Annotated in this window: 61 protein-coding genes; 11 read left to right on the top strand and 50 right to left on the bottom strand. The window is 44.2% G+C overall.

The genetic code is table 11. From position 1 onward, the window contains the following. Positions 1-546: 546 nt before the first annotated feature. From MJO53_RS16915 to MJO53_RS16885, 7 genes are all read right to left on the bottom strand, one after another. Positions 547-903 carry a DUF6876 family protein gene (locus tag MJO53_RS16915; protein ID WP_093980752.1) on the bottom strand — a complete coding sequence of 119 codons (357 nt, stop codon included), beginning with the start codon at positions 901-903 and terminating at the stop codon, positions 547-549. Next, positions 894-1,109 (bottom strand): hypothetical protein, encoded by a 216-nt coding sequence (locus MJO53_RS16910; RefSeq protein ID WP_093980753.1) that lies wholly within the window; start codon positions 1,107-1,109, stop codon positions 894-896. The genes MJO53_RS16915 and MJO53_RS16910 overlap by 10 nt, the downstream gene beginning before the upstream one ends. A gap of 73 nt (positions 1,110-1,182) precedes the next feature. Continuing rightward, complete coding sequence (locus MJO53_RS16905) at positions 1,183-1,557, bottom strand: single-stranded DNA-binding protein (RefSeq protein ID WP_093980754.1); 375 nt, start codon at positions 1,555-1,557, stop codon at positions 1,183-1,185. 571 nt (positions 1,558-2,128) lie between these two features. Next, positions 2,129-2,917 carry an N-6 DNA methylase gene (locus MJO53_RS16900; RefSeq protein WP_093980756.1) on the bottom strand — a complete coding sequence of 263 codons (789 nt, stop codon included), beginning with the start codon at positions 2,915-2,917 and terminating at the stop codon, positions 2,129-2,131. A gap of 171 nt (positions 2,918-3,088) precedes the next feature. Further along, entirely contained in the window at positions 3,089-3,292 is a 204-nt protein-coding gene (locus tag MJO53_RS16895) for a hypothetical protein (protein WP_157731018.1), read from the bottom strand. 58 nt (positions 3,293-3,350) lie between these two features. Then, positions 3,351-3,812: a JAB domain-containing protein gene (locus tag MJO53_RS16890; protein ID WP_093980758.1), complete on the bottom strand. Its 462-nt coding sequence runs from the start codon at positions 3,810-3,812 to the stop codon at positions 3,351-3,353. 323 nt (positions 3,813-4,135) lie between these two features. Further along, entirely contained in the window at positions 4,136-4,432 is a 297-nt protein-coding gene (locus tag MJO53_RS16885; RefSeq protein ID WP_093980759.1) for a hypothetical protein, read from the bottom strand. Positions 4,433-4,907: 475 nt separating this feature from the next. On the opposite strand from MJO53_RS16885, the gene MJO53_RS16880 reads away from it, so the two are divergent. The 3 genes from MJO53_RS16880 to MJO53_RS16870 are packed head-to-tail and all read left to right on the top strand — an operon-like array spanning position 4,908 to position 6,255. Next, positions 4,908-5,069, top strand: a complete 162-nt coding sequence (locus MJO53_RS16880; protein ID WP_157731020.1) for a hypothetical protein — start codon at positions 4,908-4,910, stop codon at positions 5,067-5,069. Then, a complete protein-coding gene (locus MJO53_RS16875; protein ID WP_157731022.1) occupies positions 5,014-5,940 on the top strand; it encodes a hypothetical protein in 927 nt (308 codons plus the stop codon). The genes MJO53_RS16880 and MJO53_RS16875 overlap by 56 nt, the downstream gene beginning before the upstream one ends. Positions 5,941-5,952: 12 nt before the next feature. Then, a complete protein-coding gene (locus MJO53_RS16870) occupies positions 5,953-6,255 on the top strand; it encodes a hypothetical protein (protein ID WP_157731024.1) in 303 nt (100 codons plus the stop codon). On the opposite strand, the gene MJO53_RS16865 is transcribed toward MJO53_RS16870, so the two are convergent. Next, positions 6,248-6,487, bottom strand: coding sequence for a hypothetical protein (locus tag MJO53_RS16865; RefSeq protein ID WP_157731026.1), 240 nt, complete (start codon positions 6,485-6,487; stop codon positions 6,248-6,250). The genes MJO53_RS16870 and MJO53_RS16865 overlap by 8 nt on opposite strands. A gap of 142 nt (positions 6,488-6,629) precedes the next feature. Here MJO53_RS16865 and MJO53_RS16860 point away from each other — a divergent pair, with 142 nt between their 5' ends. Continuing rightward, entirely contained in the window at positions 6,630-6,827 is a 198-nt protein-coding gene (locus tag MJO53_RS16860; protein WP_232514144.1) for a helix-turn-helix domain-containing protein, read from the top strand. Here MJO53_RS16860 and MJO53_RS16855 read toward each other — a convergent pair. Beyond that, complete coding sequence (locus tag MJO53_RS16855; protein ID WP_093980765.1) at positions 6,811-7,077, bottom strand: hypothetical protein; 267 nt, start codon at positions 7,075-7,077, stop codon at positions 6,811-6,813. The two genes, MJO53_RS16860 and MJO53_RS16855, sit on opposite strands and share 17 nt — an antisense overlap. After that, positions 7,068-7,844 carry an SOS response-associated peptidase gene (locus MJO53_RS16850; RefSeq protein ID WP_093980766.1) on the bottom strand — a complete coding sequence of 259 codons (777 nt, stop codon included), beginning with the start codon at positions 7,842-7,844 and terminating at the stop codon, positions 7,068-7,070. Before MJO53_RS16850 ends, MJO53_RS16855 begins: the two co-directional genes overlap by 10 nt. A gap of 149 nt (positions 7,845-7,993) precedes the next feature. On the opposite strand from MJO53_RS16850, the gene MJO53_RS16845 reads away from it, so the two are divergent. From MJO53_RS16845 to MJO53_RS16835, 3 genes are read left to right on the top strand one after another with little or no spacing between them, the layout of a single operon-like run. Next, positions 7,994-8,947 carry a M57 family metalloprotease gene (locus MJO53_RS16845; RefSeq protein ID WP_232514146.1) on the top strand — a complete coding sequence of 318 codons (954 nt, stop codon included), beginning with the start codon at positions 7,994-7,996 and terminating at the stop codon, positions 8,945-8,947. Positions 8,948-8,968: 21 nt separating this feature from the next. Next, the gene (locus tag MJO53_RS16840) at positions 8,969-11,617 is read left to right on the top strand and encodes a S8 family peptidase (protein ID WP_093980767.1); all 2,649 of its coding nucleotides are present in this window, start codon (positions 8,969-8,971) and stop codon (positions 11,615-11,617) included. A 58-nt stretch (positions 11,618-11,675) separates the two neighbouring features. After that, on the top strand, positions 11,676-12,119 hold the full coding sequence (locus MJO53_RS16835; RefSeq protein ID WP_093980768.1) for a hypothetical protein: 444 nt from the start codon (positions 11,676-11,678) through the stop codon (positions 12,117-12,119). A 7-nt stretch (positions 12,120-12,126) separates the two neighbouring features. Here MJO53_RS16835 and MJO53_RS16830 read toward each other — a convergent pair whose 3' ends face one another. The 3 genes from MJO53_RS16830 to MJO53_RS16820 all read right to left on the bottom strand — a co-directional run bounded on the left by MJO53_RS16830 (position 12,127) and on the right by MJO53_RS16820 (position 14,550). Then, entirely contained in the window at positions 12,127-12,594 is a 468-nt protein-coding gene (locus MJO53_RS16830; protein WP_394335543.1) for a LexA family protein, read from the bottom strand. Continuing rightward, on the bottom strand, positions 12,560-13,855 hold the full coding sequence (locus MJO53_RS16825) for a Y-family DNA polymerase (RefSeq protein ID WP_093980770.1): 1,296 nt from the start codon (positions 13,853-13,855) through the stop codon (positions 12,560-12,562). Before MJO53_RS16825 ends, MJO53_RS16830 begins: the two co-directional genes overlap by 35 nt. A gap of 71 nt (positions 13,856-13,926) precedes the next feature. Then, positions 13,927-14,550 carry a M23 family metallopeptidase gene (locus tag MJO53_RS16820; protein ID WP_093980771.1) on the bottom strand — a complete coding sequence of 208 codons (624 nt, stop codon included), beginning with the start codon at positions 14,548-14,550 and terminating at the stop codon, positions 13,927-13,929. Positions 14,551-14,656: 106 nt separating this feature from the next. Between MJO53_RS16820 and MJO53_RS16815 the strand changes: the two genes are divergently transcribed. Further along, the gene (locus MJO53_RS16815; RefSeq protein ID WP_093980772.1) at positions 14,657-15,136 is read left to right on the top strand and encodes a hypothetical protein; all 480 of its coding nucleotides are present in this window, start codon (positions 14,657-14,659) and stop codon (positions 15,134-15,136) included. Between the two features lie 154 nt (positions 15,137-15,290). Here the strand turns inward: MJO53_RS16815 and MJO53_RS16810 are convergent, their stop codons facing one another. Genes MJO53_RS16810 through MJO53_RS16750 form a run of 13 tightly spaced genes read right to left on the bottom strand, consistent with a single transcriptional unit; the run spans position 15,291 to position 29,370 of the window. Continuing rightward, positions 15,291-18,647 carry a TraQ conjugal transfer family protein gene (locus MJO53_RS16810; protein ID WP_093980773.1) on the bottom strand — a complete coding sequence of 1,119 codons (3,357 nt, stop codon included), beginning with the start codon at positions 18,645-18,647 and terminating at the stop codon, positions 15,291-15,293. 18 nt (positions 18,648-18,665) lie between these two features. Beyond that, the gene (locus MJO53_RS16805; protein ID WP_093980774.1) at positions 18,666-19,217 is read right to left on the bottom strand and encodes a conjugal transfer protein TraO; all 552 of its coding nucleotides are present in this window, start codon (positions 19,215-19,217) and stop codon (positions 18,666-18,668) included. A gap of 4 nt (positions 19,218-19,221) precedes the next feature. Further along, entirely contained in the window at positions 19,222-20,193 is a 972-nt protein-coding gene (locus tag MJO53_RS16800; RefSeq protein ID WP_093980775.1) for a DUF4138 domain-containing protein, read from the bottom strand. Beyond that, entirely contained in the window at positions 20,190-21,140 is a 951-nt protein-coding gene (traM, locus tag MJO53_RS16795) for a conjugative transposon protein TraM (protein ID WP_093980776.1), read from the bottom strand. Before traM ends, MJO53_RS16800 begins: the two co-directional genes overlap by 4 nt. After that, complete coding sequence (locus tag MJO53_RS16790) at positions 21,127-21,744, bottom strand: hypothetical protein (RefSeq protein WP_093980777.1); 618 nt, start codon at positions 21,742-21,744, stop codon at positions 21,127-21,129. Before MJO53_RS16790 ends, traM begins: the two co-directional genes overlap by 14 nt. Before the next feature lie 3 nt (positions 21,745-21,747). Beyond that, on the bottom strand, positions 21,748-22,569 hold the full coding sequence (locus MJO53_RS16785; RefSeq protein ID WP_093980778.1) for a hypothetical protein: 822 nt from the start codon (positions 22,567-22,569) through the stop codon (positions 21,748-21,750). Positions 22,570-22,572: 3 nt separating this feature from the next. Then, complete coding sequence (locus MJO53_RS16780) at positions 22,573-23,175, bottom strand: hypothetical protein (RefSeq protein WP_157731028.1); 603 nt, start codon at positions 23,173-23,175, stop codon at positions 22,573-22,575. Continuing rightward, complete coding sequence (locus MJO53_RS16775; protein WP_093980780.1) at positions 23,153-25,594, bottom strand: VirB4 family type IV secretion system protein; 2,442 nt, start codon at positions 25,592-25,594, stop codon at positions 23,153-23,155. Before MJO53_RS16775 ends, MJO53_RS16780 begins: the two co-directional genes overlap by 23 nt. Beyond that, positions 25,591-25,878, bottom strand: a complete 288-nt coding sequence (locus MJO53_RS16770; RefSeq protein ID WP_093980781.1) for a hypothetical protein — start codon at positions 25,876-25,878, stop codon at positions 25,591-25,593. Before MJO53_RS16770 ends, MJO53_RS16775 begins: the two co-directional genes overlap by 4 nt. A 4-nt stretch (positions 25,879-25,882) precedes the next feature. Further along, on the bottom strand, positions 25,883-26,206 hold the full coding sequence (locus tag MJO53_RS16765; RefSeq protein ID WP_157731032.1) for a hypothetical protein: 324 nt from the start codon (positions 26,204-26,206) through the stop codon (positions 25,883-25,885). A 10-nt stretch (positions 26,207-26,216) separates the two neighbouring features. After that, positions 26,217-27,839 carry a type IV secretory system conjugative DNA transfer family protein gene (locus tag MJO53_RS16760; RefSeq protein WP_093980783.1) on the bottom strand — a complete coding sequence of 541 codons (1,623 nt, stop codon included), beginning with the start codon at positions 27,837-27,839 and terminating at the stop codon, positions 26,217-26,219. Next, on the bottom strand, positions 27,836-28,798 hold the full coding sequence (locus tag MJO53_RS16755; protein WP_252081260.1) for a DUF5712 family protein: 963 nt from the start codon (positions 28,796-28,798) through the stop codon (positions 27,836-27,838). The genes MJO53_RS16760 and MJO53_RS16755 overlap by 4 nt, the downstream gene beginning before the upstream one ends. Positions 28,799-28,800: 2 nt before the next feature. Then, positions 28,801-29,370: a BfmA/BtgA family mobilization protein gene (locus MJO53_RS16750; protein ID WP_157731036.1), complete on the bottom strand. Its 570-nt coding sequence runs from the start codon at positions 29,368-29,370 to the stop codon at positions 28,801-28,803. 874 nt (positions 29,371-30,244) lie between these two features. Between MJO53_RS16750 and MJO53_RS16745 the strand changes: the two genes are divergently transcribed. Both MJO53_RS16745 and MJO53_RS16740 read left to right on the top strand, forming a co-directional pair. Continuing rightward, complete coding sequence (locus tag MJO53_RS16745) at positions 30,245-31,267, top strand: replication initiation protein (RefSeq protein ID WP_093980786.1); 1,023 nt, start codon at positions 30,245-30,247, stop codon at positions 31,265-31,267. 379 nt (positions 31,268-31,646) lie between these two features. Further along, positions 31,647-32,003, top strand: coding sequence for a hypothetical protein (locus tag MJO53_RS16740; RefSeq protein ID WP_093980787.1), 357 nt, complete (start codon positions 31,647-31,649; stop codon positions 32,001-32,003). Positions 32,004-32,978: 975 nt separating this feature from the next. Here the strand turns inward: MJO53_RS16740 and MJO53_RS16735 are convergent. From MJO53_RS16735 to erm(F), 5 genes are all read right to left on the bottom strand, one after another. Then, a complete protein-coding gene (locus tag MJO53_RS16735; RefSeq protein ID WP_093980789.1) occupies positions 32,979-33,143 on the bottom strand; it encodes a type II toxin-antitoxin system HicB family antitoxin in 165 nt (54 codons plus the stop codon). Positions 33,144-33,162: 19 nt separating this feature from the next. After that, on the bottom strand, positions 33,163-33,954 hold the full coding sequence (locus tag MJO53_RS16730; protein WP_093980790.1) for an AAA family ATPase: 792 nt from the start codon (positions 33,952-33,954) through the stop codon (positions 33,163-33,165). Between the two features lie 8 nt (positions 33,955-33,962). Continuing rightward, positions 33,963-34,550 (bottom strand): recombinase family protein, encoded by a 588-nt coding sequence (locus MJO53_RS16725; RefSeq protein ID WP_093980791.1) that lies wholly within the window; start codon positions 34,548-34,550, stop codon positions 33,963-33,965. A 121-nt stretch (positions 34,551-34,671) separates the two neighbouring features. Further along, complete coding sequence (gene xerA, locus MJO53_RS16720; RefSeq protein WP_136567480.1) at positions 34,672-35,490, bottom strand: site-specific tyrosine recombinase/integron integrase; 819 nt, start codon at positions 35,488-35,490, stop codon at positions 34,672-34,674. Positions 35,491-35,646: 156 nt separating this feature from the next. After that, on the bottom strand, positions 35,647-36,447 hold the full coding sequence (gene erm(F), locus MJO53_RS16715; protein WP_252081259.1) for a 23S rRNA (adenine(2058)-N(6))-methyltransferase Erm(F): 801 nt from the start codon (positions 36,445-36,447) through the stop codon (positions 35,647-35,649). A 457-nt stretch (positions 36,448-36,904) separates the two neighbouring features. On the opposite strand from erm(F), the gene MJO53_RS16710 reads away from it, so the two are divergent. Then, positions 36,905-37,444: a dihydrofolate reductase family protein gene (locus MJO53_RS16710; protein WP_252081258.1), complete on the top strand. Its 540-nt coding sequence runs from the start codon at positions 36,905-36,907 to the stop codon at positions 37,442-37,444. A 180-nt stretch (positions 37,445-37,624) separates the two neighbouring features. Here MJO53_RS16710 and MJO53_RS16705 read toward each other — a convergent pair whose 3' ends face one another. The 19 genes from MJO53_RS16705 to MJO53_RS16615 form a co-directional block, all read right to left on the bottom strand. After that, positions 37,625-40,519, bottom strand: coding sequence for a Tn3 family transposase (locus MJO53_RS16705; RefSeq protein WP_116183696.1), 2,895 nt, complete (start codon positions 40,517-40,519; stop codon positions 37,625-37,627). 260 nt (positions 40,520-40,779) lie between these two features. Beyond that, positions 40,780-41,055 carry a hypothetical protein gene (locus tag MJO53_RS16700; protein WP_093980735.1) on the bottom strand — a complete coding sequence of 92 codons (276 nt, stop codon included), beginning with the start codon at positions 41,053-41,055 and terminating at the stop codon, positions 40,780-40,782. A 113-nt stretch (positions 41,056-41,168) separates the two neighbouring features. Continuing rightward, entirely contained in the window at positions 41,169-41,438 is a 270-nt protein-coding gene (locus MJO53_RS16695) for a hypothetical protein (RefSeq protein ID WP_093980736.1), read from the bottom strand. Next, a complete protein-coding gene (locus MJO53_RS16690; protein ID WP_157731006.1) occupies positions 41,435-41,584 on the bottom strand; it encodes a hypothetical protein in 150 nt (49 codons plus the stop codon). The genes MJO53_RS16695 and MJO53_RS16690 overlap by 4 nt, the downstream gene beginning before the upstream one ends. Next, complete coding sequence (locus tag MJO53_RS16685; protein WP_093980737.1) at positions 41,581-41,883, bottom strand: hypothetical protein; 303 nt, start codon at positions 41,881-41,883, stop codon at positions 41,581-41,583. The genes MJO53_RS16690 and MJO53_RS16685 overlap by 4 nt, the downstream gene beginning before the upstream one ends. A 9-nt stretch (positions 41,884-41,892) precedes the next feature. Then, a complete protein-coding gene (locus MJO53_RS16680; RefSeq protein ID WP_093980738.1) occupies positions 41,893-42,090 on the bottom strand; it encodes a hypothetical protein in 198 nt (65 codons plus the stop codon). Between the two features lie 12 nt (positions 42,091-42,102). Next, a complete protein-coding gene (locus MJO53_RS16675; RefSeq protein ID WP_157731008.1) occupies positions 42,103-42,324 on the bottom strand; it encodes a hypothetical protein in 222 nt (73 codons plus the stop codon). A 38-nt stretch (positions 42,325-42,362) separates the two neighbouring features. Continuing rightward, positions 42,363-42,593 carry a hypothetical protein gene (locus tag MJO53_RS16670; RefSeq protein WP_093980740.1) on the bottom strand — a complete coding sequence of 77 codons (231 nt, stop codon included), beginning with the start codon at positions 42,591-42,593 and terminating at the stop codon, positions 42,363-42,365. Between the two features lie 216 nt (positions 42,594-42,809). Beyond that, on the bottom strand, positions 42,810-43,082 hold the full coding sequence (locus MJO53_RS16665) for a hypothetical protein (protein ID WP_093980741.1): 273 nt from the start codon (positions 43,080-43,082) through the stop codon (positions 42,810-42,812). 81 nt (positions 43,083-43,163) lie between these two features. After that, positions 43,164-43,334, bottom strand: coding sequence for a hypothetical protein (locus tag MJO53_RS16660; RefSeq protein ID WP_157731010.1), 171 nt, complete (start codon positions 43,332-43,334; stop codon positions 43,164-43,166). Further along, on the bottom strand, positions 43,331-43,582 hold the full coding sequence (locus MJO53_RS16655; RefSeq protein ID WP_093980742.1) for a hypothetical protein: 252 nt from the start codon (positions 43,580-43,582) through the stop codon (positions 43,331-43,333). The genes MJO53_RS16660 and MJO53_RS16655 overlap by 4 nt, the downstream gene beginning before the upstream one ends. A gap of 5 nt (positions 43,583-43,587) precedes the next feature. Then, positions 43,588-44,061: a hypothetical protein gene (locus MJO53_RS16650; RefSeq protein WP_157731012.1), complete on the bottom strand. Its 474-nt coding sequence runs from the start codon at positions 44,059-44,061 to the stop codon at positions 43,588-43,590. 1 nt (position 44,062) lies between these two features. Then, positions 44,063-44,437, bottom strand: a complete 375-nt coding sequence (locus tag MJO53_RS16645) for a hypothetical protein (RefSeq protein WP_093980744.1) — start codon at positions 44,435-44,437, stop codon at positions 44,063-44,065. Between the two features lie 7 nt (positions 44,438-44,444). After that, positions 44,445-44,750 (bottom strand): type II toxin-antitoxin system RelE/ParE family toxin, encoded by a 306-nt coding sequence (locus MJO53_RS16640; protein ID WP_093980745.1) that lies wholly within the window; start codon positions 44,748-44,750, stop codon positions 44,445-44,447. Further along, positions 44,740-44,958: an addiction module protein gene (locus tag MJO53_RS16635; RefSeq protein WP_093980746.1), complete on the bottom strand. Its 219-nt coding sequence runs from the start codon at positions 44,956-44,958 to the stop codon at positions 44,740-44,742. The genes MJO53_RS16640 and MJO53_RS16635 overlap by 11 nt, the downstream gene beginning before the upstream one ends. 27 nt (positions 44,959-44,985) lie before the next feature. After that, complete coding sequence (locus MJO53_RS16630; RefSeq protein ID WP_157731014.1) at positions 44,986-45,291, bottom strand: hypothetical protein; 306 nt, start codon at positions 45,289-45,291, stop codon at positions 44,986-44,988. A 5-nt stretch (positions 45,292-45,296) separates the two neighbouring features. Next, complete coding sequence (locus MJO53_RS16625; protein WP_157731016.1) at positions 45,297-46,085, bottom strand: ParA family protein; 789 nt, start codon at positions 46,083-46,085, stop codon at positions 45,297-45,299. A 257-nt stretch (positions 46,086-46,342) separates the two neighbouring features. Further along, on the bottom strand, positions 46,343-46,582 hold the full coding sequence (locus MJO53_RS16620) for a hypothetical protein (RefSeq protein ID WP_093980749.1): 240 nt from the start codon (positions 46,580-46,582) through the stop codon (positions 46,343-46,345). 20 nt (positions 46,583-46,602) lie between these two features. Next, positions 46,603-48,309 carry a ParB/RepB/Spo0J family partition protein gene (locus tag MJO53_RS16615; protein WP_252081257.1) on the bottom strand — a complete coding sequence of 569 codons (1,707 nt, stop codon included), beginning with the start codon at positions 48,307-48,309 and terminating at the stop codon, positions 46,603-46,605. Positions 48,310-48,395: the final 86 nt, after the last annotated feature.

Raw genomic sequence — 48,395 nt, 5'->3', positions numbered from 1 at the left:
TCATTGTTTTCTATCATAAACCGCAATGGAATAAGGTTTTATGATATATCTGAGCCCTTAAAGATGTTGCCTTTCCCCGAGGTGGAGTCATCGCCCCCGTCGATGCCATACCCTCTGGACGTGCCGAGCGGCCAAAAGGCTTTTGGGAGCTTGCGACCGTGCCGGAAAATCGGGAGGGTCCCGCCAGGGAAACCCTATTTTCCGGAAAAGCATTGCCGGCCAGCTTATCGGGCACGGACTATATTTGCCGTCGATGGATGGAGGCTCCGCCGAGGAAAGGGAAAGGCTACAAAGAAATGTGGAGTGCCGTCCCCCCGAAGTCCTTGCCGCGATCGGCAAGGAACGCCTTTGGAGCGGGTTTTGCCCTGCCCGCAAAAGCCGTGTCAAAGCGGCACTGGTAGTGCAAGGGGAAGGACGGCACGACTTCCGATATAAGGCCCGGTCCAGGCGTGCGTTTTTGCCCTTACCGCAAAAACCATGACGGGACCGGACGGCACAAAGAGCCCCTTTCGGGGCCATTGTCCTGGGCGGGGAAATTTCCGCACCTCAATACTCGCTTGGAAGCAATAAGGTGTTATTTACAAAGTACATTCTAAAGGTCTCCAGTGGAAAATCTGTAAAACTGTACCCTTGACGGTGCAGGATGTTCCCGTTACCGTCGGAATAGTCTATTTTAGCAGTATCGCCCTCCTTGAACAAATCAATGGTAACAAAAGCGGATTGTTTCATCAGGTCCATTGCCTGTATCGCTGAATCGGTTACGAGCCAATCCGCTTTACAGAGTTCCGCCATGAGCTTTATCCCGTCGGTATAGATAAAATTAAAATATGGATACCTGTACAACTGGCCAGTTGCCTGAAAGCCCGCCAACTCGTGCCGAATCCTTTCTGTGTTCATTTCCATAGAGCAAAGAATTTGGAAACAAGTCCCGTTAGCAAAAAGGTGGGTCTTTTGGCCTCGACCACTTCGGCATCTATGACATGGATATTCTCTACCGCACCGATCTTGGTACGCTCCACTATTACATCTGTGGGCAGAATGGTAACGGTGGATCCACGCTTCTTGGTAAAATTGAACCAAGGTCTTTTTTGATTACTTTTACGCTTCATATTGTAACTGTTAAGGTTATGATTAAAAAAGGGCGCATGAGTTGAAAGGCTGCGCCCTTTTTGTCTTACTGTGCTATTCCTCTTCCTTGCTATCGTCCGTGGAACCATTGCCATCTTTCTTCCCGCCCAACATCACGATTTCGTTGGCCTTTATTTCGGTAATATGACGTTTTACCCCGTCCTTGTCCTCATAGGAGCGGTAGGTCAACTTCCCCGTTACACATACTTCGCTTCCCTTTTGTAGAAACTTCTCCACAACGGCTACACGTTTGCCCCAAACAACGATGTTGTGCCATTCGGTCTGGTTGACAACTTCTCCGCTATCGTTTTTAAAAGTTTCATTTGTGGCAAGTGAAAACTTGGCGTTCTTGCTTCCGCTATCAAACACCTTTGTTTCGGGATCGCCCCCGAGATTTCCGATTAAAACGACTTGATTTTTGATACTCATAACTGTTAAGGTTTTAAGGATTAATACTTGTTTTAATTCCTATACAATATACGAAATAAATACAAGTATTACAAGTAATACAAGTATTTAAAGCATTTATTTTAATCATTGTTTTCTATCATAGACCGCAATGGAATAAGGTTTTATGATATATCTGAGCCCTTAAAGATGTTGCCTTTCCCCGAGGTGGAGTCATCGCCCCCGTCGATGCCATACCCTCTGGACGTGCCGAGCGGCCAAAAGGCTTTTGGGAGCTTGCGACCATGCCGGAAAATCGGGAGGGTCCCGCCAGGGAAACCCTATTTTCCGGAAAAGCATTGCCGGCCAGCTCATCGGGCACGGACTATATTTGCCGTCGATGGATGGAGGCTCCGCCGAGGAAAGGGAAAGGCTACAGAGAAATGTGGAGTGCCGTCCCCCCGAAGTCCTTGCCGCGATCGGCAAGGAACGCCTTTGGCGCGGGTTTTGCCCTGCCCGCAAAAGCCGTGTCAAAGCGGCACCGGTAGTGCAAGGGGAAGGACGGCACGACTTCCTTATTGGTACAGTTCATAGATGCCCTTGGGCAATCGTTTCAGAACAACCTGATTTGGTTGGTCTTGGAATCCACTATCACATCCGCAACCTCCTGGGCATTGGTGTTCCTGTTTTCGGGAACTTTTCCCTTTTGCGGTGATGGTTCGGGCATCCCCAATTTCTTACGTGCATACCCATACGCCCGGTTGATGTCGGCCACAAACTCTATTTGAGGGACCCCGCTGTATTTCAGCCAACGGTTCACGATAAAGGCCCCTCGGAAGTCCTTGCCGGCCCAAAGGGCATTATCGGAGATCACGATGCCGTGGATGCCGTGGTACATCAGGTTCAGTGCGCTCATCCGTGCACAGGTATAATCAATGTCGATAAGGGTGTGGAACATGCCCGGGTTAACACTGTTGGCCGCAAGGGAAAGCCTACCGGAACCACAGCACGGGTCGTTGAAGTTTTCGGGTCCAGTGGGGCTTAGTATCTGTGCCATGAACTGGCATATCGTCATCGGGGTAAAGAACTGTGCAAAATGTTTGTTGGTAAGGCTGTTGGCCTCGTAGAACGTTCCGTATACATCGTAAACATCCGTATCGGATACTATCGTCTTGTCCAGGATCCTGATAGCCTCAAAGATGAGCTCGTTGAAAAGGTCGAGTTCCCTGCGGTCGTACTTCTTTCTGATGGTATCCATGTCCGCCTGATGGTTGAGCGACCAGGCATTGATGGAAAAGTCCAAAAAATCTTGGAAGATGTAATAGGTCCCGTGCGACCTTGAAAGCGTGTCGAAAATGTCCCCGAACTTCTTGAGTTCCTGGGGTAGATGGATTTTGGCCATGATGTACTGTTTAAGGGTTGAACATTTTTCTCATGGCCCTTACACGGCCGCAAAAGGGGCGACAAAGCAATGAGCTGGCGAAATTGTGTGTGGTCCCGCGGTCGTAACTTTGCCTGTGGAAAAATGTGGTGGCCCTCAACTGGTGGGGAGGGGGAGGGGATGGGCTCGCGCCTATTCTTCATCCATCGGGACATACCCGTATCTGGACAATTCTTTGATAAGAGGTGCAATGAATTTTTCGGGAACACCCCTGCGCTCATTGATAAAATGCCGCAAGGTGTCCTTTGTCATGTTGCAGGTACGCTCGATGCAACCTATGGAAAGGCAGGGCCTTTCCTTCAACCAGTCGCGCAAATGGTTCTGTCCATAATCCATAACAAAGAGTTTTGAAGATATTACAAATGTACGCTTTTGCGTACAAATATCCAAGGGGTCAAAAGTCCCCCTGGTCCGCCATCGAGTAATAACCCTCGCGGGTGATGATGATGCTGTCAAGGAACTGGATGTCCACTAGGGCACAGGCGGCCTTCAATTTCTCGGTTATCTTCCTGTCCGCCTCCGATGGTTTCAGTCTCCCCGATGGGTGGTTGTGGACCATGATGATCCCGGATACCTGTATCATCAGGGCGTGTCGGAGTATGAGCTTCACGGGGACCACTGTGCCGGCCACGTCCCCTTGGGAACAATGGTGTACGTTGACCACCCCGTTGGAGCGGGACAGGTGTATGACCTTGGTCTGTTCGTGGTCGTCCATGATCTCATCGAACATGGGCCGTATGAAGTCTGCGGCGTCTTGGCTCCGGGTGATGTTGACACTTGGGAGTTCGGTCCTGCGGTAGATGGCCGTGAGTTCTCCCACAAAGTCCCTGAAGGTGCTCATTCTGTAATCTTTCATGATAATTGGATTAAAGGTTAACGATCATTTTTCTCGTTGGCCCCTACACGGCCGCACAAGGGGTGCCAAAGCAATGAGTTTGCGAAATTGTGTGCCGCCCCGCGGTCGTACCTTTGCCTGCGGAAAAATGATATGTTCCGGAAAGTGTTTGCTTGTTTGACCATTCCTCAGAGCGGGATGCATCAGGGACAGTCGCGGAAATCCATTTTAAAGGGGTTATTTGGGACATTGGGACGAGGAAGCGACCTATGAAGCTCCCACAGCCCCCTTAATGCCCCAGAACGGCTTAAAATGATTGGAGCAATGGCCCGCCCGGATGCCCCCTAAAGCCTTTTGATGATAATCTTCCTGTATTCGTTTTGGATCATGGTGTACAACCTGCCCAACCTATCGTGCAGCTCTTGGTCCATTTCAAAGGTGAACCCCCTGAAGCCCACCTCCAGTCTTACCCCCTTGCCGACCCTGCCGTAAACAAGGAAGTTCTTGGGGTCGTTGCTGATTTTGTCGCCCAATAACATTTCGAAGGGCTGCGCCGCGAATGCCAGGTTATCGGGATGGTTCCCGTCCACTGTGAAGATGACCCTGAACGCAATGCTGCGGTAGTCCTTTTTGTAGTCCATTTTCCATGTACCAAAGCATCTTTTTGTAGTTGGGGCCGATCGCCAAATATAGGGCGTTGCGGGAAAAGTACAATTTCACTGGCTCATTGCCAATTCCCTGCGGACACGCCAAAAAATGGCTCCTAACCCAAAAGACAAAAAAGATGAAAAACTTTGAGACCATTTTGAACACGGGACAGGACGCCGCGAACTATATCGAGATCGACGATCCTACAAACATTTTCGTGGTCGGGCACGAATCCTTGTGATTACCTGCCAAATCCCGCCAAAACAGGGTGTTTCACTAAAAAGTGGGGACAAAGGACACTCTTTGAGTGTCCTTTGTTGTACTTTTATGCGAGATTTAAAGCAATAACAACGTAGGAATATACGTTAATATTTGTTAATACTTATTGGAGAAGTTTAGCGGAAGGACGGTCAAATAAGCAAGGCGGCTGATTAAATTTAGGGAGTTTAACCCTAAAATTTTTCAGTTATGAAAATTCAAAAAATTCTTCTTGCCGTAGTCTTATTGTCAACCGTTAGCTTGTCCACCTCCTGCACCAAAAACGATATTGCGGAGGATGAGGCCCTATTCAAGAATGCAACGGAACAACAGGCAATCGACGGCAAGGAAATCAAAAATCAGGATACCTGATACCTTTTGGGGGGCGTTGGCCATTATCCTGTTGTCAACGCTTCCATATCTACATGATTTTTTGACCGATGACGGCGGCCTTAAACCTTGGGTCCCGGTACTTGGAATAGAGGATCTATTGACCGATGTGAACGGGAACGTTTTGGGTTTCTCCACCTATCGGGTGTTCCTTTATACGTTTTTCATCTTCCTTTTTGCCACGATAGGATGGGCGGGGTGGTTCCAAAGTGCAAGGCAAAGATTTTACGGAAGCGCCCTTTTATTGGCCACGGCCTCCGGTCTTTATCATATATTCCTTATCCTTTTCGGACTAAGGAGGTCTTTGTTGAACGAACCGGTTTCCAAATTGGTCTTTTTGGGGATCCTCTCGATCGTCCTTGGATATATGACCATCAAAAAAAGAGGTTATAGTCTCCGTAAGGTGGTTTCCTGGGTGCTGCTTTTTTTGATGGCCACGCTACCGTTTTATCATGATCTCATAACCAACAGGAGCGGGGAAACGTATGCATGGGTCCCAAAATTGGGGATTGAGGAAATGTTGACCGACAATGAGGGGTATGTAAGGGGGCTCGCGAACTATAGGATCTTGGTCTACCTGTTCTGCCTCTATCTTTTCGCACATCTGGGATGGATAGGATGGTTTTTTGATTCACGCGGGAAAAAGTACCGCCCCTTTATTTTGGTGCCGGCAGCTTTGAGCCTGTACCAAGTGGTCGTCATTGCCATGTCCTGGAGGGAGACCGAATTCAATGATCCCAACATAAAACTATATATCACGATCGGCCTGAGTATACTCTTGGCCATCAACTTCTATTATAACAACAAAGTTTCCCCCGAAGCAAAAGTAATAACAGAAAATGGACAATCTTAAAAGTATCCTCTTATGAGAATTGACAGGACAAGGTTTGGGTTCATACGGGCCACGGGAACATTAATGGATAGGGCTTTGCAAAAAGTGAACTTGATATTACAGGGCATGGTCGATGCCAAACCATATAGACTGGACTGGGAACACGTCCTTTCGGAATACGACCGCTTGGGGGTCGGCGATGTTGCGGAATTTGCATCGAGCTATGCCTTTGGATGGCACGCCCAAAACAACAAATTGGACGACGATGTGAGCAAGCAGGCCATGTATTTGGAAATTATTGAAGGAGTGGTACAGCGTAGGGAAAACGTCAAATGACAAGGTCGATATCCGGAAGGTATTTGTCCAGTTCGGCACCCGACTTGAATATCTGTTTGCCGACCATCCTGTTGGTGAACTTTTCCCACTCGAATTCCACGTAAAAAGTGCTTACGCTGAACAAACTTAAATAGGTGATGGCGTTGTACTTCATGGCCACAAGCTGGCCGGATTGCACCAAGGTTTCCGTCTGTTCGCTCTCGTTGAGCATAAAAAAATCGTATAGGTCCATGTTCATAGGGGTTACGGCCCTAAAATATAAAAGTCCCTTGGTATTTTAAACAAAAGTTGTGGGTTTTTTCGCCCACACTATTTTTTGACGTTCTCCGCAACTTGCGGGGATGGACCAATCGGATTTTATAAAAAGGTTTGGAATGAGGGTGAAACAGCTCCGCAAGGAAAAAGGGTTGAGTTACCGTACTATGGCACAACTTTGTGATGTGGATTACAGTGATATTTCCAAAATAGAAAAGGGGCAGATCAACATAACCCTGGGCACCGTGCTTGAACTTTCCAAGGCCCTGGGGGTGGAAGTAAGGGAACTGTTCGGTTTCCCTACTCGGGAAAATTAATACGGAGGTCGCCCAAGATCTTGTCAAGGTTCACGTTCCGGTACTTATCGAGCCTTGGTCCGGATTCAAAAGCGTTCAGTACGGGGAACATTCCAGAATGGTCTGAAGTAAGCTCTACGTAAAAATCGAATAGCCGGTACAAATGGTGTTTTTTTTCAAGGTCTGGAAAGTGGGCCAAAAACACACATTTGTCCCAAAACTCGTCCCACTGGTCCTCTTCGTGCAGGCCCAAAAATTCCTTTATGCCCATTGCGAATAGTCCAGGTTTAGGTTGGGATTGTCTACCAATTTTTCGATTCCGGGATAATCGGCGCTGACCGTTCTGGAGAAAATATCCTTGCTGACCGGATGGGCCGTAAGGCCATCTTCCGGAAGATTATCATGGATGATCCTGTCGATGTCCGTTTCGGTCAATTTTTCCGAGAGCCAAGCCTCTATCTGATCATCGGCCAGGGGAACGATCTGACGGTGCTGCCCCTGCCAGTTTTTTTTGTTGTGGATCTGCGCATACATGGAGCCCGGCTCGGCTTCCCTGGTCAATAGGGAGAACGATACATATTTGTTCGATGTAACCGTATAGATTCCGGCAAGGCTCAAAAACGTGGCCTCCCTTGCGCCGAACAGGAACGGCACTTTATAGTCCTTTGGTTTCTGGCACGTATGCGGTTCATAAAAGCCGGTCAACGGGATGACACACCTACGCTTCAAAGAGCTCGGTTTGTACATCTTTGAGGTAAAGAGTTTTTCGCTCTGGGCATTGAGGCCCTGGCCCTTGATTTCCTTAAGGTCCTCCACAGGGTCTTCGTTCTTGGCCCAAGGCGGCAGCATTCCCCACATCATCGGGGTGATGTGTTTCGGGCTTTCCTGCGGGATTACCCAAAAATCCTGATGATTGAACCCATCCGAATGGTGGTAAAGAAGTTCCTCCTCCAGCTCCATTCCCTTTTCGGTTCGGGAAACGTTGTAATGGGTCTCTATTTCGGCAACGGGCCTATCAATTCTCGTATGGAAGCACATGGGATTTGTTTATTGATTAAAAATAACGATTTGCTAATGAATAATTTAATCTTAAATAACGATTTAATAAAGTAGCTATTTTCTTTAATTTTATTGTAAAATAGTTTATATATTTTGTAATATTGTTTGTAATCTAAACACTACATATTATGAAAAGAAACCTACAATTGGTGTGGTTGGTACTTATCGCAACCACTATTAGTTTATCCTCCTGCAGCAAGGAGGAAAATGGAACGAACATCGCCGATGAACAATTGGCGATAAGCGATGAAGTGCTCGAAAAAATAGAGGCGTTGGGGTTCAGCTCTGAAAATGCTGTGGCCTTCATCGATGAAAACGGGGAAACCTCATATATAGTTGAGGGAGATGTCCTTTTGAAAGACCATCATCTAGGAATGGAAAAGGGAAGTTCTGTGGTTATAGCCGATGAAGAGCACTATAGAATGACCCTTACCCCAGAATTTGGGAGCGAATTCTATCAAACTGACAGAAATACTGGAGAACAGGTATTGGTGAGGAGAAAAGAAAGTATCCGGGTCTTGCTGGAAGATAATTTCCCTGCTGTATATTGGCAAGCTATGCAAATAGTGCAGGATAGATACGACCATGTTTCTGGTTTGAGGTTCTATATAACACCTATCCAAGATCCTAACGATCCCAATTGCAGCCCTTGCGTAAGAACGAATGAAGATATTACCATAGTCAATCAATTCACTGGATTTCTGGGGCTTGCCGACCCACCATATGAAAGAACAATAACAACGAGAGGCGGATCTCAAATCACAACAATTGAACCAGGAGAAGTTATACGGCTAGATCCGAATTTAATTGGCAACGAAGGTGCTGAACATATCGCCTCCATTATCGCTCATGAATTGGGTCACACGATAGGATATAGGCATACTGATTGGCAGAACAGGAGCTATAGTTGCAACACGGGAGGACAGGAGGCTGATCCCGATAATATAGGGGCGGTTCACATACCCGGCACACCGACCGGACCTGATTCCGGTTCATGGATGTTGGCCTGTATCGATGATGGACAAAATAGGCCGTTTACTTATAATGACAGGGTTGCCTTAAGATATGTGCATGGTTTTTAGTACTGTTTATTTGAAATCATTGTGCAGATAAATAGTGGAAACCAAAGAAAAGCATGGGCCATCAATTTCTTGATGGCCTTTTTCATCTTGTACGGAAAAGTTTGCGCACAAGATGATACCGTTGTCAATGCACAAAAAATAGCGTCCCAGATATTAAAGGAAAATTTAGAGTCTTACGAGCAAAAGTCCGTAAGAGCAATAATAAATGATAAGCAACAATTTTATGAGTGGTGTCAAGAAAATGAAACTACACCAGAGCTTTTGAACGACCTCCAAAAAGGAAATTCCATTTTCCTGATTAACCTGGATGACAAAAAAATAAAAATGCTATCCAAAAAGTCATGGGTAATCTATTTGGACAGGGCAGGGACAAATGTTGTTTTGGAAGGGGTTTTGCTCAATTATGACCCCACCCTCAACGAAGTAACCAAAGCGACAACTAGCCAACCTTCAAACAAAGGTGAAAATATCACAATAGCAATAAAAGAAGATCCTTTCAATATCTATGACTTGGATCTTTTCGGAAGAACGATTTCTGAAATCGATAGGCCGGAAAATGGTTTTTCTACGCACTCTACTGAAATGGCAACAATAATAGCCGGGGCCGGTTACACTTCCCCATCATTTAAGGGTGTTGTGTCCGGAGCTAGCCTATTCTCGTCTCCTCTGAACGACCTGCTTCCTGACGATAGTGATTTGTTGGCCGATTATCATGTTAGTGTACAGAACCATTCCTATGGCGTGGGCAACATTGAAAATTATTATGGCGCAGAATCATTGGCCTATGATGACCAAGCAAGTTACACCCCTTATCTTGTCCATGTTTTTTCTGCGGGAAACCTGGGAGACGGACAGCCTCAAACAGGTCCTTATATTGGCATGACCGGATATGGTACTTTGACCGGACAAATAAAAAATTCTAAAAATTCAATCTGTGTAGGTGCAACCGATCCTTTTGGCTCTTTATGGGACATCAGCTCCAGTGGGCCTACCGCCGATGGTAGGATCAAGCCAGAGGTGGTCGCCTACGGGGCCAATGGAACATCGGATGCAACAGCCTTGGTGAGTGGGGTGTGCGGGTTGTTACAAGAACAATTCTTTGGTGAAAACGGGATATTGCCAAATTCGTCGTTGATAAAGGCTTTGATCATAAACGAGGCGAAAAACAAAAAGGAGTTGAGCCACAGGGAGGGGTTCGGTAATGTAAAGGCCTATCGATCATTGGAAACGCTCGTTAATGGTCAGTACTTTGAGGGAAACGTTGGAATAGGAGGGGGGGCAATACACAGCATCGTGGTTCCAGAAGGTGTTAAAAAACTGAATGTAACCATAGTCTGGAATGACTTGCCCTCTGAAACACTTGGTATGGGTCGGGGCCTTGTGAACAATTTGGATATGCGTTTGGTCAGGGATGGCGGAGAGGCCTGGAATCCTTGGAAACTTAGTTCTTATCCAGATGTGGATTCTTTGGCATTAGCCCCGGTCCGTTCAAGGGATACGTTGAACAACGTTGAAAAGATAACCGTTGACTTTCCCACAGAGGGCACATACGAATTGGAAATAACCGCAGGGGCTGGAAACAAAGGCCCACAACCATATAGTATTGCCTATAGTTATCGCACCTCAAATGAATGGGTATATCCATCAAAAGAAGCTTCGTTAATTTCTGGAACCGAACAGGTCATTAGGTGGGAATCTGATAACGGGTCCGATGCAATGGGTAGGTTGGAGTTGGCAAAAAAAAGCAAAGGTGCATTTGGTGAATGGCAGGTCATCAGTGATGACATAAACACATCCGAAGGATTCTATCAATGGAATATCCCAACGGAAACGGCCATTTGCAAACTGAGGCTTGTTATTGGACAGGATATAATCGAATCTCCGGAATTTTCAATTACGGAATTATATGAGCATCGTGTCGAATATTCGTGTGAGGGTATTTCCACAATTTCATGGGAACCCATCGAACAGGCGGAAAAATATAATGTCTATGTCTTCGAAAATGGGGGGTTGGAGCTTGCAGGGGAAACAAAAGGGACGGTGTTTTCATTTGAAAGAGATAACTCGGCACAATTTTATACGGCCGTTGCCCCGGTTTTTCAAGGACGTGAACTAAAAAGAACCCCAGCCACCCCTATGGGTCTTGAAATGGAATGTTTCATACAGAATTTCTATTTGGAAAGGTCCTTTTCGGACGAGGCCATTATGAACCTTTCTTTAAGATCCGTTGTTGATGTGTCTGTGGTTGTCTTTGAAAAATGGGACGGTTCCCAATTTAAGGAATTGTACAGAACGGAGCCCAATAATCAATTGTCCATAGGTTATACCGATAAAATACCTGGGAAGGGAACAATAGAATATCGGGCGCGTGTAATTACGGATCAAGGCAACCAGTATGTTAGCGACATCCAAGAGTTTTTCGGTCTGGGCAGTGAAGAAATCCTTGCGGCACCGGTCCCGGCAAGACAGGGAGAAATCGTGGAGTTGTTTGCTGCTGGGGAAGGCCAATATGAGGTATATGTTCATGGCCTTGATGGTTCGCTTATAAAAAGGTCGTTGCAGGACACTGCTGTAAAGACCATTGACACAAGTTTATTGCCCGCAGGGGTATATATTGTTAATATGATTGGTGAGGGGCGTAATTACAGAAAAAAAATCATTGTCAATTGATTAACTTGGAAATGTTGGTATATTTTTTGCTTATTAGAAAGACATAACCTCAATTGCTATGAAAAACTTCATTAAACTATCGTTTATCTTCCTTGTTGTTTTGGTTTCATGCTCATCGGATGATGGGAACGATAATACTATTGATTTGGATGCTTTTCCCCAGGAATGGACATTGGTAAGGATGACCATTGGAATGACCGATCAAACCCTTACGGGTAATGATATGCTATATCAAGAAAGATACTTGTTACAAGAAAACGGGTCTTTTGAAAAAATAAGGGTTCAAGACGGGCAAGAGTCCAGCGCGGAAGGTACTTTTTCTTATGGGACAAGTGATGGTTCCGTTAACCTTACCCTAAACTACGAAGATGACCCCAATGGTATTATTTCCAACTGTGGTCTTAATGAAACGGAAGTCTTGATGTTCAATTCCCAAAAGAACCAACTTGAAAGCACCTACCAAATTTGTGACGGACCTACTTTGATCTATGAACTTAAATAAGCCTTGATCAAATATGTTGGTTTTTAAAATGGAGTTTTTTTACGACATAGGTAACTACGCCCCATATAACCAGTGAGTTCTCTCCTGAAATCTCAATTGGTCTATATTTGGGGTTTTCAGGCATTAAAACAATACGGTCCTTTTCTTTCTGGACCCTTTTCACGGTAAACTCCCCATCCACAAAACAAACGGCTATGCAACCGTCATAGGCTTCTATGCTTTTGTCAATGACCAAAAGGTCCCCATCATCCATGCCGGCCCCTTGCATGCTGTCCCCGTTGACCCTTGCAAAAAAGGTCGCTTCTGTATCGCGAACAAGTTCACGATCCAATGAAATTCTGTCCTCCTTAAAATCGTCTGCAGGTGATGGAAACCCAGCTGATACCCCACCATCAAAATATGGCAGGCCCAAGGGATTTCCCATGCCCGGGACCAAAAACTCAAGCCCGCTCGATTTCTTCCTTGTCGTGTACATTTATCTTTAATATTTCATCCAGTTTGCTTGTATATCTAGGGGACAATAGATTACGGTTCATTTTCCATTTCCGCCTAAGATCTTGGCCCCCTAATTTAACGACATCGTATCCAGATAGCAAATTGATCCGGTCAATCGCCTTCCAAAGCGGTGAATGTCTAGGGTCGGAGTTGCGGAAAACGTTTAACTGTTTGGATTCGGACGGGGTAAGGCCCATGACGACGACCCCCGCCTTTTTGTAAGCATAACCTTTTTTGAATATTGTTGAGAGGCCCCTTAGGGCGAATTTGGTCAACTCGATACTGCTGTTGGTGGGGTAGGGTAGTTTCACACAAACGGAACGCCCATATTGCGGCAGGTGTTCCTTGAAGGGATTGGAGCGCACAAATACTTGTATAAGGTTACAGTCGGAACCTTGTGCTCTTAGTTTTTTAGCGACTTCACATGAAAAGGTTGCGACCCTCTCCCGTAAATCGGAATACTTCAAATAGTCTCTGTCAAAGCTACGGGTACATGCTATGGCTTGTTTGGGTTTAATATCCTCCATCTGGATTGAGGGTTTCCCCATCAGGTCATGTTTTAGTCTGAGACCTACAACCGTCATACTGTCCCTCACAAAATCATCGGGAAGCAAGGAAAAATCAAGGGCGGTCCTGACGTTCCGTAAACGGAGCATGTTACCGTATCTGGGGCCGATTCCCCAAACATCCTCGACCTTGATCCATCTGAGCGCCTTGGCCCTTTTTTCTTCTGAATCGATGACATGCACACCCCCGGTACGTTCAGGGAATTTTTTGGCCACCCTATTGGCGGCCTTGGCAAGTGCCTTGCTTGGGGCGATTCCAATACTGACGGGAATTCCCGTCGCCCTTAAGACAAACGTTCTGATCTCCTGGGCATAGGATGAAAGGTCAAAAAAGCAATCGAATCCTTTGAAATGGAGAAAAGCCTCGTCAATAGAATAGATTTCCATATCTGGACAATAGCGGGCTAATATGTTCATTACCCTGGAGCTCATGTCCCCATAGAGTGCGAAATTGGACGAAAATACCCTGACATCATTTTCCCTGAATATTTTCTTGTACTCGAAATAAGGGGCCCCCATCGGCACGCCCATTGCCTTGACCTCGTTGGACCGTGCGATAACACAGCCGTCATTATTGCTCAGAACGGCAACGGGCTTCCCGTTGAGCGATGGGTCAAAGACCCGCTCAACCGAACAATAAAAGTTATTGCAATCAATCAGGGCTATATAATCCATTGGGTGCTATCGATTAGGACCTATAAAGCTATGCCTAAATCGAAAAATAATAAAGGGGAAAATCAAGAAAATCAAAAATCAAGAAAACAGAAAGGATAGGGGTCTATCCTAATTTCATTTTTCCATATCTCATAATGAATATGGTTGGCGGTACTCTTACCGGTACTTCCCACAAACCCTATGATATCCCCTTTTTTTACCGTCTGGTCTTTTTTGACAACAAACAGATACATATGGGCATAACGTGATTTAAAGCCGTAACGGTGTTCGATGATGACCTGGTTGCCATAACCCTTGTTCGATTCAACGGCGCTCTTGACGGTTCCAGATGCGGCCGCATGGATGGGGGTGCCCGCTTTAGCTGAAATATCAATGCCAAAGTGGGTTTTTTCCTTTTTATCGATGGGGTGGAACCTTTTGCCAAATTTACTGGAAAAACGTTTCAACCGGTCCGGATTCAAGGGATTAATGGACGGCACAAACTGAAACTTATCGCTATATAAGTGAATATCGTTGTCTAATATGTCCAAGAGCCTTTCAACATCATCATAAGACTCGGACTTGGACAGGAACTTGTCCACCATTTCGCCCATTTTGTTGTGGGAACTGGCCTGGGCCATCAACGATAACTGGGGTGCCGGAAAAAGCCCCAAAAGTAGGAAAGCGCATAAAATATGGTGTTTCGGTTTCGGCATCGTTGTTGTGGGACAATGAAAGGATAAAGATAGCAAACCCCTTAACAACAAACGGCTTGTGCCCTTGGATTTTGTATCTTTACCCCCCTAACACAAATCTTACACTATGGGAAAACACTTACTGATATTTGGAATGATTATGGGGCTGTTATCATGCAGTAACGATGACGATGGGGTTTCGTTGGATGATAGGAACGAGGCACTCTTTGGCCAGTGGGAATATGAGGCAATAGAATCGGACACCGCCGTGGACATCAACGGGGACGGGACCGTGAACATCGACCTGTACAACACCAATGAGATCCGCCAGTGCCTAAAGGACAATCTTACTTTTTTCAATGAAGGCCCCTCTGGAGAAAAAGATGAATATAGAATTAATGAAAACGGCCTTTCCTGTGGCGAAGTAGATCCGTTCAGTACTGTTGAAATGGATAAATACGAATTGATAAATAATGAGATTTTACGGTTTGAAAACAGGAACGATATGGTAATCATAGAATTTACAAAAGATCGGCTTGTAGTGGAACAGGATGATTTTTTGGACGATCAGGATGTGGTGATCACATATACATTAAAAAGAAGTTAGGTTTATGCGAACATAAAGGGCAGATATCTAAAACCAGGTTGGCCATTTATGCAAACATAAATCAACTGGAGTATAATTCTGCAGCGGCGGTTCCTGAGAATCAATGCGAATATAAAAACCAATAAAGGGGGTCAATAGACCCCCTTATTATTTATCAAACCCTAACAACCGATCCCGAAGTCCAATCACTCCATTGGCCATTGGAATCCCTTACCCTTACTTCATAGGGTTGATCGAGATATTTAAGTTTGCCCTCTGATGGTTCAGTCTCCATCTCAAAATATCTGTCCACGCCGCTTCCCTTGGCATCATTGTAGTTCAATATTTTCGTGTCCCAATTGTTCGTTCCCCTATTGAGAATTCTAATCTCTACTTGTTCCAAACTCGCCCCATTGTATGCCTCGGAACAATTGGCGCTGAAGCAAGTGTATATCCTTACCTGATAATCGCATCCATTAAGCCCGCCGCAACTGATGTTGTGTTTCTCTCCTTTTGCGGAAACGGTCGGCCTTTTGAACATTTGTATAGACTCACTCTCGGTCTGGGACTGTCCAGTGGAGTTTTCTATCAAGAAATTGATTACAAAGCTCTCGTCCGTCTCGGGAGTGAACTGCATCGGTGCGCTGCCATAATCAAGGGGAATCGTTTCCCCCTCACTATATGTAATGCCCTTATAACGCATAGTCCCTGCACTGGCCCCTGTAAAGGTGAACACCATTGTATAGGTAACACTTGGGTCGTGGCCGGAGGTGGCATTTGTGATAGCGGTAATATCAAATGGGTCATTGATGTACTTGTCCTGGGAGGACTGGCTGATATTGAGCGTGAACGGCTCTTCGTACACCTCGTAATTCACATTGATGTTGGCGGTTTTTTCCACATCGGAAGAGGAACGTACCGTAAAGGTAATATTATGGTTGCCCTCTGTGGTCCCTGTGTATTTGCCTGAAAAGGAACCGACCGGAACGGTAAAGCTCTCCCCTGCGGAATACGTTGTGCCGGAATACAGGAAGGATCCATTGTTGCCACTTACGGAGAAATACATTTCGTAGGTGTCCCCGCCAATCCCGATTTCGGAAATATTAAAGTTGACATCGATTTCCTCTTCGGTGTACGCTTGTTGGGTGGATCCAGAAGCTGTAAAATTATAGTCTTTTGCCGCAACACCAACGGAGATATTTACCGACTTTTCAAGTCCTGTGTCGTTCTTTGCATAAAAGGTCATGCTTATATTACCATCGTCCGTGCCCTCCAAGCTCCAGTTGAAGTTCCCCTTGGGCACATTATAGATGTTGCCCGGGCTCACTACGTTTCCATTGGAATCCTTGATGATGGCGTTGCCGTTCATGGTGAACCGCATAGTATAGTCGGACGACCCCACACTCTCCGAAATGTTGAAGTTCAGGGAAGTGATTTCCCCAACGGAAATATCGGAGCTCTGTGATCCGCCCGTAAACGTAAAGTCCACCTGGTCAAAGGTAATGGTCGTATTGGCAGTACGTGTAACGTCTGATCCTGATTCAACGCTTAGCACGATATTATGCTGGCCAGGCTCAAGTCCGGTATATGTAATGTTGTTCGAGCCTGGGGACAATGGGAAATTTTCCCCTGGTCCATATGAGACCCCATTGACCATCATTGACCCGTTTTGGCTCGATGAATAAAAGGCCGAATAGGTGTCGTTCGCCCCGTCCGGAACTTCATCGATGTTAACGATGATGCCAACGGGGTTGTTGGAAAACTCGGTGGCCTTTGAGGGAGTCATGGTAACGCTAAAATCATTGTTGCCCACGACAACCGTAACCTGCTCCTCCAAAATCTGGCCGTTGCTGTCCCGGAGCAAAAAGGAAATCTCATAGGTGCCGGCCTGTTGACCTATAAAATCATAGGCGAAACTACCCGGCGTTACGGTGAAATACTGGCTTGGCGCAATGGGTGAATTTCCATTGTAGAGCTGGCCGTCCCCGCCCGTAATAAAATAATTGAGCTCATAGGTAACGCCATCGTAATCTCCTTTCTCTATCAGGCTTAGGGATATGGCCCCCCGTTGGCCCACAAGCACCTCGCTGCTATTGGCCGAAGCGTTGAAGTCCAGCTCCAGTTGCTTCGCCTCCAGATCAATTTCCACCGGCCCCACTTCTTGGCCGTAATTGTCCGTTATAAGAAAACTGATCTTGTGGTTCCCCAAGGTTTCCGGGGTATAGAAAAGTGAAAAGTTTCCAAGACCGACCTGATAGTCCGTATTGTTCTGGATATTGTCGCCGTTTACCCCTCTAACTTTACCGTTTCCCTCAGTAATGTTATAGGTAAGGAAATACTCTATGTTCGATGTATTCCCATTGGATTTGATATTGAAGTTGAGCTGTGTCCTTTGGTTTACGAAAACCTGGTTGCTCTCCGCATTTCCACTAAAGGTAAATGGGATGTTTGCGACCTCGATTTCAACACTGTCCCTTTTCGTCTGCCCGTTGCTGTCGCGCACATCAAAATATATCTTGCGCTGGCCAAGAACATCGTCCTTAAAGGTAAAATTGTAATTGCCCGGTTCAATGGGCCTGAACGTTCCGGCATCCATAACCCCTCCGTTCTGGTCCCGGACGGTCCCGCCTCCCTCACTGCCAACGGAAAAGGAGTGGCTGATGTCATAGGTTACATCGCTTTCCTCGTCCTGGGTCTGGAGGTCGATATTGATGGCAATGTTGGTATCGAGCTCGACCTGGGTGGAGGCTGCTGTGGCCCTAAAGGTAAAGTTCAGATTGCCGACTACCATGACAAGCTCCCTTGTGATGGTGGCACCATCTGGAGCCTTGGCCGTCATCGTCAATCTATGCTCGCCAAGCGTCTCTGGCAGATAGCCGAAATCCGTAACTCCCTTGGGAAGCACAAAGGAATTCCCCGGGGCATAGGAATCATCGCCCAAATAGAGCTTGCCGGTACCGTTTTCCAGTTGGTAGGAAACCTCAAATTCCTGATTGCCGGCATTGGTGGGGTCCCCGGTATCCTTGTCCCTTAAAAGGGTGGCGCTTACGGGGTTCTTGCTGTTGATTATAAAATCGTCCGTGCCCTTGTTGAGAAGGAAGCTGAAACTTGCATAGCTGGTATTGTAAATTAGCTCCAGTTCCTTTTCCAGTTTGTTGGAATCCCAGGCAAGGACCTTGACCTTATGGGCCCCTGTGTCAATGGGCATATAGTTGAAGGACATATCGAAATCCGCCACAAAGATCGTATCGTTTTGGCGTATGGTGTCATTCTCCGAAGTCAAATAATATCCTTTACCGTTCTCTATACTGTACTTCATGAAGTAAGCGACGGTCGTTACCACTTTCTCGGGTTTCAGGGAAAAATCTGTCTTGGTGGCCTCAAAAACAAAGCCATCGTTTTCGTGGTCCTCTGTAAAGCTGAAATCAAAAGAATCCTGTACAATGCTATCGAAATCCTTGCTGCAAGCCAGGATAAGGACAAGACAAAACAGGCATAGAGAAACTATGTGGAGTGGGGTAATTTTTTTCATAGTGTTCCAGTTAGTGTTCTAAAATAAAAAGTAGCGCAACCCTACCCCCGCATAGGGATAAAAGTTGCCCACATCTGAGTTTACATGATAGTATTCGTTTGCTTTTATCAAAAATGAAAAATCGTTGCTAAGGGCAATCTCGGCCTCTCCGCCCAAATATGCGCCGTAAATGAATTGGCTCTTTCCGTTGATAATGGCCCCGTTGGGCAGTTCGTTGCTACCGTTGTTGATTACCTCGTAACCAAAAAGCCCACCCCCGCCAAGAAAAACGCTGAAATTCTTGCGTCTGGGCGATATATACACTCTGTAATATACGCCTGGCTGAATGGTAAAAATATTGTAGGGTATGTCGTTCGTGCCCTTGTCCTTGGCAAAGGCCGCCAATACACTGATCTGAAAATATTGAAAACGGTTGGGGTGGAAATTGAACGTTCCCATTGCCGCAAAACCATCTTCCACGTAACCACCGCTAACCCCGACAGAAGAGGCCAGGTTTCCCCTCATTTGCGCTTTTGCGCAAATGGTGATCAATAGGAACAATAATGTTATCATAGAGGCCATCTTGCTCATAAGCTCAAATTTTGAAAGGGTTATTGATAAGATTGTGGTCAATTTCTAAAGATAGGTTCCTATTGCCGTTTTCTTCGGCCAGATCGACGACCAACACTTTATTTCGGTCCAGGGAAAACTTTTTGAATACCACAACAAAATGATTCTCAGTGTTTCCCTTGACCTCCTTGGGAACTTTATAGCGAAATGCAGGAAGGATTTCCGTCTTTTGGTTGCTACTGCTCTTTTTATAGGAGGTGGCAATACTGAATTTCAGGAAATTCAGATCAAAATCGATGCTTTCCTGGTTTTCCAGTCTGAACTGGAGATAGATTTCATCCTCATTGAAATAAACCCCTTTCAACCATAGGAAAACATCGCCGGAACGGGCAAAAAAGCGGGGCAGCTTGGCCTTGTCGAATTGCATATAGTAAGATCTTAACCGGTAATATTCTTCCTTATCGGTCTCGTAGAGCTCTTTGGTAGGTTTGGCGGCTTCACTGATCGTTTCTTCCGTCTCCGCTTCGACCTCCGGAATTTTATCATCCGTGATAGTTCCGTTGGTTCCGGAACCAGTTGGCATATCACTTTCGGCCGTGGCCGTTTCTTTCTGGTAATTGGAATTTACGGGCGTGCCAAGTATGTTGGTAACGGCCTGATCAGGCTTGATATACCATGTTTTTTTGGATGGTTTTTTTTGATACTCCAAGGTAAACTCGTAGGAATTTCCGTTTGTCGTGATTACCGTAAGGTTGGTATAGCGGTTTTTCGCATTGGGGCTTTCATTGTAATAAAGTTTCAGGATCCTTCTGGAAAAAGCACTGCCACCGTCGTTCTGCTCCGACATAAAAAAGGTAATGTCATCCCCCAATATCCGATCCGATATATCAGTGGGAAAAATCACGACCGCCGTACTGGTCGAAACTTGGATGGTATCGTTTTGGGCCATTGCCAAGCAACCTGCCAACAAAAAAATAAGTAAATAGCTGTTTCTCATAGTCTCGTGTTTAACGGTGTGGTCAAGATCAATTTGTCGTTGTTCACAAGTAAGATCTTGTCCTTCTCCTTATACTTTTTCTTCCTAAAAAAATTTCCGAACGCCCTGATCGCGGTTCCTACCAGTGGCACATTGGTCTGTTGGGAAATTTCCCCGGTTACGTCATTGATGCCCTGGGTCTGGGCATCCGCTTGGAACTCCCTCCACAACTGTCCGGCCCTTTCGCTGTACATCCCGATATTGCCGTCCTGGACATCCTTTGCCACCAACCCAATGGGAACGTGGTCGATGTTGGTAACATTGAGCAATACCCGTGAACCTTGGATGTTTGCGTTGGCGTAAATGAATGTGTTCTTTTTGAATACGTTTCCCTTGTAGGTTACGGGCTGTGTAAGGATGAGCGTTACCCTGTCCCCAGGAAGAATAAACTGGTCTCGATAGATGGCCGCTTGGAACTCCAACATGCTTTCGACCGGTCCCGTGGTCTCGGGTTCGCTCGGTGGTGCTGAATAGTCCTGAGATCTGGCCAGGCGTTCCTCCCTTGCCCTAAGAAGCTCGGATCGGTAAATCGCCTCTTTTTCCGCCTCGGTCAATGGACGGTTTTCCTGAACGTTGTTTCCCTGGACATTCCCGTTGCCCCCGGTCCCGTTCCTTTTTTCCTCCAATAGTTCAATCTGTCTCTGGAGCTCCAGCACCTTGGGGTCGTTTTCCTCAGAATAAACATTGCTGTCCCGGGTCTCGGTCTTTTCAAATTCCCCGTTTTTCTTGGCTTTGTCGTAAGCATTGGTAACATCATCATAGGAAAAATTATCCTCCTTCAACGAAATGGGAACAGTGTTCTGAAATTCCTCCTTCGGGGCTCCTTCGTCCATGGAAACCACGATCGTTATGATTGAAACAACCCCAATGACGGCAAGTATGAGTATCTTAATTTTATTTTTGCTCATATATCTTCGTTTTTTGGGTATAGTTGGTAATGAAAAATCCTGTGGGATTTTCAGGATAATGGGGCGTATAATAAATAAGCTCGCCCGTACCTTGGGCCAGATATTTGGTTACATGGCCACCATCGTTGACATCGATGGTCCCTTGGAAAACAAACTCAAAAGGTTCCCTGTCCCCAGTGATGCGGATGGACTCCGACAAAATTTCAGCATCATAGATGGTGCCCTTGCTAAGAACGTCGGCCAATGCACCGCTGTTTTCATACTCTGAAAACAACCGATTCGCACTCCTTGAATCCATATGGAAAAGCGTTTTGGCCATGTTGTCCTTATAGGTGAAGCGGTCGAACGAATTGGCATACTTGAAGGCCCGGTCCAAATGTTCGGAGGCCAGGGCCTTGAACGTCTCCTTTTCATTGCCCACCACCGCCGACACCTTTTGGCCGTTTTCCTTGATGACCACAACATTCTTGGATTGGTAGTAAAGGAACACCAGCGTCCCGATAAAGGCGACCGTTACAAAAAGCATGGAGGATATCCAGATATATTTTTGCTGTTGTTTCGCTTTTGAGAATTGATTGTACACTGTTTCGCTTTCCGACTTCATTGGTTAGAAAATGTTTGATTTAAGAATGTTAAAGGACTGTTTGAACAGGAACAATTTGAGTACCGCTCCAAAGGCTATTATCAAAATGTTGTATGAATAGACCGAATTCCTGTTGATGTAAAAATCTATGATAAGGTTGGCCAGCTCGTTGGCCATTGCAAAGGCTCCCAACATGGCATAATTAAATAGCATGTGCTTCAACCAAGTATAGGTGTGTGTCCTTGTTTCCTTGTTGATATAAAGGGCAAGGGCCACGCCCCCGAAAAGCTCCAGTATGATAAGGTACAGGTAACGAAGTGCCAGGAACAGGGAATATGCATCCTGCTCCAAAAGAATGATAAACGGCTTTATCAGCAGTATAATATAGTAGTTGATGATCAGGGACATTTTTTGCCCGATGTCCCAGGTGGATGTCTGGGCCATCAACTTTTGGTACCGTAGGGCCTCTTCCCTCCAGAGGTCACGAAAATTGCTCTCTGGACCGGTCTGTCCACCAAGGGAATCCTGGAATCCCGCTAAAATGTACTCTATTCCCTTTAGTACCTGCGGGTAGGCCAGAACAATGACCACGACCCAGATGGTGGGACGGATGATGCCGGTAAGTTTTGCCCAGTTTGGTGGTTGGATCCTCCTGCCCTCACTAAAACCAATGGCCTCGTAGATGACATCGCCATATTCACGGATCAAAAGGAAGAGGCTTGCGGCCACACCAAGGGCTGTGCCTACATAGATTACCTTGAAGTTCCGCATGACTTCGCGATAAGCGCTGTAAACATCCGTGGCGGTCAAGCCCTCCAATATGTTCCAAATGGCCTCTACGTCCATACATCAGTTTTTGGCCATCGATTCAGATGATAGCCCGTTCATTTCAATACAATTAAAGCTGTAAGCCTGCAAGTCGGTATATTGTTTGTCCAACTGCTCCTTAATGTCCATCAGGGCATTTATCCTGTCCATATCATCGCCCTTCAATGTGCCGGATTCCAAAATCTTGTTGACGATCTCAAGTAGTGCCTCCGCACGATTGAGCAAATCGGTCCCGGTATTGATCAGTGTGCGCTTAACGTCCCCGTCAAGGTTGGAGCTGTTGACGATCCTGTGGACATCAAAGGTCAACTGGATCATGTTCTTGGAGGTGTCCCAAATCTCGTCCACAAGTTTTGCGGTGGTGATGGCGTTGTTGATCTTGGTGTAGATCTCGTACATCTTCTCTGCCTGTTTGAGCGTGTTAAGGGTGTTCGTCTGCGTGTTGACCGCCTCTCCCTTGGCCGCCGTTTGGATGGACACCAGCTCTTGCAGGGTCATGTTTCCGGTGGTTATCTGTGCATTGATGGCGGTGAGGGATGCCCCGGCCGCCGCATCTGTAACGGGTATCTGGGCATGACCGGCAAGTCCCGCCAATACCATACTAACGAATACTAAGTTTCTCATTTTTTCTCTTGATAATGTTTATTATAGTCTGTTCCATATCTCCCGTATTTTCATAGTCCTTCTGCATCCAGTCCCAATCGTTGCCCTCTGTTTGGAAAGCGTAATAGATTTCCCTTGGCACTTGCAGCCTGACTATGTTACGGTACTTGTTGCCGATTTTAAGGTATTCCTCCGAATAGGGCCTGTCCGTTTTGAAGTTGTTCTCTATCGACTTCATCAAATATTCGTCGTGGTCCTTTAGTTCCAAAAGTTCCCTTGTGTTCTTATAGACCAAATCGTTGCCCTCCAGGACGTGCAAGATCTGGTGGTTGGCAATGATGTTCTTAAAATATTGGTTATAGGGTATCTGTGTTGGCGATTGCAGAACAATGTCCACACCTCCGTTTTCCTTTCTGATCTTTTGGTACAAAAAGGCCACCGTTGCCAAAACGTGGTCGTCCGATAAAACGGACTTCAATTCCTGGGTCTCCGCAAACTCATCATATTTGATCTTGGCCCTTTTGCTACGATCGCTCAAGATCTTGGTGTCGATCACATAGTTTATCAAATGGATCATGATGGAAACCAAGAAAGGGTCGCTCTTTATCCTGCTAAGTTCAAAATGGATGAATTGCTTATCGGCCACCTGGCTCTCCAGGGTAACGTCCGTGTCTGCACATACGTTTTCGTACATGCCTCCGGGAAGAAAATCCTCGCAAATATGGAGAAAACTGCCCATGTCGAAGAAACGTTCCTCAATTTCAAGGTCCAAAAGGACCATTTCCCTTTTGGACTTCAAAAAATTGTAAAATGACGGGAAGCTATGGCCGCTGGGTATCTGCTCATAATAGTGGCGCAACAGTTTTTTCATGGCCCTATCATGGTCCGTATCTTCCTTGTACTCCTTCTTTTGCCAAAACTTGAAGCAAAGGGCCGACAACAACATTATCTTTCTGTTCCCGATCTCCTCTCCTGGTTCCAAACGAAAGGGGTTAACCCCAAGGGGTTTGTCAAAGTCGAATTTGATCTGTACCGAAATATCAGGGAACAATTTTGCAAAGAGATCCCCTGAGCTCCCTATCTCGATCAGGCAAACTATGATCCCGGACATCAGCTCTTGGAAGATCTCCCATAACATCGAAAAACTTTTACCACTACCGGTCGGGGCTATCTTTATCGAGTTCCGTGCATTGATGCGCTTTTTATCGACGTCCCACAGATCGCGCTTAACAGGTGTCCCGTACAATCTTTCATTATAAAGGATACCGGTATCGTCCGTTACATAATTGGAAGTGTTGGTAAACAGGCATAGAGCCTGTTTCAATGGTTGTTCAAAAAGGAACTTTTCATTTATCAGGGTATTCCGTCCAATAATGGAGGAAAGCCATAGGTTTTGGATCGTTACATTGGACGCCCTGTAATATTCCATCCCGTTGGTCTGGAAAATGGTCTTGGCCTCTTCTGTGGCCTTTCTAAGCTCGTTTTCATCCCCGGACCATATCACTAGGTTGAAATTGGCTTGTACCAGAACATTGGAATTGTCTTGGGAAATTTCCTTAAGGCGCTCTCCAATTTCCTCGGTATCGGCCTCAATCGATTTGCTCCAGCCCCGGTTCTGGGCATGGGTAAGGTGCGAAGCCTCGATGTCCCCTTTGATCCTGTTATGTCCCTTGAAATAAATGATCTGGTTATAAATGTGATTGTAACAGAAGGTCTCCCCAAAATCATCCATAAACCCTTTGTAGAAAACAAATTCCTGATCGGAGAAATCCTCGATGATATTGGAGATCGAATCCGGAAGATATTCCTGCCTGGGAACGGTCAAAATCTCATACTTGTTATCAAGTATGCTCATCTTATCGTTTTCGCCCGTATAATCAATATCGGTGTTCTCCCCCGTGAAGCCGTTACAGAACTCCTTGACATAAACGATCAGTTCGGATTCGTCGATGGGCGAGAGCTCTATGGCCCCTTGCGATAGGATGCTCACACTCGACCGCACGCTTTCCTCGAACGACTGGATTCTGAAAAGGTCCTTTTTATTGTACTTTTCCTTATACCCCAAAGGGTTCCTTACCACGTTGGGCGCAAGCATTTTGAGGCCCGTTAGCGTGTAGATCAACAATGTCTGGTGCTGGAGGTACTTCCTTCCGTCCACATAGTTCTTGTAGGCACGCTGGAGGATATTGTTTTCGGGCAAATGGGAGGCATCATAGTATTTGACAAGTCCCAGGTCCTGTTTGTGGACAAAGGAATTTTCCGGCATGGACCTGAATGCCTTATAGTTCCGGATGTGCTGGCGGTCAAAATCCTTTTCCGAAAGGCTGTACTTTTCGGGCATGCGCATAACATATACCTTGGACAGGTTTCCGTCCGTGGAAATAAGTGTGTTACCGTAAATGGTATCAATGGAATATGCTTTTTCTGCGCTTACTATCATTTCTTCAGAATTTTTACCAAATCGATGTTCTGGATTACGGAATACGTCCGCTTTATTCCCCCAAAGGGCTTTTCAAGGCTCAACCAAAAGAAAAATGCATACAGTGCTATCACGAATACCAGTGCATAAAAAAGATGGAGGATCAACCCGCCGTTGAGCCCGGTAAGCACAAGGCCCAGTGCACCTATTCCCCCAATAAAACAGAAGAAATAGAAATACCGGGACTTAAGTCCTTTCAGGTAGAGCGTCCGCCTGGTCCCTTTGATTACCTTGTATTCGTACATACCATCAATTGATTTGGATGGATTGTCCGGCTATCCAGTTGATGATCGCAATAAAGGCCAGGATCGCTATCAAAGCTATACCCACTATCCAACCAATGTTGGTAAGGGCCTTTGAGCGCGTCCCATCGCCCTTTTTGTCCACAAAATCATCCAAGTTGTAGAGCAAACCCGCTCCCGCCGATACTATTACCCCGATGATGATAATGGGTATCAGGTACTCATTGATCACATCCTTTGCGTTGTTGATGAAGCTGTTCTGTGCGAACGTGGACAAGGGCAGTAACAGGGTGGCTGCCAAGATCATTTTCTTTCTAAGGTTTGTTCTCATAATGTTCTATTTAAATTGATATGGATTTTACTTCGTTGATTATTGTCTCCAGGTTCTCGTCAAGGTCTGCGGCAGTAACGATCTTTTCCCTTACCGTCCTTGGTTCCATGTCCAGGGACCGGTCGTAGGGCACAAACCTTTTGTGAAAGTCGATATAGTTGGACTGGCCCCCGATGCCCACAAACTCTCCCGGTTGTAAATGGCTGAAAAAATCGGCCTCGAACTTGAATTCCTTGCGTTTTGTCATAGTGGTCCCCTCCGAATAGCTCTGGCCGTAATTTCTTGATTCGCTGGTATATTCGTTCATCACTTTTTCAAAAAGTTGTTGGTAGTCCTTAACGGCGTTAACATCCCCCGTCTTGCCAAAAAACTTGTTAGTAAAATTTGAATGTATGCTATTCAAATCGAGTTTCCCATAAAGTTTCTCTATTTTCGATGAACTCTGCGTTAACATCAGGAAAGCAACCTTGAACTCACGTAAGAGGGACGGTAATCCCTCAAAATTAGGTATGTGGAAAGTGGTAGCTTCGTCCAAACAGAAAAGCAAAGGGTTCTTATTTGTAAGGTCAAATTGTTTGGCCGCAATGTTGACCAGGGCCCCTATGACCGGGGAAAGCGTGTTGGAGATCTGGTGCGAATTGCAAACACAAAAACTGATAGGCTTTTCGGGATTGACAAAATTGTACTCAAAATCGTTTCCCGTTAGGATATAGCACAAAGCCTCGTTGTTCGCTATCTTGCTCAAATAGTTGCTAAGGTTGAACTGTATCGACGCCAATGTCCTTTCGCTGTCCTGTACCTTAAGGAACGCGGAAGCGTAACCTTTTGCCCTATTATCAGAATTCAAGAACTCAACCAGGTCGGAAGTTTCCCTGTGCAAGAAAAAATTTGCTATATGCGGCCATGTGCACAGTTCCGGAAAATGTTTGAAGAACATCCAACTGATGCCCTTGTACAAACCAAGTGCAGCGCCCCACCATTCATCGTCTTTGGAGTGCAGGCCCTTCAAACTTCTTAGGAACTGCTCGTTTACTTCCTCAAAATGGGTGCTGTTGTTGAAAAGGCTCGGTTCGGTCGGATTGAACCTATGGCTTTTGTTCGGGTCGTTGAAATTCACATAGAACAGGTTCGAGCTCTGCTCATGGGTGTTGTAATATCCATAAATGGTCTTGGAATAGTCAAACTCCTTTGCATCGTAAACAAAACTGCAATACCCCGATTTTAGATATTCCAACAATAAAGGTTTTCCGAGGGAGGCCGTCTTACCGGCATTAGCTCCGCCGTACACCAAAAAATTTTCAAGTGGCTCGTAATATTTTATGGTATCCCCATCTTTGGTCTTTAGTTTTATCGGGTCGCCGGTATAGGATTTGTCGGAACGTTTCCCTTTTTTTTCAGATTTGCCAAGGTTCAAAACAATATAGAGGACCATTGCAGCGGCCAGGCCTATCCCCAAGACCTTAAGTATATATACGATCGGTGCGTGGAGTATCACAAATAGAAAAAGTCCAATAATGAAGTTCCCCCCTAACAGGATGCTGTATTTTTCCCTCCTTTGGACAAACTCCAAAATAGCATAAGAGTAAAAAAGGCAGATCAGGAAAAGGCCAATATCGAGTAAGGTTATCTTCATAGGCCGTTGAGCATTTGGTCCTGTACCTTGGCCTTAAGGCTCAACTGGTTCTGGATATTGGTGTTAAGTTTATGGAGCATTGCCTGGTTTGGTTTGGTGAAATATCGATACACCATGTTCAGGTTGCTGTCCGAAAGCGCTGCCATTTCCTTGTATTCTTGCGGTGTCAATTGGTTTTTGTACATAGTGGCCACGCTTTTCAGGGATTCGTTGTTGGACTTGGCAGAATAGCTTTCATGGAACTTTCTTCCATAGGAAAATTCCTTATCGAACAATCTTTCCGTCTTTAATTTGAATACCTCATGGTTGAAGCCCTTGGTTACCTTGTTTCCGTTCAGGACATGATGGGAATTTGCCTTCAACTCTTTTGCGTTCGGGCTCAATGATTTGGATTGGGTAGCATCCTGTCTGCTGACAACGATGTGGACGTGGGTGTGCATCCCAGGTTTTTTATCGCCGGATTTTTTATCGCCGTTCAACACTTCGGGGTCGTTACCTTTATAGGTTCGGTTGTGCTCGATTTTGGAGACATAGACCATATCCTTTTCGGTAAGTCCTCGGTTGAAATTTTTGGCATATTCATCCATGACCTTTTGGGTGTACATTTTCATTTTCTGTTCATAGACCTGCCTTTCCCTTTCGTTCAATTGGGCTACATCTGTTATTTTCCTTCCGGCTATCTTGCTGGCCATATGCTCCTGTTCCTTGGAGGAAAAATTCAGGGTGAGCATAAAGAATTTTGAATCCTTTTTCTTCAATCCCTTTATGTTCCTATCAATGGCCATAGCTGCTTGCGTTCGTGTTATCATATCCTGAAAGCGGTCGTCATCCTTGGTCCTCCCAAAGAAAAAACCTCCGTTTTCGAGGCTGCTGTTCTCTTTTTCCAAATAGTCGATAAGTTTACTGACACTGCCTTTGTTGTCGGCTCCAGGTGTGCTGCTTGGCTTATGGACTTTCATTATCATAGTTTGCTCAATTCTTCTTTATAATGTTGGTACTGTTCATTTGAAATGGTCCAGTTCCCTGTCATGCTCTGTTTTTTGAATTTCGACAAAAGCTCTTTCATGAACTTGTTCTGGTTCTCCAAACGGTATTCCAGTTCCCCTTTTTCAGATTTTGCCTTTTTAAGCTCCGTTTTCAGTTCAATAAACTGGTCCTGTTGGGCAACAATTTCTTTGGAAGGTTTCGCTACCTGTACCGATTTTTTATCCTGTTTTTTTGGTACGGCGGTTTCCGGAAGCTGGAGATTGTTCTTCTCCATCTGTACATACAACTTCTCCACCAGGTTAAGGATCTCCTTCAGATATTTTTCCTCGGATGTCTTGATAAAGGAAATGATCCTATTGGTGCGTTCCGTTATCACTAAAGATGGTGGCCTACGGGCACTGTCAAGGTCGGTTGGTTTTAATCTTGATTCTTCAAAAAAATCACAAAAACTTTCCAGTAAATCCGAGAATGATTTCCTTTTGAATTTCCGTTTAAGAACGGCCAGACGTGTTGCTACATCCTCTTCGATTTTCATTGTTCTCATGGTAATCGCTTTGCTTTTGAAGCAATATCCGATTTTTATCTTGAATATCGCAATTTAGCGTTTTTTACTAACTAATTAGTAATTGTACTTTCCTTATATAATAGGGTCTCATAGGGTATTATTACAATATTTTACTAATTATTTAGTAATTTTTTTACTAATTTATTTTTGTAATTTTCTGTTTATCAGGAAATTACCAAGCATTAATCTCGCTCTGCGTGATTACTGCTTGCTTTTTTGTTTCTCCACTACGTTCCGAAATTCAAAAAACTGACTTTTTCCATTGCATTCCAAAAATCAAGATCATATTTCGATGAAATTCACACGAAGTAAATTTCAAACATTTTGCATTGCAAAACCTTTCATCATTATTCAAACTTTTTCGATTTTCTAAATCCAAAGGCCCGAATAAAAATGGTTGGATTTTTAAGGGAATTTTTTAACTTAAAATGGCTTTTGGCAAATGGTAAAATAATACAGGTGCGATAGATTTTTTCTATCGTTCTCTAACCGATTGCGGATGCTTTTTGACCTTTTTCAAAATACCATTTTCATTTTGCGGAGCAAAGTATTTTTATGAAAAAAAGGCGGAATTTTTTTTGAAAATTATGCCTTTTTTGAAACCTTATTAACAAGTTAACAGGATATATCAAAATTGCTTTTTTCATAATAGAAATACTAAATAGAATAGTCAGGATTAAAGACTAAATTACAGCACCGCGATTTTGCCTTGTTTTATAGGGGCTGACAAAGTTTTATTCTAACCGATTGCGGATGGAACTCTAACCGATTGCGGACATTATCTAACTGAATGCGGATGGAACTCTAACTTAAAATCATATATTTGGTTACTTTAAACTAACCGATTGCGGATATGGCTATAATTGTTGACAGGGATACCAACAAAAAAATCAAACTTCCTGATGTGGTAAGGCAGCCATATCAACTGACGGCCAATTTTGTCAAGTTCAATTTTTCTGCTGGAGAGAACCGTGTCCTAGTTAGGGTCCTGCAAAGGATAAAGGTACACCAAGAAATCGATTACAGCCCCCAGATTGATTTAAATGGCAATATCTCGTTACAATTCCATTACCGCGACTTGATGCTCGATACAGACAACGCAAAGGAAAGGCTTGATACTACCCTGGCCGGGCTAAGGGAAAAAACCCTGCCCATATCAAGCAAAATGGAAGTGGACGGCAAAGAAGAGGAGACCGTGAAGCTGGTTGGGGTTATCGAAAAGCCCGAATGGACATTGAGCCGTTCGCACGTCAAATTGAACCTTGATGCCGGATTTTACGGCTTTTTGACCGACCTGAGCAAAGGATATACCGAATACCTCGCCGAGAGCAGCTTCAACCTCCAGGGAACCTACAATATCAAATTCTATTATTACATCCGCCAGTGGTTCGACATGGGCGGCAGGACCGTCCACTCCTTGCAACAGTTCAGAAATGAGCTCGAAATACCGGACAATCTCTACCAAAAGAATACATCGAGTGCATTCAAGCAAAAGATTATCGAGCCGGCAAAAAAGATGTTGGACGAGATTGCAGATGTGAGCTTCAATTATTCCGAAATAAAAAAGGGCAGGAAAATCGTTGGCTTTACGTTCAAGTTCTATAAGACCAACAACAAAGCGCCGGTTCGTCATAATGTGGAAAGGATAGAAGAGATATTTTCTTTATTTGAGGCTAATTTTACGCTTTCTAAAGAGGATAAGAGCCGCTTGGTGGGCCTTATGAACAAATATCAGTTCAGCTTCCTTAAAACACTCATAAATACCCATTTCTTTGACATCAAGGATAATTTTGAAAAGATGCATGATCTTCCCAATGCAGTAAGTAAGGTTATCCTGGACAATTACGAGCACATCTTCAAAAAGGATTCGGAATAGACTAACCTATTGCGGACACCTATTACTATTCAAACACTTTGCGGACGACCTTTTTTTCAGTTCATTCAATTCTAACCGACTGCGGATTACATAAACCCCTGCAACCCCTTTGTTTATGCGTATTCTAACGGATTGCGGAGGATTTGTGTAGAAATGTAGATTCTCTCTGGGCCGTTAAAATTTTAAAAATATGTCCAAATCAAGGGAAAATAAGTCCATAACTAACTGATTGCGGACAAAAACCGCCCTCCCCTACACCACAATTCTAACTGATTGCGGATTACATAAACCCCTACAACCCCTTTGTTTATGCGTATTCTAACGGATTGCGGACACCTGGACCATATCCAGCGTAACAACCTTATCTAACCGATTGCGGATGAAAAAGGTCAAAAAAGCAAGGTACGATTCATCGAAAATATATCTCCTCATAAATGAAATAATGCTGGAAGGTCATAAATTTGAAACTATGATTAATATGCTCTTTTTCAGGCCAAACGGTGATATGATTAAGGAGGTCCGCTCAAAACTGATAACTGCGGATCTTTACAGAGAAAATTCAATTGAAGAGCTCAGGGATGGGCTTATCAAGAAAAAGGCCGAAACAAGGTCCAGCGATTTCATAAAACGTGGAAAATTGCATAGAAGCATAATGGCCCTGACCTACCTTTTAAAAAAATTAAGATCTGAAGCAAGGAAAAAAAGCAGCCCGCCCCCGCCATCTGACCCGGTGTGAATGAATCCATTTATATTATAAATGAGTTTTTCCGGTTACGGGATGGCAAGCTGCTGTATTTTCAATAAATCAAGGGATTTTCCAATTCATCAAAAGGATTGTAATTCCTTTTAGGTGGTCCTAAACTAAAGGGTAATCGGCATCAACACAAATAAAATTCCTACAATTCGATGAACGGCAATAGCATTGTATATGGCCTAGTGACCTCATAGCTGCGAAAAGTGTCAATATAGCTCGGAGGCATTGAAAACATTGGCTTTCCGCTTTGACATCGTCCCAAAATTGAACAAAATGCCCAATTAAATTACCTAATTTATTATAATACAATTTTTTACGGACGCTAGCCCGTTTCGGGATTACACTACCATTTCATGGCTTTTAAAACGACTTGGGCGCAAAACGGTTAATGGACTATCTTTACGGAAATAAACCGATTATGTTTCTTTCCATTTTCTTAAAAGGCTCAATGTTCTAAGTATTCACTTAAAACATTGAAATCGTGAAACATTCAAAGCGATTTATAAAAGCCTTTGGTCTTACCCAAGAGGGACACATTGATTTTCCTAAAAAGATATCCAATATCCGCATTTCAAGGATTGACAACTACCGTAAGATGGGTGGTTGTTGGTTCTGTTTCCCCCATGGAATAGAGACCACTAACTCAAAATTTTCAAAACGTACCCGTAACTGGAAAAAATATAGGAGAAACCAATATAAACTTTGATTTGGGAGTGAACGCATAGCGGCTGAAACCGCCCGATGACCACATAGCTGCATAAACGGAAAACTTTGCTCGGAAATACCGAAAACACTGGTGTTTATCGATTAATTAAATTCCCCAGTTTTATTTATTGGTCTATATGGATGTAATGTGCAATAGGGTTTATTGAACGTACTGCCCAAGTGTTCTATTTTATGTTTATGCGATAATGAGATTCCTATTTTGTTTATTGGAACAACCACGGTAAGCTCTTTTCAGTGTTCTTGTCCGTGAAGGAGTTCCAAATGCAATTCAATGGCTTCCTTGATATTATTCTCGATTTCAGCTCTATCGGCACCAGCGGAAGTACACCCGGGAAGTTCCGGTACATAGGCACTCCAACCATCGCTGCTCTTCTCATAAATAATTTCGTATTCCATAAATCAAATTTAGGATATGTTATTTCAAAAACCTCAGATAGCTTTCCGGACTTTGTAAGAACGACCTGGTAATGGTATAGTGCTCCGTTTCCTCCAATGATACCTTGTTCATTCCTTTGTCCGTCACCTCATAAATATTTGCTCCGGGATACGCCATAAGCATGGGTGAATGCGTGGCAATGATAAATTGGGACATATGGGCCTTTAAGTGTGCTTGGATGAAATAGAGCAATGACAACTGTTTTGATGGGGACAATGCTGCTTCGGGTTCATCCAGCAGGAATATCCCACTTCCATTTATGGTATCGTCCATTATTTTCAGATAAGCTTCCCCATGTGAAAACCCCTGAAGGTCTTGGCCGTAGTTCTGCCGCATTTTATAAATCTGATAGTTTTGGTTATCCTTCATTTCCTGGATGATACGGTCCGGAACTTCACCATAGATATCCTTGAACGACTCGTGGAGCCTGGCATCCTCCCTATCGATACTGTTCAAGAGATCACCAAAGTCCTCTGCCCTGAAGAAAAATCCCCTTGGCCTCTCAATTTTCCAGTTCAATTGCAGATAAGGTGTCAGCGAACGGGCCGCCTTGAAACAATTCTTGCCATATCCGAACCCGTCCATATGTGGGAGTTGTAAACGAAGTGCCAATGTTTCAAGTAAAGTGGACTTCCCCGTTCCATTGTCCCCTATAATAAATGTGACTGGTGCGGACACATCGATATCCTTTGCAAACTTGATAGCACTGACATCGTAGGGAAACGGATGGGTCCGTTCCGCTATAACGCTAAGTGACGATAGGTACGGCATAGATCGGTTCAGGGTTTAACGGTTGAATCCGCCATTAGTGATTTTTCCACTCTATAGAAAGAGGTCTTTCCCAATTTTGCCCGCTTGCATGCATTATCGATTGAGACCCCTTGGTTCTCATAAAGATGTTTGGCGTAGTGGTACTTTTCAATTGTTTCCACTTTTGCACCCTTGGGCCTGCCCAAAAGCTTGTTTCGTTTTCTGGCATTGTCCAGTCCCACTTTGGTACGTTCACTGATTAGGTTTCTCTCGAATTCCGCAACCGCAGCAAAGATTTGTAGAAGAAATTTCCCATTTGCCGAAGTCGTATCGAATTCCGGTTCGCTCAGACTTTTGAAGTGTACCCCGGCCTCGTTGAAGCGGTCTATGAGTTCCACCATGTTTCTCAGGGAACGGAAAACACGATCGTTTTTGTAGGTAAGAATGGTGTCCCCCTTCCTCATGTATTTGAGCATCTCGTTCAGGCCCTTTCTATCATCTCTTGTACCGCTGGCGATATCGGTATAGATTTTCTCGCAACCCTCTTTTTCGAGCAAGGCAATCTGAGCTTCCAACTTTTGTTCGGGTGTGGACACCCTGGCATATCCGACCGTCATATTTGGTTCCGTAAAAGGTTATATAACGAAACTACTAAAAAGAACGACAAATGGAACTGTGAACGAATGTTTTTTGACGCGGATTCAACTGTGCCGTAAAACGGCCAATTTATGGAGCGGTTCAATCATCAAAAGGACTTGTCACATTCAACAAAGTAGGTTCAGTAACTTGGGTATAAATCATGGTCGTCTTAATGGAATTGTGCCCTAAAAGTTTTTGGATGATTCTAATATCGGTACCATTTTCCAATAGGTGCGTTGCGTAACTGTGCCTCAAGGTATGCGCGGTGATGTTTTTATTTATTCTCGCCCTTTTGGCAGCAGCCTGGAGAAGCTTGTTGAAACTTGACGAAGAATACCTGTCTCCCTTTTGGCCTTCAAATAGGTATCGTTTGGGCGTATATTCTTTATAGTACTCACGAAGCATTGACAAGGTTTTTTCAGATAAGGGTACTATCCTGTCCTTGTTGCCCTTTCCTGATTTAATATGTATCACCATTCTGGATGAATCTATATCCTTGATTTCAAGTGCAATCAACTCGCCTACCCTTAAGCCTGCACTGTAGACCACGGCTATCATGCTCTTATGCTTGATGTTGTTGGCTTTTTCAATGATTTTAAGAACTTCCTTTCTTGCGATGACTACGGGGAGCTTATTTGGCTTTCTACTCGGAAATAGATATTCCAAGTTAATGTTCTGACCGAAAATTTCTCTGTAATACAGCTTCAAGGCCATCGCTACCTGTTTCTGGTAGGAATAGGATACTTTCTTGGTGTGTACCATATGATAGAAGTACCTGTGAAGTTCGGTTTCATCAATCTTGTTCAGTGGCTTTTCAAAAAATTGAGTCGCCATCTTTACGATGGAAGAGTAACTCTCTATAGTGTTCCTGCTATACCGCTTAACCTCCAATATTTTCACAAAATCAGGCAATGACATAATAATATGAAGATATCGATTTATAGTGAAAAAGTACTATTTTTATCCAACATCAATATGGTTATGCGGAACTTTCCGGATATCCAGTAGTTATGCGGCAGCTTAAAAGACGACACCAAACCAGAAAAATCATCTTGACAACCACCCGACTTTGAACTACGAAGGATGAAATTTTTCAGGGACAACTTCCAGCATTTCCAAAAAACAGTTTACCCATTGACTTGGCGACAAATAGACAATTTGGGAGTTAAGGTTTATTCCGAACTTTTCCGAAATTGACCTGACCTGATTTTTCCTGAAAATCGACTTTAAAGCTGTTTTTACAGATAAATCAGGTTTCTGTAACAGACAGGAAATAAATGCTAAGTATTTGTCTTTAAACTTAAAATCAAAAAATAACTGTTTTCTTTTAATGTTTAACAGGGCTGACTTGACAGTTGGCGGTGGCAAGAAACTTTCAGGACCTACCTCATAGACAAGTTTCAAATCAAAAAAAGTATGATAGAAAACGGTATATGGATTGTAAAGCTTCCTCGAAAATAACTTTTGTGTAGGTTCTAACTGAAGGACAATGGAACCTCCCAGAAAATTTTCAAGACTCTCAAACATCAGGATTTTGAAAATATCGGAAGTAATGCCATAAGGAATATTTGACACCACTTTGAAAGGAAATTTCGGAACTGCAAAATTCCTAAAATCACAACCGACAACTTGAACATTTCGGGCATCAGAAAATAATTTTCGTAAATGTTCAACCAAAGCTGTGTCGTTTTCAATAGCTACGACATTGTTCGCGATTTTTAATAAATGAACAGTAAGAACCCCTTTGCCTGCTCCAATATCTAAAACTGTATCTTGACTGCTTATATTTGCTTGTTTTATTGCATTTTGTATTAGCACTTTATCAATAGTAAAGTGCTGACCCGTAAAACGAACGGGCAATTTCTTTTTTGTCATTAGTAACTTCTTACAGGTGAATACTTGAATTCAAATCGTGGAGAAGTGAATAGACAGTATTACCCGACAGAGCAACTATGACAACGTAACGCCTTTACAAAAAAGTCGGCACACGAAACCCATAGACTGATTGTCTTGACCTAAAAGAGATTGGAATTTTCAGGACTGCCTATCACTTAGATAGAAGTCCAAGGTCTGCTGAAATACATAATTCAAAAATTGAAATTGCTTGACTGCAAATTTAGTAACTTTGCTTGACAAATTAACGAGAAAGAAGAGAAAATGAAAGCCGACCGCATAACATCACCTATACGCAAGCAGGGGTTTCGTGCTTCGTAAGACAGGAAAGTGGTAAATTTAAAGTTCAGTTCTTCGTAGGTAGCTTAGTGGTAAAAATCCCTGCCTGCGTATAGCTGAGAACCGTTGGCATTCATATTGACAAAAACACGAAAGAAGAATGAATAAAAAGAATAGCGTATTTATCGCAACAAGTTTGGACGGATTTATAGCGGACAAAAATGGTGGAGTCGATTGGTTGCACTCTGTTCCAAATCCAGACAATAATGATATGGGATATGTGGAATTCAACAATGGAATTGACGCTCTCGTTATGGGGCGAACAACATTCGAAACTGTAATCGGATTTGACGTTCCCTGGCCATATAACAAACCTGTTTTTGTGTTGAGTAACAAACTGAAAGAAATACCTGAATCTCATAAAGACAAAGCCTTTTTAGTAAATGGAACTCTAACGGAAATTTTAGAGCGAATTCACGGAAAAGGATATGGAAGATTATACATAGATGGCGGAACAACAATCAGGAATTTTTTAAAAGAAGACTTGATTGATGAAATGGTTCTTACAACTATTCCGATTTTATTAGGTGGTGGCTCTTCTCTATTTGGAGAATTACCCAACGAACTGAATTTCGAACTGATTGGAACAAAAACATTTCTGAATCAAATATCGCAGAGACATTATAAACGAAAAAAATAAAATACGAAATGCCAACAAAGGCTATAAGTAATTGCTTGTTCCCGCCTACTTCTGAAAATCCTCGCGGATTTTCAGTTTGGTGTGTACTTGCTAAGTAAATTGCTAAACCACGCAACTACTCATAGCCGAGACCGTTGTAGTGTCATAAAACGAACCTTTTTTGGCACAGAGATAATCGACCTATACAGCAAGTCCAAGGTTTTTGTCCATATCCAACTCAAACTTTCCATAGGGGTTCACATGGGCATGTATCAATGGGCTCAATGCACGATAATCTTCCTTGTCAAATCTTTCCATCCATCCGTTTTCGGCCACCACACGTTGTATCATAAGTGTATTGACATAGACCAGGCAGTTCTGGAGCAGATGTAATGCCAGTACCGACAGTTCCTGCTCTTCCAAACGGTTCGATGAAACCTCTCCACTTTTTCCGAAAAAGATGAAACCGTTCGCAGAGTTCCAATTCTCTATCACGTTCAGGCCCCCGTGTATTTCCCTCCGAACATTTTCATCGGCCAAGTAACGGCAAAGGAATATCGTTTTCACGGCCTTCCCCAATTCCTGAAGGGCCCTGTAGATCGGATGGCTTTCGTTTCCCCTAGTGAACCTTTTCAAAATCGATTCGGGGTCGGCCGTTCCCTGTTCCAGGGCGGCGGTGTATTTTACCATTTCATCATATTGCCTTTCTATGATTTCCCATTTAATGCCCCTATTTAGTATGGGCAAAAGGTTTTTGAGCTCTTTCTTTAGGGAAATATCCGGAAGGTAAAGTTTCTGTGAGGCGATGCTCTTCAACCTTGGCATCAGCTCAAACCCCAATAGCCTGCAAAAGGCAAAGGCGACCTCGCTCTGGCCATGGGTGTCCACAAACTGTTTTTCAACCTTCATATCGGTACAGTGCTTGAGCACCCCCTCTATCATATTTGCCACCTCAGAGGAGGAGCATTTCTTCAGTTGGGAATAGATACAGGTTGAGCGGGTGTCGACATGCCAATAGATCATTACACCTTTTCCCCCGTACCTTATGTGCCATTCCGTCATCAGGTTCTGGTCCCAAGAACCAAACTTCTTTGAATCCGAGGCACATGAGGTGGTGGCCTCGCCCCAAAGTTTGGTGTCCTTGACCAAGAATGTCCCATTGGCGACTTCCCTGATCGCCCTACGCAGGGAATCCTTATGGATATAGGCGTTCTTGACATGGCGGAGCTCCTTGTAACTGACTTGGTTGCCCGATGCCAGACGATTGAGCCCCATATTGGTTCCAAGGCCGTAGAGCACCAAAAGCAACCTTTTCCTGAGCTGTTCGGGCGACAACCGTTCCGAAGTCCTCACACTTTTGAACGATTTTGTAAAGCTGGACCAACTGTCCGCCTCGCGAAGTATATCCAAAAGGGAGGTCATTGGCCATTTGGATTGGACCTCTCCCTTGAGCGCACTTATATTAGGTGGATCCATGAGAGGATCCGAGGGAGAGAGTACGATATTCTTAACTCCCGACTGCCTTAACCTTACATATTTGTTGGATGGCAGGTTCTCGTTCAACATTCTCAATGCGGTCTCCATTTCTTCCTTCAGTCCGCTAGTAAACTCTGCCGGGTCGTTCTCAACGCCCAACCGGTCATAGTAGAATTTCCTGTTAATATTGAAATCCATGGGAACGTCCTCATCGGGATTACGGTATTTATCCGCCCCTTCCACCCATATCTCCTTGCACCGAAGTCGTTTTCTCAAAGCTTCGAGGACGGCTATTTCATAATCCACTCGGTCCATATCACCTTTGCCCATCCCTTTGATAAGTTTTATAAAACTGGGCCTGATAATATCCGATGTGGGAACCGAACCATCGGCAAGAGAAAACTTTGAGTTGTGTACTGGGTTCTCCATGAGCCAGTCGATGGCATCCAAGATGGGCGCGTGTGAATCATTATTTGACCTAAAGGTCAGACTGCCCAATATCTGTGGCACCATTCTCCGATAGTGGGAGGAATAACTGGAACGCACCAAGTTGTGTATCTCATTTTTAAAACCCTTTCCGGAATATTTGTGCTCTTTGACGATATCGGAGAGTTTCGCTTTGCTGGCAATTGGAAATATTACTTTGGTGATGGTGCCTTTAGGGTCTTTCAATGATGCCTTAGCAATTCGTGCCAAAAGTGTCGTCTTGCCATAGACCCGTTTCATTTCCTTTACCAATACGGTCTCCACTTTCTTTTTCGCCTTCTTTGATAGCTTTCCCACTAGGAGGATGAACAGGTCCACAAGGTCATCGATGATTTTCTGCCTTCTGACATAAAGAAAGATGCACATCAAGGTATCCCTTATGTATGGTGGGTGCCGCCTTATTTCCCAGGCCGACTCGGAGGCTATCCTTTTGTAAAGCCTTTCCCGAATCTTGGGATGTATCCCGCCGATTTCTTTTGCGGGCAATCCGCAGTCCTCGATAAACGACAATTTGTCCAGTTCGCTGAGAATGGTAGCTAGACTGGTACGGCCAGGGTCGGAACGAATCCAGGTGAACGAACCATTTTCATGTGGTTCACTTCTAAGGCAGCGGTCGAACAGTTCAGTCGTTCCTCTTCCCAAAAGTGAGGCAACATGGGTGAACAGCTTATTTTCAAAGTCGGCAAAGGCAGACGCTATTTCTCTGTAAAGGGCATTTTCCGGAGGACACTTTAACCTTTTCTCGAAATACCATTTTTTGGCAAGATCGTTCGCCTCTTCCTTTTGGATGCCTGTCGGGAACAATTGGTCGCACATCAAAAATCTCAATTCTTGTTGGTCGACTGCGCCTGGACGTCCAATTTTTAAGAACATCAGAATCTCTGAACGGTGCCTTTTGGCCGTACTTGACATCCAATTATAATCTTTCAAAATCGATGGATTCGTATGTAATTGGGTACAGAGATGATCGATCAAATCAGATCTTATGTCCTTTTCTTTCGATATGAAGGCACCGGTTTCCGAATAATTCTTTAACTGCAGTGCAAATGCCAGTTTATGTGGGTATCTCTTGTTTTTAAGTAGTTCTGCTTCGTCGTAACTTATAAACCAGTTTGTGCTTAAATTGTCTTCCATTTTTGACTTTTTGACAATTTAAGGATTATGCTAAATTACCAACCCTTGTATTTATGGGGCTTATGAGCTGAATTGATACTTTTCGTAGCTATGAGGTCACTACCCCTATATAGAATGAATAATCCTTATCTAACCGATTGCGGATGAAAAAGGTCAAAAAAGCAAAGGAGTGTTGCCTGAATTATTTATCTTTGAAATGAAAGAAGCAAACGCGAGTTTGATTCAAGAAATGGGATGCCCCCCCCGGGTTGTCCCTTTTTTTATATCTGATCGTCTGTGGGCTCGTTCTTTCCCTTTTGGTAACTGGCCAGCTTTCTCCCCGGCTCTCCCTTTTTGTACTCGTAGATGTTGAACCATGCCCAATTGGGGAAATCCGAGTGAAGGAATTTTGTAAACTTCATCAACTTGTTGACATTGTTGTATTTCAGGAAACGGCACCGACGGCAATCGGTATCTATCCTGCGTTTAGCGTTTACGTTTGCCTGGCATTCCTGACAAAGAACTTTTACGATGGCCCTATATCTGGTGTATGCCATTTATGCGAATTTAAATGAGCTGTGGCCAATTCCAAATTGGTAATTTATGCGAACATAAATAAACTGGAGTAGGATCCTGCAGCAGCGGTTCCGGAAAATCGATGCGAACATGGTCATGGCATAAAATTCAACAAGGCATTGCGGGATTCCTGAAAATCCATGATGATTCGCTGCATACGTTCAATTTTTTCCTTTTGTTCGGCAATCATGGTCTTACATTCGGTCAAATCTTCTTCTTTGCCCTCAAAATCGTTTATGAGCCTCTTGACTACCTCTGTATTGGAATTGGAGGCGTAACGCTTTTTAAGCCTGGAAAAGTTTTTGGAGGTTGATTCGTCTATGTCCCTAACATAGATTGTGGTTGGCCTGTCCTGTACTTTCATAATCTGGTCCTGTAATAGAATTTATCCTTTTCAAATAAAATATCCGAAGTGTGGAGCTTAAAGGCTTTCACATCATCAAAAACAATTTCCCCGGATGCCGCCGGTTCCTCCATCGTGCTTCCCTTCACAAATACATCTACCATCATTCATCGTCGATTAGTTCAAAATCCTCTATTCCATCAATTCCGGGATCAATAAGATAGTTGTTGGTGATTACCCTCATTACCTCGGTGCTGTCCTTGTGGATCCTTGAATACTTAAGTTGTTCGCCGTCGTAGCCAAAAACACACTTGGGCTGGCCAAGGTCCAGTAAACGCATCATGTGGGATTCGGTAACGGTAATACCGTTATTGGTGAAACCATTTGCGTGGGATAGGGCTATGACCCTTCTTTCATAATCGTTCATCTGGATCCACTCCCTTGTCATTTCGATGATGTTTCCCATTATCAAAATTTAAAGTTTATCGATTAGGTTTTCGGGCTCCTCTTCCTCCGAATAGGGTATGCCCAGTTTCTTCATCAGGACAATGGCCAGCTCTCTCCATCTGTCTCGCTCATGGCCCAGAGCATTTGCATGGTCTTTCATTTCCAATAAAATGGAATTCAGTGCTCGAATTTCGTCCTCATGCTCTTTCTCCTGTTTTTTTGTCATTCCCTGTTAGGATTATTTTTCATTTTCCACAAAATGTTTCCTGTGGCCATCGGGCAAGGCTTGGATTTTAACCTTGGTCCAGTAGATCCATTTGCCGTGTTTGCCCCTGTACTTTCCATATAGTCTATCGGATTTTTTGGCTTCGTTTATCTTGTTCCCAACGTCCAAAAGACCGCCACCTGCAATTATCAGGTTTTCCCAGGCTATCAGCCCGTCTTTTTCCTTTTCTGCCATGCTCTCACTTTGTGTTTTAACTCCCGCTTCTGGGCAGTTCAATCTAATTTTTCAAATCTTATGTCCATATGCTCCCCGATGGTGAAGACCTCGCCTACGATGTCCTTTGAGGAAGTCAGCTCGATTTGGCACTCGCCTCCGCTTGAATCGTACAATAGGAACACGGCCTCGATGTCCGTCTCAAAAAACTTGTTCTCCCTATAGGCTTGCAGGCACTCCATGAACAGGTCTGCTTTCTTTTTCTCCATTTTTGTTACGAGCGTGTTCATGCTTTGAATCGGTTTAAATTTTCATTATCTTAAAGGGGCTTTCCCCTGTTCTATTGAACATAATACCCGTTATATAACTCCCTATTCCCCTACCCTACAGTCATTTACGTTTTTTCCGTCCCTTAGAACGCCTTAAAATGGCCCGGAATCTTACAGTTTCGTACCCGATATCCCCTTTTCGCCTTTGAAACTGTAAGGCGGTTTCTTCCGGTGTTCTTACAAATCTGGAAGCTCGTCCTCGGGCAATACAGCCCCCTCCAAATTGAACAAAACCATGTCCGGCACCCCACCAACTCCAATCAAAAAGGTGCGCTCCCTTATTAGACAAAATACTTGAAGCCCATCTACATCATCCAAGAAACTGATTCGGTCATTGATATTCAGTAACTGGCCGTGTTGTTCCCAAAAAACGATTAATACTTCTTTTGCCGACCTGCCATACTGCTTTTCCTTTTGCCCGGCATCAGAAAGCATTTGGTAACTGTTCATTGACAAAGTAACTTGGATGTCAATCGTTTTTTCCACGGCCACTATTATTCATTTCTTGTTTTAGTATAGGATTTTAAGACCCTATTTTTTCTTGTTGTACAACTTCCAAGTAATTCCGGCCAATAGAACGACAACGCCCGATTTCCAAATCTCGTTTATAAATGGAATGCCGGTTATGTTCAACAGCCCTACCAAACCAGAGAACAAGATCAAAACCCACCCGATAAGTACCAAGTATTTTAAGTTTTTCATGCCCATGATTTGTTATATTTTTCGTCCCTGTAAACAATCTCCGAACGTTCCAAGTTGATGATCGTATCATAAATGCCGTCCTTGGTCAATTCGTTCGGGAAATGTCCCAAGGTGGTATCGTCGAACGCTTTTTCCAACTCTCTTTTGGCCGATTGGACCCCGTCTTTTTCAAGGATCGTGCAAACAGCACTGGCAAAGATCCTTTTGGCCTGATAAAAATCCTCTTCCTCTTGGGTGCGCTTTTCCATATTATTTAGAATTTTCGCTTTTTCGGGTTTTCATTTTGGTGCACTTTTTTGGCCCTCTCAAATTCTTCCCAAGATTTTTTGCCCGCGCCATCTAGGGCCAAGAATCCTTCCTTGGTGAGCTCAAAGGGGGAAACATCGTCCGCCATACCGTTGAACTCCTTTTTACATAGCCCGCGAAGGATGTTATAGAGCCTTGTACTGACCCCTCCCGGCACATCTTGCAGCCATTCCTCCAGTTCCCTTCTGCCGCCAAATATGTGCCTTTTGAAAATTGGATCGGAAAGTACCGTTTTGACCTTTTCCTCAAAAAAAGGATTTTCACTGTTTGGATCTTTGCTCCTGAAAAATACTGTGGTCAAAAACTTAGTGGGCGACTCCACAGCGGTTACCCGCATATCGACCAGTTCATAGACCTGCCCATTCACGCTCCAAAGCTGTCCCGTCTGGATTTCCGGATATGTCCTGACTCTTTTTCCCAATTTATGAATTGCGTTCTTTCATTTTCCTGTGCATTTCGGAATAGGCCCGATAATCCTCTTCGGAAAGGTTTTGCTCCATCCATTCATCCATCCCGATATCGTTCTTCTCCATCACATACCTGGTGAACGAGAATATGCCCCGGCACTCTTCAAATCCCCTCGCCTTCATATCGGTGCCAACATTATCCGGAAGGCCCTCCAGCCACTCTTCAAAATCTTCCTCCGTAGGTTCAAGTTCTTCACTGGCCAACGAATGGTATATGTAAGCAGCGTTACCTAACCGAAAGATTTGGGCGTGTTCTTCCCTTAGCTCCTTTGGGAGCTGCTCCAACATTTTGGCTTGGTTGTCCCTTTGTTCCTTGTTCGGATGTTCCATGGCAAATTTATTTTTCCCCTAATCTTTTAAACCATTTCCTTGGGCTTCTGGATTGATGGAAAACGGAGATTACCGTTATCATATCATCCTCGACCATATAGTGGATCCCATAGGGAAAACGCCTGATAAACTTTATCCTGACCTCCCTGTACCTTACCTGATAACCAAGGGGCGTGTTCAATATATCGGCATATCCTTCCTCCAGGCAAAGTTCAAAATCGACCGATAGGCCCTTGCGGACTTTCTCATATTGAAGAATGGCCTCGGCAATATCATGATCGGCGGCTTCAAGGATCTGGAATCTATAGGTCATTCCTCAACTTGGCGTTTCGTTCCCTCGATTCCTCCAGGGAATAATATTTGGCCTTACCGCTCTTGTGGTAATCGATTCGGTTATCAAGTTCCGCTTTGGTTTCATCGCTCAACTCAATGGAATCTTTGTCCTCGATAGAGTCCCAAATGTCCTGAGCGATCAAAATACGCTTGGCCACTGGCATTTTTTTAATGTCCTGAATATCCATGACTAAATGATTTGATTCAAATTGGTGTTACCTCCTACTCTTTCTGCCCGCCGTAATAGTTGCGTTGGCCAGATCCTCCGCGTATTCCTTTTTCAGCTTGTCATAACCGATCTTGTCCGCCAAGAGCTCCAGAGCCTCCGAAATGACATCCCCTTGGGAAACCGGGCTTTTTTTAACAACATACTGCTGGAGCCATTGGATGTCATCCATCAGTTCTTTGGTCTCTGCATCATGGGTAATCGTGAACGATACCCTTTTTGGCTTTTTTATTTTAAGGGCAACCTCGTTTTCATCGAACTCGTCAAACCCTCCTTGCAAACTTTTGTCTTTCATGTCCATCAATTTATTTTGTTCAATATTTCCCTACACAATTTACTGTAATCCTTGGCCGATCTTGATTTTGGGGCCACCTCAAAAATACTCTCCCCCTCGTCCGTTGCATCCGCTATTTGTACATCCTTGCGCACAAATGTTTTTAAAAAATAATCATCGGGAACGGAATCCTGAACCTCTAGATAGTATTTTTTGAACCGTCTGGTGTTCTCTTCCACGATGTTGAAGAAAACCCCGCCCACCTTAAGGGAAGGGTTGAACTCCTTTTTAAATGCGGCCGCATCATACATAAAGTTGGCAAGACCATCAACGGCATACTTTTCGTGAACCAAGGGAACGATAAAGGCATCGGATGCATAAAGGGCAATCTGGTTCAGCTTGGGCTGCAACTTACCTTTGGCATACTTGTTCTTAAGGTCGGATGGGGAGCAATCGATTATGGCATAATCAAAAGTGATATCATGTTCCTTTTTGAACATTTTCTCAAGTACCTCCAATCGTTTCTTAAGTATGTCCAATGGGTACACCTCGGTATCGATCATATCGGAACCTGCAAGGATGTACAGATTCCTTTTTTTGTTCTTTAGCCTTAGACCGGCTTTGCCATTCAACATGTCGAAAACCGTATAGGGGTAATCCTCCGGGATTCCGTACCCGATAGAAAGATTACGCTGTGCCTCAAAGTCAATGAGCAAAATCTTGTTTCCCCTTTTGGCCAGGTACGCGGCCATGTGGATGCACGTTGTCGTTTTGGTGCACCCTCCTTTTTTGTTGATGACGGATATAACTTTCACAATAATTACTTGTTGTACAATAATTCAAAGTTACACAATTAATACTTAAAATACTTGTATTTATTGTATTTTTTGGCTCCCAATTTAGAAGTATATTTGAGCGGACCGGTTTAAACCAGTCTTTGTTTTTATTTAAAGGGCGGCCATCCATAAACCGCCCTTTTTTGGGGGCATAAAAAAGTCCGCAAACCAATGGCCTGCGGACCTCCAACCTTAACAAAAACGAACATTGCGTTTGGGAACCTGTCCCTTTTCTATCAATCCATGATGATCGCCCATCGTTCGTTGTCCCCAACCCTTTTGATCCAAACATGGTTATGGCCATGCCCGGTCTGGAACAATTCGGAAAGCTCATGATTGATCAATATCTGTCTCACATCATGGATAAAGTCCCTCACATCGGCATAGTTGGTTCCTTTGTCCATGTGGGAGGCCAAGGCATCCCTTAACCCTTTCTCTCCCTTTTTCAATCGTTGTTCAAATTCAATTGTTGCCATAAAATCTATGTTTGGGGGTATTATGCGCTTTTTAGCATTTCGTTCTCCTTTTCAAGAGCGGCGATACGCTCATTCAACCGCTTTTCCCTTTTGATTCTTTTTTGCTCAAAATCGGATTCAATGGTTTCAAACTCTTTGGTCAAAAAGGGCCTGATTGCCGTATAAACGGAACTGTTCACGTTGTTGTTCTTGTGGTTCAGCTCCCCAAAGTGGACTTCCCTTGCCATTACAAACCGTATCAACTTGTGGAATACCTCCTTTTTGAAGTTTTTCCTGAACTCTTCGACCACTCCTGCCGCATCCTTTTTTCCGGACTTCCCCAGGAACCCCTTAAAGAACTCTTCTTGGTTGTGCCACCCTATATGGTTCTCGAACAACACCAAGCAAAAAGCAACCATTTCATCAGTGGTCAATGTCTTTTTAGAATTATGGTACTCCGATTCCCTTACCATCCGTACCACTTCCTCAAACTGTTTATTGTTCTCGATTTGTTTCTTACGGATTTCCCTGTCGTTCATCTTTTGGATTTTCTCCGTGGGCGTACAATCGTCCATCTTCTTTTTTTCGATGGGAACAGCACTGGTTTCAATTTTGGCAATTTCCTTATGCCTTAGATAGACTTCCTCCCAATTACAGGTTTTGGGGTCGATCAGGATTCCCTTGTTGAAACCATTTTCGGGAGCATTGGTATAGGTTTCGACTTCTTCCGAATAACACTCCATCTGTTCTTCAAGTTCCTCTTTTACTTCATCATCCGTCAATTCCCTCCAATGGTGTTCATCACGAACGGACTGCTCGGTGGGCATAACAGGCTCATTGAGTATGTCCATGTCGCCCATCAAATGGATTTCCAGACCATTCTCCCCCAATATGGAAAGGAACAACTGGTTGTCTTGGCTGTCCAGAGCATACTTGTTGATCTTGGGGATCAACAACCGTCCATCCTTTTTGACCGTCTCGATCAGGTTGAGCAAGTTTTTTGTCTTTTTGGTGGCATAACAACTTGATTTTGTACATATCTGTTTACCGTCCCCAAAAAGGCTTCCCTGGTTGGCCGAATTGAACGGGCAAAGGGTACACGCCCCTGCCTTTGGCACCAAATTCTTGTCGTCAAGTGCAAAGGGTGCCTTTGCCAAATCGAAAGCCTGTTGGTTTATGGCGTTCTGCACATACCTTTCCTTGAAATCTCCCCCCATGCCCTCCAAGATCATCTGCTGTTCCTCTGCGGGAAAAGAGGCCACACCAATGGCCAGTGATAGGGTCATTTCCTTGCTCCTTACATAATGTTTGAAGCCCTCTATCAACTCCGATAACTTGATACGTCCGTAAACAAATTTTTTGTTACGTCCGATACGGGTGGCAATTTCCTCGGGGGAAAATTTGGTCTTTAGCATAGCTATCGCCTCGGCTTCCTCTACTGGTTCAACGTCCTTGCGCTGTAGGTTCTCGATGATCTGGATTTCCAAAATGGCATCCTTTTCCAATTCCCTGACCATACAGGGGATGGTCTTTAGGTCAAGTAATTTACACGCCCTGTACCTGCGTTCGCCCATTACGATGGTAAAGGTCTTGCCCGTTTTGCGAACCGTGATGGGCTGTAATACCCCAAATTCGGAAATGCTCTCCGCAAGTTCCTTTAACCCTTGTTCTGAAAAAGTTTTCCTCGGCTGTCCGGGGTCGGTCTTAATCGAACCGATCTTTAAATGTTGAACTGTTTGATTTTCCATAATCGTCTTTGTTTTTATTTAAATACAATATACGAAATAAATACAAGTAATACAAGTAATACAAGTATTTAAAGCATTTATTTTAA

Origin of the sequence: Flagellimonas marinaquae (genome assembly GCF_023716465.1) — a bacterium.
Classification (GTDB): domain Bacteria; phylum Bacteroidota; class Bacteroidia; order Flavobacteriales; family Flavobacteriaceae; genus Flagellimonas; species Flagellimonas alginolytica.
This window is presented reverse-complemented; position numbering and strand designations above follow the sequence as displayed.

Excerpts from the sequence above, each read along its gene's own strand:
- MJO53_RS16915 (WP_093980752.1), bottom strand. The coding sequence starts at position 903 with ATGGAAATGAACACAGAAAGGATTCGGCACGAGTTGGCGGGCTTTCAG.
- MJO53_RS16910 (WP_093980753.1), bottom strand. The coding sequence starts at position 1,109 with ATGAAGCGTAAAAGTAATCAAAAAAGACCTTGGTTCAATTTTACCAAG.
- MJO53_RS16905 (WP_093980754.1), bottom strand. The coding sequence starts at position 1,557 with ATGAGTATCAAAAATCAAGTCGTTTTAATCGGAAATCTCGGGGGCGAT.
- MJO53_RS16900 (WP_093980756.1), bottom strand. The coding sequence starts at position 2,917 with ATGGCCAAAATCCATCTACCCCAGGAACTCAAGAAGTTCGGGGACATT.
- MJO53_RS16895 (WP_157731018.1), bottom strand. The coding sequence starts at position 3,292 with ATGGATTATGGACAGAACCATTTGCGCGACTGGTTGAAGGAAAGGCCC.
- MJO53_RS16890 (WP_093980758.1), bottom strand. The coding sequence starts at position 3,812 with ATGAAAGATTACAGAATGAGCACCTTCAGGGACTTTGTGGGAGAACTC.
- MJO53_RS16885 (WP_093980759.1), bottom strand. The coding sequence starts at position 4,432 with ATGGACTACAAAAAGGACTACCGCAGCATTGCGTTCAGGGTCATCTTC.
- MJO53_RS16880 (WP_157731020.1), top strand. The coding sequence starts at position 4,908 with ATGAAAATTCAAAAAATTCTTCTTGCCGTAGTCTTATTGTCAACCGTT.
- MJO53_RS16875 (WP_157731022.1), top strand. The coding sequence starts at position 5,014 with ATGCAACGGAACAACAGGCAATCGACGGCAAGGAAATCAAAAATCAGG.
- MJO53_RS16870 (WP_157731024.1), top strand. The coding sequence starts at position 5,953 with ATGAGAATTGACAGGACAAGGTTTGGGTTCATACGGGCCACGGGAACA.
- MJO53_RS16865 (WP_157731026.1), bottom strand. The coding sequence starts at position 6,487 with ATGGACCTATACGATTTTTTTATGCTCAACGAGAGCGAACAGACGGAA.
- MJO53_RS16860 (WP_232514144.1), top strand. The coding sequence starts at position 6,630 with ATGAGGGTGAAACAGCTCCGCAAGGAAAAAGGGTTGAGTTACCGTACT.
- MJO53_RS16855 (WP_093980765.1), bottom strand. The coding sequence starts at position 7,077 with ATGGGCATAAAGGAATTTTTGGGCCTGCACGAAGAGGACCAGTGGGAC.
- MJO53_RS16850 (WP_093980766.1), bottom strand. The coding sequence starts at position 7,844 with ATGTGCTTCCATACGAGAATTGATAGGCCCGTTGCCGAAATAGAGACC.
- MJO53_RS16845 (WP_232514146.1), top strand. The coding sequence starts at position 7,994 with ATGAAAAGAAACCTACAATTGGTGTGGTTGGTACTTATCGCAACCACT.
- MJO53_RS16835 (WP_093980768.1), top strand. The coding sequence starts at position 11,676 with ATGAAAAACTTCATTAAACTATCGTTTATCTTCCTTGTTGTTTTGGTT.
- MJO53_RS16830 (WP_394335543.1), bottom strand. The coding sequence starts at position 12,594 with ATGTACACGACAAGGAAGAAATCGAGCGGGCTTGAGTTTTTGGTCCCG.
- MJO53_RS16825 (WP_093980770.1), bottom strand. The coding sequence starts at position 13,855 with ATGGATTATATAGCCCTGATTGATTGCAATAACTTTTATTGTTCGGTT.
- MJO53_RS16820 (WP_093980771.1), bottom strand. The coding sequence starts at position 14,550 with ATGCCGAAACCGAAACACCATATTTTATGCGCTTTCCTACTTTTGGGG.
- MJO53_RS16815 (WP_093980772.1), top strand. The coding sequence starts at position 14,657 with ATGGGAAAACACTTACTGATATTTGGAATGATTATGGGGCTGTTATCA.
- MJO53_RS16810 (WP_093980773.1), bottom strand. The coding sequence starts at position 18,647 with ATGAAAAAAATTACCCCACTCCACATAGTTTCTCTATGCCTGTTTTGT.
- MJO53_RS16805 (WP_093980774.1), bottom strand. The coding sequence starts at position 19,217 with ATGAGCAAGATGGCCTCTATGATAACATTATTGTTCCTATTGATCACC.
- MJO53_RS16800 (WP_093980775.1), bottom strand. The coding sequence starts at position 20,193 with ATGAGAAACAGCTATTTACTTATTTTTTTGTTGGCAGGTTGCTTGGCA.
- traM (WP_093980776.1), bottom strand. The coding sequence starts at position 21,140 with ATGAGCAAAAATAAAATTAAGATACTCATACTTGCCGTCATTGGGGTT.
- MJO53_RS16790 (WP_093980777.1), bottom strand. The coding sequence starts at position 21,744 with ATGAAGTCGGAAAGCGAAACAGTGTACAATCAATTCTCAAAAGCGAAA.
- MJO53_RS16785 (WP_093980778.1), bottom strand. The coding sequence starts at position 22,569 with ATGGACGTAGAGGCCATTTGGAACATATTGGAGGGCTTGACCGCCACG.
- MJO53_RS16780 (WP_157731028.1), bottom strand. The coding sequence starts at position 23,175 with ATGAGAAACTTAGTATTCGTTAGTATGGTATTGGCGGGACTTGCCGGT.
- MJO53_RS16775 (WP_093980780.1), bottom strand. The coding sequence starts at position 25,594 with ATGATAGTAAGCGCAGAAAAAGCATATTCCATTGATACCATTTACGGT.
- MJO53_RS16770 (WP_093980781.1), bottom strand. The coding sequence starts at position 25,878 with ATGTACGAATACAAGGTAATCAAAGGGACCAGGCGGACGCTCTACCTG.
- MJO53_RS16765 (WP_157731032.1), bottom strand. The coding sequence starts at position 26,206 with ATGAGAACAAACCTTAGAAAGAAAATGATCTTGGCAGCCACCCTGTTA.
- MJO53_RS16760 (WP_093980783.1), bottom strand. The coding sequence starts at position 27,839 with ATGAAGATAACCTTACTCGATATTGGCCTTTTCCTGATCTGCCTTTTT.
- MJO53_RS16755 (WP_252081260.1), bottom strand. The coding sequence starts at position 28,798 with ATGAAAGTCCATAAGCCAAGCAGCACACCTGGAGCCGACAACAAAGGC.
- MJO53_RS16750 (WP_157731036.1), bottom strand. The coding sequence starts at position 29,370 with ATGAGAACAATGAAAATCGAAGAGGATGTAGCAACACGTCTGGCCGTT.
- MJO53_RS16745 (WP_093980786.1), top strand. The coding sequence starts at position 30,245 with ATGGCTATAATTGTTGACAGGGATACCAACAAAAAAATCAAACTTCCT.
- MJO53_RS16740 (WP_093980787.1), top strand. The coding sequence starts at position 31,647 with ATGAAAAAGGTCAAAAAAGCAAGGTACGATTCATCGAAAATATATCTC.
- MJO53_RS16735 (WP_093980789.1), bottom strand. The coding sequence starts at position 33,143 with ATGGAATACGAAATTATTTATGAGAAGAGCAGCGATGGTTGGAGTGCC.
- MJO53_RS16730 (WP_093980790.1), bottom strand. The coding sequence starts at position 33,954 with ATGCCGTACCTATCGTCACTTAGCGTTATAGCGGAACGGACCCATCCG.
- MJO53_RS16725 (WP_093980791.1), bottom strand. The coding sequence starts at position 34,550 with ATGACGGTCGGATATGCCAGGGTGTCCACACCCGAACAAAAGTTGGAA.
- xerA (WP_136567480.1), bottom strand. The coding sequence starts at position 35,490 with ATGTCATTGCCTGATTTTGTGAAAATATTGGAGGTTAAGCGGTATAGC.
- MJO53_RS16710 (WP_252081258.1), top strand. The coding sequence starts at position 36,905 with ATGAATAAAAAGAATAGCGTATTTATCGCAACAAGTTTGGACGGATTT.
- MJO53_RS16705 (WP_116183696.1), bottom strand. The coding sequence starts at position 40,519 with ATGGAAGACAATTTAAGCACAAACTGGTTTATAAGTTACGACGAAGCA.
- MJO53_RS16700 (WP_093980735.1), bottom strand. The coding sequence starts at position 41,055 with ATGGCATACACCAGATATAGGGCCATCGTAAAAGTTCTTTGTCAGGAA.
- MJO53_RS16695 (WP_093980736.1), bottom strand. The coding sequence starts at position 41,438 with ATGAAAGTACAGGACAGGCCAACCACAATCTATGTTAGGGACATAGAC.
- MJO53_RS16690 (WP_157731006.1), bottom strand. The coding sequence starts at position 41,584 with ATGATGGTAGATGTATTTGTGAAGGGAAGCACGATGGAGGAACCGGCG.
- MJO53_RS16685 (WP_093980737.1), bottom strand. The coding sequence starts at position 41,883 with ATGGGAAACATCATCGAAATGACAAGGGAGTGGATCCAGATGAACGAT.
- MJO53_RS16680 (WP_093980738.1), bottom strand. The coding sequence starts at position 42,090 with ATGACAAAAAAACAGGAGAAAGAGCATGAGGACGAAATTCGAGCACTG.
- MJO53_RS16675 (WP_157731008.1), bottom strand. The coding sequence starts at position 42,324 with ATGGCAGAAAAGGAAAAAGACGGGCTGATAGCCTGGGAAAACCTGATA.
- MJO53_RS16670 (WP_093980740.1), bottom strand. The coding sequence starts at position 42,593 with ATGAACACGCTCGTAACAAAAATGGAGAAAAAGAAAGCAGACCTGTTC.
- MJO53_RS16665 (WP_093980741.1), bottom strand. The coding sequence starts at position 43,082 with ATGAACAGTTACCAAATGCTTTCTGATGCCGGGCAAAAGGAAAAGCAG.
- MJO53_RS16660 (WP_157731010.1), bottom strand. The coding sequence starts at position 43,334 with ATGAAAAACTTAAAATACTTGGTACTTATCGGGTGGGTTTTGATCTTG.
- MJO53_RS16655 (WP_093980742.1), bottom strand. The coding sequence starts at position 43,582 with ATGGAAAAGCGCACCCAAGAGGAAGAGGATTTTTATCAGGCCAAAAGG.
- MJO53_RS16645 (WP_093980744.1), bottom strand. The coding sequence starts at position 44,437 with ATGGAACATCCGAACAAGGAACAAAGGGACAACCAAGCCAAAATGTTG.
- MJO53_RS16640 (WP_093980745.1), bottom strand. The coding sequence starts at position 44,750 with ATGACCTATAGATTCCAGATCCTTGAAGCCGCCGATCATGATATTGCC.
- MJO53_RS16635 (WP_093980746.1), bottom strand. The coding sequence starts at position 44,958 with ATGGATATTCAGGACATTAAAAAAATGCCAGTGGCCAAGCGTATTTTG.
- MJO53_RS16630 (WP_157731014.1), bottom strand. The coding sequence starts at position 45,291 with ATGAAAGACAAAAGTTTGCAAGGAGGGTTTGACGAGTTCGATGAAAAC.
- MJO53_RS16620 (WP_093980749.1), bottom strand. The coding sequence starts at position 46,582 with ATGGCAACAATTGAATTTGAACAACGATTGAAAAAGGGAGAGAAAGGG.
- MJO53_RS16615 (WP_252081257.1), bottom strand. The coding sequence starts at position 48,309 with ATGGAAAATCAAACAGTTCAACATTTAAAGATCGGTTCGATTAAGACC.